The following is a 55,912-nucleotide window of genomic DNA, read 5'->3' on the forward strand; positions in this document are numbered from 1 at the left end:
CGTCCGGGTGACGTCATCCTTCATTCGCAGCCGCTTTATGGCGGCACCGAGACGCTTTTGACGCGCACGCTTTCCGGCTTCGGCGTCGGTGCTGTCGGCTTCGTCGATGGTGTCGACGAGACGGCGGTGCGCGCGGCTGCGGACGCTGCCATCGCAAAGGGCCGCGTTTCGGTCATCCTGATCGAGACGCCGTCAAATCCGACCAACAGCCTTGTCGATATCGCGCTGATGCGCAGGATCGCCGACGAGATCGGCGCGAGCCAAGGTTCGACGCCGATCGTCGTCTGCGACAACACGTTGCTTGGCCCGGTGTTCCAGCGGCCCATCGAGCACGGCGCCGATGTTTCCGTCTATTCGCTGACCAAATATGTCGGCGGCCATTCCGACCTGATCGCGGGCGCCGCCATGGGCAGCAAGGTGGTCACCAAGCCGATCAAGGCGCTGCGCGGCGCGATCGGCACGCAGCTCGACCCGCATTCCTGCTGGATGCTCGGCCGCTCGCTGGAGACGTTGTCGATCCGCATGGAGCGGGCTAACGACAATGCGCGCCTCGTCGCCGAATTCCTGCGCGATCATGCCAAGGTCGAGAAGGTGCATTATCTGCCGTTCCTGGGCGAGGATACACCGGCGGGTCGCGTCTACCAGATGCAATGCAGCGGCGCCGGCTCGACATTCTCTTTCGATATCAGGGGCGGGCAGAAGGCGGCCTTCGCTTTTCTGAACAATCTGCAGATATTCAAGCTGGCGGTGAGCCTGGGCGGAACGGAATCGCTGGCCAGTCACCCGGCGGCCATGACCCATTCGGGCATTCCCTTCGACGTGCGCCAGCGCATCGGCGTGCTCGAGACTACGGTCAGGCTGTCCATCGGCGTCGAGCACCCGGACGATCTGATCGCCGATCTGACGCAGGCGCTGGCGGCCGTCTGACCATTGCCTTTGGCGTATCCGGGTCACGATGCGACCCGGCAGTCACGTCGAGGCGTTGATGGAGGATCTCGGGAGGCGGGCGACCGCCTCTTTTGTTCCATTGGTCATCACATATGCGTGCGCCCGCGGATACTTTTGGCCAGCCGACCGTTGTGCTGATACATCCATGCGGCCGGTGGGCCGCAAGGGTGTCACATCCAACGGAGGTTCTAAAATGCGCATGCATTCCTTTTCGCCGATCGTTTCGGCACTTGCCGTCTCTGCTGCCATCTTCCTTGCCTCGCCGGCCCTGGCCGACATGGAAAAGTTCAAGGCGACGCTCGATGGCGCCCAGCAAAATCCGCCCGTCACCACGAAAGGCAAGGGAACTGCCACTTTCACGTTCGACACGGCCAAGAAGAAGCTCAGCTGGAACGTCAAATATTCCGGCCTAAGCGGGCCGGCGGTGGCTGGGCACATTCACGGTCCGGCGGCGGTGGGTGAGAACGCTGGACCGGTGATCCCGTTCAAGAAGCTCAAGAGCCCGATCAAGGGTTCGGCTGTCTTGACCGATGCCCAGGCGGCTGACCTGGAGGCCGGCAAATATTACGTCAACGTCCACACCGCCGCCAACAAGGACGGCGAAATCCGCGGCCAGATCGAAAAGGCGATGTAGGGAAGCCACAACGCAAGGGGCGGGCAACCGCCCCTTTTTCTTACGCTTTGTCGCGAATCTGCGTCATCGTCCGGCTTGGCGTGATCGCCTCCGGGTCGAGCCTGATCTCGACGATCGCCGGCTTGCCGCTGGCGCGGGCACGCTCGAAGGCCGGGGCGAAGTCCGCCGTCGTCTCGACCGTTTCGCCATGACCGCCATAGGCGCGGGCCAAGGCAGCGAAGTCGGGGTTCTTGAGATCGGTGGCGACGACGCGGCCGGGATACTCGCGCTCCTGGTGCATGCGGATGGTGCCGTAGATGCCGTTGTTGACGACGACGACGATGATCGGCAGGTCATACTGCACGGCGGTGGCGAATTCCTGCCCGTTCATCAGGAAACAGCCGTCGCCGGCGAAGGCGACCACGGTGCGGTCCGGAAACAGCCCTTTCGCGGCGACCGCGGCAGGGGTGCCATAGCCCATCGAGCCCGAGGTCGGCGCGCCCTGGGTGGCGAAGCGGCGGAAGCGATGGAAACGATGGACCCAGGTGGCGTAGTTGCCGGCGCCATTGGTGAGGATGGCGTCGTCGGGCAGCATCTTCTCCAGATAGTTCATGATCGGTCCCATCTGGACCGAACCTGGACCGCTTTCCGGCGGTGTCGACCAGTCGAGATAGGCGGCATGCAGCTTTGGCGTCTCGCCCGCCCAGACGGGTGCCGAGGCCGGCTTGCGCTTGGCGAAGGCTTCGACGAAGGCGGCGGGGGAGGCGTTGATCGCCAGTGTCGGCCGATAGACGCGGCCGAGCTCGCCGGCGTCGGCATGGATATGGACCAGCGTCTGGTCGGGGTAGGGGCTCTTCAAGAGCGTGTAGTCGGAGGACGGCATCTCGCCCATGCGGCCGCCGATCAGCAGCACGAGATCGGCCTGCTTGATCGCCGTCGCCAGTTTCGGATTGATGCCGATGCCGACATCGCCGGCATAGTTCGGATGCAGGTGGTCGAACAGCATCTGGCGGCGGAAGGAACAGCCGACCGGCAATGACCACGCCTCGGCGATCGTTCGCATGCGTGCCACGGCCTCGGTGTCCCAGCGCGTGCCGCCGAGGATGACGAAAGGCCGCTTGGCCTTGCCGAGCAGCTTTTCCAGCGCATCGAGTTCGGCTTCGCCCGGCCGTGTTTCGACCGGCGTGTGCGGCAAGGCAGCGGGCGCTTCGACGACACTGGTCAGCATGTCTTCAGGCAGCGAGATGACCACGGGACCGGGACGGCCCGATGTCGCCACCGCGAAGGCGCGGGTGACGAATTCAGGGATGCGCGAGGCATCGTCGATCTCGACCACCCATTTGGCGATGTCGCCGAAAAAGCGCTTGTAATCCACTTCCTGGAAGGCCTCGCGCTCCTTGGCGTGGCTGGCGACCTGGCCGATGAACAGGATAAGGGGGATCGAATCCTGCATGGCGATGTGGATGCCGGCCGAGGCGTTGGTCGCGCCGGGGCCGCGGGTAACGAAGCAGATGCCGGGCTTGCCGGTCAGGCGGCCGTGACAGTCGGCCATCATCGCCGCACCGCCTTCCTGGCGGCAGACGATGGTGCGGATCGGTGAGTCGTGCAGTGCGTCGAGCACCGCGAGGTAGGATTCTCCGGGCACGCAATAGATACGGTCGCTGCCATTGGCTTCGAGTGCGTCGACGATCAGCTGTCCGCCGGTCTTCATTTCTTGGACCTCTCCAGTTCGGCAAGGATTTCTTCGGTGTGTTCGCCCAGGCGCGGCGAGGGGCGCTCATAGACCAGCGGCGTGCCCGACATGACCATCGGCGCGCGCACCGAAGGCAGGAGATTGCCGTGGCCGTCGTCGAGATCAAGCCGCATGCCGCGGGCGATCGTCTGCGGGTCGGCGAACATCTGGCCGATCGTGTTGATTGGGCTCGCCGGCACGCTTGCCGCTTCCAGCTTTGCCAGCAGCGGGTCACGATCAAAAGTCTTCAGCGCCTCGATCACGTGTTCGCGCAGCTTTACCCGGTTGGCGACCCGGGCCGGATTGGTGGCGAAATCGGGATTGGTCGGCAAATCGTCCAACCCGACGGCAGCGCAGAATTTGGCGAACTGGCCGTCATTGCCGACCGCCAGGATGATGTGGCCATCCCGGACCGGCACCACCTCGTAAGGCGCGATGTTCATGTGCGCGTTGCCCATCTGGACCGGCGACTTGCCGGAGACGAGATAATTGAGGTTCTGGTTGCCGAGCGCCGAGATCTGGGTGTCGAAGAGCGCCATGTCGATGTGCTGACCCTCGCCGGTCTGTTCGGCATGACGCAATGCGGCCTGGATGGCGATGACGGAATAAAGACCGGTGAAGATGTCCGATATGGCGACACCGGCCTTTTGCGGCTCGCGGCCGACCTCACCGGTGATCGACATCATGCCGGCCATGGCCTGGATGATGAAGTCGTAGCCGGCGCGTGGCGCGTAGGGCCCATCCTGGCCGAAGCCGGTGATCGAGCAATAGACGAGGCGCGGATTGATCTTGCGCAGGCTGTCGTAGTCAAGACCATATTTCTTCAGGCCACCGAGCTTGAAGTTCTCGATCAGCACATCCGACGTGGCGACCAGCCGGCGCACCGTCTCGGCGCCCTCAGGCGTCGAAAAATCGATGGCGATGGAGCGCTTGCCGCGGTTGCAGGAATGGTAATAGGCGGCCGACAGGTTCTCGCCGTCCTTGCCGATGACGAAGGGTGGTCCCCATTTGCGGGTGTCGTCGCCGCCATCGGGACTTTCCACCTTGATGACGTCGGCGCCTAGATCAGCAAGCAATTGCCCGGCCCACGGCCCGGCAAGGATGCGGGCGAGTTCGACGACGCGGACGCCTTTCAGCGGGGGTTCGGCCATAAATCACCGTGGTTGCTGCAATCACCGTGATTGCTGCGAAAGCAGAGCCTCTATCAAGCCCGGCAGTGGCTGTCACGGCCCTTGCGATAGGCCAACGGTCCGGTTCGAAGAAGAGACGCGCCGCGTGACCGGGTCACGATTTCAGCACGCCGTCGGCCCAGGCGGCGAAATCGGCCATGATGACGTCGCGATTCACCTCGTTCAGGCTTTCGTGGCGGGTGTCGGCGTAAACCTTTGAAACGAGATTCGAAAAGCCCATCGCGCGCATGCGTTTCGCTAGGTGGTCGACAGCCTTGCCGTAATCCGACGCGGGGTCCTTCTCGCCGCCGACGATGCTGACAGGCAGGTCGCGCCGCATCCCGGCAAAGCCGGCATCCTTGCCGCCGTTCAGCGCCATGCCGACGACGTCGCGCCACATCGATACCGAGGCATCCCAGCCGCACAGCGGGTCGGCGATGTATTTCGCCACCTCCGCCTCGTCGCGCGACAGCCAGTCGAACAATGTGCGGTGATTGGGCACCGCCTTGCCCCAGGCCTGAAAGGTCAGCCTGGGCAGTATGCGCGACGGGACGTCGGAGCCGAGCCGGAACCGCTCCCAGGCGAGGATGCCGAGCGCTACCTGTCCGAGCAGGCCAGCCGAGAAATTGCCGTTCCAGATGGCGGCGGCGTGAACGCGAGCAGAGTGGCGCAACAGGAAGTTCAGCGCCACGGACGCACCCATCGAATGGCCGAAAAGGATGACCGGCAGGTTTGGCTGTTCGCTGGCGATCAGATCATGAATGGCATTGATATCTGCGATCACCTTGGCAGGGCCGTCCTTGTCGGCGAACCTGCCGAGCGGTGCGTCGGGAGCCTTTGTGGCGCCATGGCCACGGTGGTCGTGTGCATAGAAATGGAAGCCGCGTTCCCCAAGGAAATCTGCAAAGCGCGCATAGCGCGCGGCATGTTCGGCCAGTCCGTGATTGATCTGGACGACAGCGCGTGGCCGGCCGTCGGCCTGCCGGACGAAAAGATTGAGATCGGCACCGGTCGGCGAGCGAACCACGCGCTGCTGGCTGAATGACATGCCGCTCGGTCTCCAGGTTCCGCCGACCTTCGCGGCGCAGGCATTGTTTGCGCCGGCGCCGATTTTGCGTCAATCCGCCACGGCTGCTTTTGCGCGACGATGTTTCTTGCGTTTGACCGGCGAAATATCGCAATTCTGACACGGAGACAGCGGCAGTCTGTCGCCCACTTTCTTCAGCCGGGGATTCCATATGCGCATTGGTTTTGTTTTCGGATTGGCCATGCTGGCGGTGTCGCTGGCCAGTGCTGCGCATGCCGACGTCAAGCTGAGCGGCACGTTCGTTGCCGACGCTGCCTGTCCGGCAACGCAAGCCATCAAGAACGGCAAGAATCCGGGCAATGTCTCGACCGATGCCGGGCAGGGCTACCAGCTGCTTGCCGGCAACAAGGATGCGCCGACGCACTATCTCATCCTGGTGCCGGGCGCCAATCCGGAGCGCCGCTGGGTGAAGGTCAGTTGCGGCCATGTGTCCGGCAGCAGCGCCGCGACAGTGCCGGGCGGGCAGGGCAAGCCGGCGACATCCGCCTCGGGGAAACCGGACTATGTCTTCGCCCTGAGCTGGCAACCGGCCTTTTGCGAGACCAAGTCGAGCAAGACGGAATGCAAGGCACAGAGCGCGAACGACTTCGACGCGACGCATTTCACCCTGCACGGCCTGTGGCCGCAACCGGGCGGCAATTTCTATTGCCAGGTGACGGCAGGCGACAAGGCCAACGACAATCCTGCCCACTGGAAGGATCTGCCGCCGGTCAATCTGGATGCCAACACTCGCTCGGAACTCGACCGGGTGATGCCGGGCACGGCTTCCCAGCTCGAGCGGCATGAATGGATCAAGCACGGCACCTGCTACGGCAAGAGCCAGCAGGAATACTTCTCCGACGCGCTCAACCTGATGCGTGCGGTGAACAGCTCGCCGGTGCGTGATCTCTTTGTCAAGAACATCGGCGGCAAGCTGACGGCGGACCAGATTCGCGGCGCCTTTGACACAGCCTTCGGCGCTGGCGCAGGCGACCGCGTACGCGTGTCCTGCGTCATCGATCCGTCGAGCGGCCGGCGGCTGATCGGCGAACTGACGCTCGGCCTTGCCGGCCCGATCGGCCCCGACAGTTCGCTCAAGGATCTGTTGCTGGCTTCGGTGCCGACCAACAAGGCCGGTTGCCCGACAGGGACCGTCGACGCGATCGGGTTCCAGTAGATACGGCGCGCGGAGTACAGTAGGCTGTCGTCTCGCCCGCAAGCTGATGTTATGCTGCGTCGCGCATCATTTGGCGGCGGCGGCGACAGGCATTCGGCGTCAGCAGATGTCGTAGCAAGAACCACGATTACAGCTGCGCAGGCTTCGTCCATGCAACGGCGGTGTCGGCTTCCTGGCCAACGGGTTCGCCCACGACGCGATCGCGTCCGGTCGACTTGGCCTTGTAGAGGCGCTGGTCGGCAAGCGCGAAGATATCGGCAAGGCTGCGGGTCGTTTCGCTGACGCTGGAAACGCCGGCACTGACGGTCAGCTCGAAGCGGCTGGTGGTGGCTGACGTCTTGACCGCGTTGCGGATGCTTTCGCCGAACAGCCTGGCGACCGGGTGCGGACGCGAGCTGAGGATGGCGAATTCCTCGCCGCCGATCCGGAACACCTGGTCTTCGGCACCAGCCATTTCGCCGAGCAATGCCGCAATGGCTTTCAGCACCTTGTCGCCCTCGGCATGGCCGAAACGGTCGTTGATCGACTTGAAGTGGTCGACATCGATGATCAGCAGGCTGAGTGGCCTGGCCGTGCGCAGGCTGGCCTGAACCGCGGCTTCACCGTCGCTGTCGAAGCGCCCCCGGTGCAGCAGGCCGGTGAGGCCGTCACGGCCGACATGTTCGACCAGGGCTTCATAGCGCTCGCGATAGGTCAGCGTGTCGAAGATGTCGGTGAGCCCACGTGGCACCGAAATCTCCCGGGCTTCGAACCATCTGAGATAGGCCACGAGCATGCCGCTGAAGGCCAGCGCCGCCGCCATCTTGGCAAACCAGCCACCGAGGAAGACGGCGATCGGCGCGCCGGCAACGAAATGCAGCGCGGTGAAGAACCCGGCCTGGTCGAAAGTGAGCACGCAAGCGACCGAAATCAGGATGCGCGCGAACTGTGCCTTGCGCAAGGTGCGCCCAAGCTTTTCATAGAGCAGGATGATCAGGATGGCGTCGACGAAGAGCAGCGTCGTGCCCCACACCATCAGCCAGCCCATCTCGTCGATGAAGCCGATGTCGGGAAGCCTGCCATCGGGAAGCGCGGCGATGGCGTGCATCCGCAGGAGCAGCACCAGCCCGACCATCAGCGTATTGCCGAGCAGAAGCCCATAGATAGGCTGACGGACGGTGGCGGCATCTTCCTTCATGTAGAGCAGCAAGAGCATGACCAGCTTCCCGGAAAACAGCACCGCCGAGCCCGGTGAGACCATGCCGAACGGCAAGGCGACATAGAAAACGCTGGCGAGATAGGTCTCGAGGAAGTGCATGACGCCGAGCGCGCAGACGAAGACGCCGAGGCCGATACGCTTTCTGAAGCGGAAGAGCGTCACCATGACGCTGAAGTAGACGACCGCTTCGGCAAGGAGCAGGAAACTGTTCAGCAATGCCGTCGATCCGATCTCTCTCTCGAAATCGCGGCCAGCCAGCGATTCCACCCCATTCCTGTTTTGACGCGGAAGGGTTAACCGGAGCTTTCAGCAAGTTCGGTGACCGGTGGAAAACTGCCCGGTTCGGCGGACACTTCCTCGTGTGACCGGACCGAAGCGGCGAAAGCGATTGCCGTTCGCCGCTGCATCGCCTACATAGCGGCCAACCTCCATTCAATTTGACAATCCAGTCAGTTTTTCAGGGAAAGCGCGCGTGGCACGCCAGTTCATCTATCACATGGCCGGCCTCAACAAGGCCTATGGCACCAAGAAGGTGCTTGAGAACATCCATCTGTCCTTCTATCCAGATGCCAAGATCGGCATTCTCGGTCCCAACGGCTCGGGCAAGTCGACGATCCTCAAGATCATGGCAGGGCTCGACAAGGAGTGGAGCGGCGAGGCCTGGCTGGCGGAAGGCGCCACCGTTGGCTACCTGGCGCAGGAGCCGGTGCTCGACGCGAACAAGACGGTGTTCGAGAACATCATGGAAGGCGTCGCCGCCAAGACCGCCATCATCGAACGCTACAATGAATTGATGATGAACTATTCCGACGAGACGGCCGACGAGTCGGCCAAGCTCCAGGACGAGATGGACCGGCTGAACCTTTGGGACCTCGAACAGCAGGTCGAGATGGCGATGGAAGCACTGGGGTGCCCGCCCAAGGATGCGGACGTCACCAAGCTGTCGGGCGGCGAGCGCCGCCGCGTCGCGCTCTGCCAGCTTCTGCTGCGCCAGCCCGACCTTCTGCTGCTCGACGAACCGACCAACCATCTCGACGCCGAGACGACCGCGTGGCTGGAAAAGCATCTGCGCGCCTATCCGGGCGCTGTGATGATCATCACCCACGATCGCTACTTCCTCGACAATGTCACCGGCTGGATCCTCGAGCTCGACCGTGGCCGCGGCATTCCTTACGAGGGCAACTACACCAAATACCTCGAAGCCAAGGCCAAGCGCCTCAAGCAGGAAGGCCGCGAGGACGATGCCCGCCAACGCGCGATCGGCCGCGAGCGCGAGTGGATCCAGTCCAGCCCCAAGGCCCGCCAGACCAAGTCCAAGGCGCGTATCCAGGCATTCCAGGATCTGCTCGATGCCGCCGACAAGCGGCGTCCGAGCGATACGCAGATCGTCATTCCGCATGGCGAACGGCTCGGCAATGTGGTGATCGAGGCGGAAGGCCTGTCGAAGGGCTTTGGCGACACGCTGCTGATCGACAATTTGTCCTTCAAGCTGCCGCCCGGCGGCATCGTTGGCGTTATCGGCCCGAATGGCGCCGGCAAGACGACGCTGTTCCGCATGATCACCGGCCAGGAAAAGCCGGACGCCGGCACGATTCGCATCGGCGAAACGGTCAAGCTCGGCTATGTCGACCAGAGCCGCGACCAGCTCGATCCTTCGAAGACCGTGTGGGAAGAGATTTCCGGCGGCGCCGAAGTGGTCAAGCTCGGCAAGTTCGAGGCCAACACGCGCGCCTATTGCGCGTCTTTCAACTTCCGTGGTGGCGACCAGCAGCAGAAGGTCGGCAACCTGTCAGGCGGCCAGCGCAACCGCGTGCATCTGGCCAAGATGCTGAAGACGGGCGGCAATGTGCTGCTGCTCGACGAACCGACCAACGATCTCGACACCGAAACGCTGGCCGCCCTTGAAGACGCGCTGGAAAACTTCGGTGGCTGCGCCGTCATCATCTCGCACGATCGCATGTTCCTCGACCGTCTGGCGACGCATATCCTCGCCTTCGAGGGCAACAGCCATGTCGAATGGTTCGAGGGCAATTTCGAGGACTACGAGCAGGACAAGATCCGCCGGCTCGGGCCCGATGCCGTCAATCCGCACCGCATGACCTACAAGAGGCTGACGCGGTAGGGGATCACTCTGAAGCGGTAAGGGCATTGGGGCGGCGAATTCTCAAGGTGATATGAGGAGTTCAAATGGCTGATTGGTCCGCCGCCCAATATCTGAAATTCGAGGACGAGCGCACGCGGCCTGCGCGTGATCTCGTCGCGCAAGTGCCGGTGGACTTCCCGCGCCGGGTCGTCGACATCGGCTGTGGGCCGGGCAACTCGACCGAACTTCTGGTCGAGCGCTGGCCGGATGCCGAGGTGAGCGGCTTCGACACCTCTCCCGACATGATCGAAAAGGCGAGGGCGCGGCTGCCTGAAGTCAGCTTCGACATCGCCGATGCGTCCAAATGGCAGCCGGGGGAGCCGGTCAACGTGATCTTCGCCAATGCGGTCTTCCAGTGGCTGCCCGAGCACCCGGCGGTGTTCCAGCGGCTGATGGGCTTTCTGGCGCAAGGCGGCGCGCTCGCCATCCAGATGCCCGACAATATGGGCGAGGACTCCCATCGCCTGATGCGGGAGACCGCCGCCGAAATGCCGTTTGCCGCAAAGATCAAGGGTGCGGCGCGCGCGCCGTTGCCGCCGGTGTCGTTCTATTATGACCTCCTGTCGCCGCTCAGCGATCGGCTGGACATATGGCACACGATCTACAATCATCCTCTGGCCGACGCCGAGGCGATCGTCGAATGGGTGAAATCGACCGGCCTGAAGCCTTTCCTCGATCCGCTCGAAGCCGACGAGCGCAAGATGTTCCTCGACAGCTACACGGCCAAGATCGCCAAGGCCTATCCGAGGACGGCGAACGGCAAGGTGCTGCTGCGCTTCCCTCGTATTTTTATCGTCGCCAAGCGGGCCGGCTAGGAAAGAATTATCTACATCGCCAGCAGCCAATCGCCGCTGCTTGACCCGGTTTCGCCACCATGCGCATTTCATTTCCGCGGGAATTCCGTCAAGCTCGCGCGGCAGGGGGTGGATGATGACATTGGGGAAATTGCTTTTCGGCGGCAGCGTGTGCGCGGCGACATTTCTGGCCTTGTCGGTCTCGGCCGAGGCCAAGCGGGCGCGCTGCTTCACCAGCGACGACGGTTATTTTCCGTGCAGCTATCGCGCGATCGACGGCGCCGGCAGCTTCCGCATCTCGGCGCCGGGCTATCCGACCTATGTGCTGGAGGTCGACGGGCCAGGCTTCGCCTATGGCTATGTCAATCTTGGCCGCCGCAACGTGTCGCTGCCGGGACAGTTCGTGCGCAGCCGCGACGATGGCGCCTGCTGGAACAACCCGCAGACCAACACCAAGCTCTGCGCCTGGTGAAGTCTGGCTTAAGCTGGCGTAAACCGCCTCAGTGAGAAAAGTGTTGCGCCGGAGCGTTACGGCGCCCACATGAAGCCGCAACGCTGCGGATGGGACAGACTGGACATGCATCGCGTCATCATCGGCGGCATCGGCGTTGAAATTCCTGAACCCTCGATCACCAATGAAGAACTGGTCGCCAGCTTCAATGCCTGGGTCGACATGGAGAATGCGCGCCGCCAGGGCACCGACGAGCCGCCGCTGCAGAAATCGGACAGCGACTTCATCGTCCACGCTTCGGGCGTGCGCACCCGCCACGTGATCGAGCGCGAAGGCATTCTCGATCCGACCCGCATGACGCCGTGCATTCCAGCGCGCCCGGACGATGCGCTGTCGCTCGAAGCCGAGTTCGGCATCGCCTCGGCCAGGAAAGCGCTCGACCATGCCGGGCTGCAGCCTTCCGATATCGACCTGATCATCTGCTCGGCCTCGCACCACCAGCGACCCTATCCGGCGATCGCCATCGAAATGCAGGAGGCGCTGGGCACAAAGGGCGCCGGCTTCGACATGGGGCTTGGTTGTTCGTCGGCGGCGGCAGCACTTCACATGGCGGTCAACCTGGTGCGCTCGGGGGCGCACAAGCGCATTCTGGTGACCACGCCGGAAATCATCACCGGCCATCTCAATTTCCGCGACCGGCAGACGCATTTCATCTTTGGCGATGCCTCGGTGTCGATGGTGGTCGAGGGGCTCGCCCTGGGCGAGAGGCGACCGGGACGCTTCGAGGTGCTCGACACGCGGATCTGGACGCAGATGTCGAACAACATCCGCACCAATCTTGGCTACTACACCCGTACTGCCCAGGACGATCCCTATATGATCAACCTGGAAGGCAATCTGATCAAGCAGGTCGGCAACAAGGTGTTCAAGGAAGTCACCGTCGCCGGGCACAAATTCATTGTCGAGTTCCTCGCCGAGCACGGGCTGACGCCGCAGGCTGTCAGGCGCTTCTGGTTGCATCAGGCCAATGCCCGCATGAATGCCATGATCCTGAAGCTGTCGTTCGGCCACGAGGTCGACCATGACCGCGCGCCGATGGTGCTGGAAAAGCTTGGCAACACGGCGGGCGCCGGCGCCATCGTCGCGCTGTCGCAGAACCATGCCGACATGAAGCCAGGTGACCACGGCCTGATCTGCGCCTTTGGCGCGGGATATTCGATAGGTGGCGCGCTTCTCAGAATGCTCTAACGTGTGCTAATATTCAGCCGGCCTGCGGAAGGCGGCGTCCCCGCACTTCCTTACCAAGGCACGCTTCGTTCGGAGTCTCGAAATCCGCCCAGTCTGGCCGATTCGAGCACGCCTTCTACCCCCTCAGCCTGACCTGAATCTCGACACCTCCCGGCGTTCGGGAGTGTCTCGGTTGAAATCAACATGGTCTCACTTCCAAAAAAGGAGGGTTTTCCAATGGCTGATGCCCGATGCAGTTGCGGGGCTGTCACCTTAACGCTTCCAGGAGCGTCGAAACTGGTTGTCGCCTGTCATTGCCTTGACTGCCAGCGCAGAACCGGCGCGCCATTTGGCGTCGGCGCCTTTTATCCGGTCGACGCCGTCGCTATTTCCGGAACTCCCAAAGAGTTCACCAGGGATGCGGCAAGCGGCGGGAGGGTCCACAGCTACTTTTGTCCAAACTGCGGCTCGACGATCTATTGGAAGGCCGACAAGCTGCCGTCGCTGATCGGCGTCGCGGTCGGCGCGCTGGCTGACCCGAAACACCCACCCCCTATCAGGTCGGTTTTCGAGCAGTCGAAACATGACTGGGTTCACATTGACGGTGCCGTCGACCACTTCCAGCAAAGCAGTGTGACAAGACATTCAAACTGAGCTGGCGTTCAACACGTCTTGTCGCTTCAGACCGGCGCGAAAGGCACCAGCATCGGTACGCGCCTGGCGTAGTCATCATAGGCGCTGCCCAGTTCGCCGCGCAGGAAGCGCTCTTCCAGTCTTGCCTTCATGACGATGCCGATGGTCAGCAGAATGGCGCCGGCAACACCCCAGAGAGTGCCTTTCGCCGCCATGGTGGCCAGGATCGCCAGGAGCAGTCCGGTGTAGATCGGATGGCGGACGAGACGGTACGGGCCGGTGTCGACGACACGGTGCTCGGCCTTGGCGGTGACCGTGCCTGACCACAATCGGCCAAGATGCACGCGTGCCCACCAGCAGAAGGCGAGGCCGACGGCAATCAACGCGACGCAGATCCAGGCCTCGGCAAGATTGGGAAACCACAGCCGAAGCCGCCCGACATAGCCGTGCGCCGGAATGAAGAGCAGGATGGTGCCAAGCATGAGGACCGCCCGGTAAGGCGCCTCGACCTGAAAGCCGGCGCGCTTCTCGACCCGGTCGGCCCAGAAGGCGGCGGCGGCCCATGTCGCGGCCCAGAACAGCCAAAGCAGTGTGATTGCCGTCCCCGGACGCATGATGAGCTCCCTCCTATCTGGGCGGTATCATCAAACCAGCGTGGCGCGGCGGCAATGCGGCGCGGTACCGAAACAGGTCGGTTTCAGGTAAGAAGGTCGTGATCGAATCCCGATGCGTTCGCGGGGCCGGAGCATTCGCCCGCCTATCCCCAGATAAGGATCACCGGGGAGGCCAGGAACAGAATGCCGGCAAGGATCCACCGGCTACTGCCGTAAGATTGCACCTCCGAAAGCGGCAGCCACCAGCGTACCAGCGCATAGCCGACGGCGATGGCTATGCTGTAGATCAACGCCCACAGGAATATGTGCCACCCCCCACCAAAAAGGCCGATGGCTAAGCCGAAGCCCGTCAAGGCGCCAAGAATGCCATAGCCAACGTCGAACATCAGCGTCGTGGTCATGGAGAGCGGTCGCCAGATTACTGGGAATGCAATCGCGACGGCAGCTGTCAGAAGCCAGATGCTGATGATCGCCTGAAGCGTGGCGGAACTCGCTATCGAGGCGGCAACGCCGGTAAGGTGATCGGGTGTGGAAAGGCGCACAATCTGCGCAATCCGATCAATGAGCGCGGCCCAAATCCATAGCAGGAACGCGCAAGCCGCAAAGATCAAGAAGTTTCCGGCTGATCGTTTTACGATTTCACTTTGTTCCATTGCCGCCTCCTGCTGTTCTGAAAGCTAGCATCGAAACCGACGCACTGGAACTTGGATGGCTGGAAGCTCTCCTGATGGAAGAGCCTGGCAACATCAGCCGCCAGAACAGCTGAACATCCATTGCACGCCAAATGCGTCCACGATCATGCCGAAGCTGGTTCCCCAGTATTGCGGCGCCAACGGCACGGTGATCCGGCCACCCGCCGCCATACGATCGAAAAGAGCCTGCATGGCGGCGAGGTCGTCGAAGTCCAGCATCAATGCCGAGCCTTTCATCGGCTCCGCGTCATCATTGTCGGAAGCGTGAAACAGCACCCCCGGACCTTCGAACCGCGCATGCAACACCTTTCCACGCATGGCTTCGGTCCGCACCGGCATGTTGTCGTCGCCCCAGCGCAGCAGGATCGTTCCCCGGCCAAGGCCGCATTGTTCATAGAAGGCCAGCGCCGGTTCGCAATTGGTGGTGAAGAACAGCGAAGGGGAGAGCCGCATCGGTTCGCTTCCGTTCATCGCCAGATCAGTGCGCGGCTGCGGTGGCGGCAGCGACAAGCGCGTCACCCGTATATTGCCTGTTACCGATACCCCAGCCGCCGTCGGGCGCGTTGACGATGTTGATCCATGTGTTTTCAGGCCGGTGGCCGGGCACACAGAGCTCTTCGACAATGCCGCAGGCAGCGGTGATGAAGTCCTTGCGGGCTTCGATCGAGCCAAGGCCGATGTTGGGCAATTTCAGTTCCACCATGACGACCGGCCGATTGGCGCCGCCGGCGTAGATGTGGTGAGGCGGCAGGACGTGGACCGTGCCGCCGACAATCGCGGTGAAGAACGAATTGCCGGTGGCGCCAGAGGCTTCGATGAGGGCGGCGCTAAGACGCGGCAGGATTTCGCGCTCTCCCGCCGGGGTCAGTACGCCTTCTGGCGCGGTCACGGTGATTGGCATTTGGCTCTCCTTTGCCTTTGGTTGCATGGCCTTGCTGGCAGGGTGTCATTCGGCTTGCCATGTTTCGTATCAATTGTTACGTTATGGGGAGAAGGCGAGTCAATAGGTTTCGTATCGATCACTATGGATAAATTGGAAAAGCCTAGGGGTGGCCGGCCGCGCGCATTCGACCCCGATCGGGCTCTGGATGCGGCGATGCATCTGTTCTGGGAGCACGGCTATGAGGCAACGTCGCTGGCCATGCTGCGCGAGGCGATGGGGCTGACGCCGCCGCAAATCTACAACGCCTTCACCGACAAGGAGACTTTGTTCCGCAAGGCGCTGATGCGCTACCACCAGACCGAGATAGGGTTTGCGCTTGAGGCATTGAGCGCGCCGGTGCCGACACGGGAGGCGATCCGGCGGTTGCTGCTCGGCGCGGCGGAGGCCTATTCCCGGCCCGGCAAGCCCGGCGGATGCCTGTTCGTCAGCGGTGCGCTGGCAACTTCGCCACAGGCGCAAGCCGTTGCGGATGAGCTCAAGACCTATCGCAAGGCGAGTGAGGCGGCGATTGCGGACCGGCTGGCCAACGGCAAGGCAGTGGGCGACCTGCCGGAAAACCTATCGGTCGAGGGCTTCGCCAAATACCTGGCAGGTGTCATGAACGGCATGTCGATCCAGGCGCGGGACGGCGCGTCGGTCGAAGAGTTGCGCGTTTTGGCCCAAACCGCCCTTGCGGCCTTGCCGGCCGAAGGGCAAAACCAAACGGCATCATCCAAGGAATGAAGCCATGCTGGATCTCTTCCCCGAGGCTGAAAAGCCGCTCGAAATCATCCCGGCGCGAAAGCTTGCCGCCAGGGCGGCAGCACTTTACCTCGCGCCATCGGATCATTTCGAGACACGCCCGGTGGACGAGTTGCGCCTGGGCTTCGACGGCATATCAGGCGATTTCCATGCCGGATCGACGCGGCGTTCGGGCGGACGCGAGCCATGGTATCCGCGCGGCACCGAAATGCGCAACGAACGGCAGTTGTCTGTCGTGGCGGCGGATGAATTGGCCATCGTCGCCGAACGGATGGGTCTCGCCGAAATCAAGCCGGAGTGGATCGGCGCCAATCTGGTGATCGAAGGCGTGCCGCATTTGTCCATGCTGCCGGCCGGCACGCTGCTGTTCTTCAAGGGCGGCGCGACCATCAAGGTCGACGCGCAGAACGGACCTTGCCGCATCTCCGGCCGATCGATCGCCGAAAACGCCGGCATGGCCGACGTTGAAGCCGGCGCGCTGTTGTTCCCGAAGGCCGCTAAGCGGCTTCGGGGCGTCGTCGCGTGGGTCGAGAAGCCGGGAACGATCAGGGCAGGCGAAGAAATCTCGGTGCGCGTGCCCGAGCAGTGGATCTATCCGGCTTAGCAGGGCAGGGCTACGCCACCGGAGGCGGCGTAGCGGGATTTTGCATCGTCTAGGCTGCCTTGCGGTTCTTCTTGGCGCCTTGCGCCATGACGGAAACGTGGTCCCATTTTTCCCAGGTGGCGAGACGGTTGGCGTATTCCCGTTTGATCATCGGCAGGCCGCCATCGCCGAAGAAGACCCTGAGCGGCGGCTCGGCCGCATCGACGATGGCCAGCATCGCCGGGCCCGTGGCCTCGGGATCGCCGGCGACCGAATTGGCGCGGCGCTCGGCCATCTTGGCGCGCGCGGGAGCGTAGGCTTCGATCGGTTGGGAGACCTTGGCCGACGGGCCAGCCCAGTCGGTGGAGAAGCCGCCGGGTTCGACCAGCGTGACATGGATGCCGAATTCCGCGACCTCGATGCTCAGCGACTGGCTGAAGGCTTCGAGCGCCCATTTCGAGGCGTGGTAGAGGCCGAGCGAGGCAAAGGCATTGACGCCGCCGATCGACGAGATCTGGATGATGTGGCCGGAACGTTGCGCCCGCATGATCGGCAGCGCGGCCTGGGTCACCCACAGGGCGCCGAACACGTTGGTTTCGATCTGGTCGCGGGCTTCCTGTTCGCTGACTTCCTCGATGGCGCCAAAATGGCCATAGCCGGCATTGTTGATGACGACGTCGAGCCGGCCAAAGCGCTTGTGCGCTTCGGCGACAGCGGCATCCACGGCTTTCTTGTCGGTGACGTCGAGCTTTATCGCGGCAATGTTGTCGCCGTATTTCTCGACGAGATCGGCGAGCGTGCCGGCATCGCGGGCGGTCGCGGCGACGCGGTCGCCACGCGCCAATGCGGCCTCGGCCCAGACGCGGCCAAAACCCTTCGACGATCCGGTGATGAACCAAACCTTGTTTGTCATGATGTGGAATCCTTGCCCCTGCGGGCGTGATTTTCGGGTGAAAGCGGAGGCTTCTCCGCTTGCGGGCATATACGGCGTATCCCGGGATTTTCCAGAGGCGAGGGGGAATCTTTTTGAACAAGCCGCCCTTTGATCAGGGATAGCGCACCGGGTTCGACCATGCCGGATCGTCGTGCTTCTCCCAGTAACGCGCCATCAGCCGGCTGGTGATCGCGCCGACCTTGCCGTCCGCCACCGGGGTGCCGTCGATCCGCGTCACCGGCATGATGCCACCGGCGGTCGAGGTGATAAAGACTTCGTCGGCCGCCTTGAGCGCGGCGACGCTGACATTGGCGGCCGTAGCGGCAAGTCCGGCCTCGGCGCAGAGATCGAAAACGGTGCGGCGGGTGATGCCGGGCAGCACGCCGATGTCCGGCGTCGACAGTTTGCCGTCCTTGACGCAGAAGACGTTGAAACCCGGGCCCTCGGCAACATTGCCGTTGAAATCAAGGATGAGCGCGGTCTCGGCACCGCTGTCATAGGCATCATAGAGACCGCGCACCAAGTCGAGCCAGTGGTAGTTCTTGATCGCCGGGTCGATCGAGGCCGGCGGAATGCGCACCTTGTCGCTGACCGCGACATGCAGGCCGCGCCGCAATTGCTCGGCATTGGCGACCGAGCCGAACGGCACGGCGAAGGCCATGAAGCGGTTGACCGCCTGGCGCGGGTCGCGGCTGAAGGTCGGCGAGGCGCCGCGCGTGCACAGCACCTCGACATAGGCTGCGCGGTGACCCGACAGTGCGACGCAATTGTGCAGGATTTCAGCCACGCCCTCGCGGTCGAAGGGGATCGTCATCCGCAGCTTTTCCAGCCCGCCGAAGAAGCGCTCGAGGTGCAGGTCGAGGCGGAAGAAGCGGCCGTTCCAGACATGCACCGTGTCGTAGGTGGCGTCGGAATGCAGGAAGCCCCAATCCAGCACCGAGATCTTCGCTTGCGACATCGGCAGGTACTGGCCGTCCAGGAAGGCGATGCCCTTGGGATAGGAATGCGGGTCGACGTGGCGGTCGCTGACCGCAGGCAGTGGCTTCGTGTCCTGTATTGCCGTCGTCTGGCTCATCGGGCTTCCTCTCGCGCAAGGCGGAATCCGCAGGCTATCGGCCCCAAGCGGAAGCGATAGAGCCACCCGCCCGGCGCTGTTCGTCCTCCAGGGCGAACCGGCCGATACATCGGACTGGAATTGCCCTACAATTGTGCGGCTCTGAACGGGAGGGGACATGGGCAGGCTTGGGACCGTCATCGCAGGCATGATGATTTTCGCCGCCGCGGGCGAAGCCAGTGCGCAGTGCGCGAAAGAAGGTGAGGACCTGTGCCAGGGCGGCCAGACCTATCGCTGTGAGAAGACAGGCAGCGAATTGACGCCGATCTTCCAGAACGTTCCGTGCGGTGTGAATGTGCCGACGCTGACCGGCACCTGGGTTGGCAACGGCCACCAGAGTCCGGCCGGCGACGCCGGCGCCGACTGGTCGATCGCCATGACGATCAATGAGGGCGGCGCGTCGATCGATTATCCATCGCTCGGCTGTGGCGGATCGCTGTCGCAGACGTCCAGGGACGACACTTCGGCGCAATACCATGAGAGCATCACTTACGGTCAGGACAAGTGCATCGACGGCGGCGACATCACCGTCAGGTTTTTCAAGGGGAACCTGTCCTGGACCTGGGTCGGCCAGGCGGACGGCCAGCCCTACAATGCGGTCGCCGTCCTGACGCGGCAATAGGCGGACTTGCCGCCTTATTCATCCTCGTCATCGGCGTCGAGCAGCCGTGTCGCGCGCCAGCGGGTGAGCACGATGTTGGTCTGCTCTATGACGAAGAAACGCGCCGAGTCGCGGTCGTAGCCCTCGCTTAGCAGCTTCTCGTAATCGGTGTGCATGTGGCGGATATGGGCAATGGTTGCGAGCCACACGGCGATGGTCGGCGGCAAGGTCTTCATATGAACCGCGCCGGCGTCGGTACGGATCTTCTCCATGTCGGCATAGGGCGCCAGCGGCAGAAGCGCGGTCAGCGCCTTGGCGATGGCGCGACGTCGGCCCGTCGGCGCTTTCATCGCTCGTTGCGGCCTTCCATGGTCGCCTCTGATATGGCGTCGGTCGAAGCGAAATAGGGCTTGATATCGATGACCGGCGTGCCGTCGAGCACGTCGATGGCGTCAAGATCGATGCGCCCGGTGGCGATGTTGAGTCCGACGAGCCTCGCCACATGCAGGCCGACCGGGTTCGGCCGGGCAGGGGAGCGCAGGCCGAATACGCCTTTCGCTTCAGCCGCATGGCGGGGTTTCTGCACAATCAGATTCCGCGGCGCGTGGTGCAGCCAGGACAGGATGATGACGTGGCTGGCGCGCTCCAGGCCCCGCAGGCCTTCACGGTAAGGCGGGTCGATGGTCAGCACCGCCGGCCGCCCGGTCTCGCGCGCGTTGCGCATGTTCTTCGGGCAGGCCTCCCGCGTCGTCCATGGCGAGGCGATGCGGCCGATGAAGACGATGCCGCCATCCGGCGGCATTAGTGCCGGGTCGGTTTCCAGTCTCTGCTCGCCTTCGCGCGCCTCGAACATTTCACGCGGTGCGGTCATTCTGCCCATCTTCCTGTTGGTGCATATCCTTGTCCCAAGATCGCTACACAGTTTTGGGAGGCATGGAGCGGGAAATCACGCATGCGGCATTTTCTTGTCCGGAAGCGACATAGCGCTTGCAAGGTTTGGAAAATCGACATAAACATATGTTTATATCTTTTTCAAAGAGAATACACTGATGCATGTTTCGCTAGACACCATGGTGGACACACTGAAGGCGGCGGCCGAATCCAGCCGGCTGCGCATATTGGCACTGTTGTCGCGCGGTGACCTCACCGTTTCCGATCTTACCGAAATTCTCGGCCAGTCGCAGCCGCGCGTTTCGCGGCATCTGAAGCTGCTGCTGGAGGCCGGGCTGATCGGCCGCTACCAGGAAGGGTCGTGGGCCTTCTTCCGCCTGTCGGACGCCGATTCCGCGCGCGACTTCGTGATGGGGCTGGTTTCCGGCATTCGCGGTGCCGACCCGCAGGTCGAGCGCGACCTGGAGCGGCTGGCCTCGGTCAAGCGCAAGCGTCAGGACCGCGCCACCGAATATTTTTCGGTGAACGCGGCGAGCTGGGACCATATCCGCTCGCTGCACGTGCCGGATCGCGCCGTCGAAGCCGCGATGCTGAAGCTGGTTGGCAAGCGGCCGTTCCAGTCGATGCTCGACCTCGGCACTGGCACCGGGCGGCTGCTGGAGATATTCTCGCCGCTCTACCGGCGCGGTGTCGGCATCGACATGTCGCGCGAGATGCTGACCGTGGCGCGCGCCAATCTCGACAAGGCAGGCATTTCGAATGCGCAGGTGCGGCAGGGCGACATCTTCGCGCCGCCGGTCGAGCGCGATGCCTTCGATCTCGTCACCATCCACCAGGTGCTGCACTATCTCGACGACCCCGCCCGCGCCATCCACGAGGCCGCGCGGCTTTTACGCCCGGCCGGGCGGCTGGTCATCGTCGATTTCGCGCCGCATGCGCTGGAGTTCCTGCGTGACGAACACGCGCATATGCGGCTCGGCTTTTCGGATCGGCAGATCAAGGAGTGGTTTTCCGAAGCCGGCCTCGATCTCGAGGATGCCCAAGAGTTCGAGCCGCGCGGCGGCAATGAGGCCAAGCTCACCGTCAAGCTTTGGCTTGGCCGCGACCGGCGCCTGCTGATCGCCGACCCTTCCAATGAAAGCCGCCAGGCCAAAGTTAGCTCGATAGGGGAAATCGCCTGATGAACCAGTTCCGTTTTTCCCGCCGCCCGGACATTGGCGACAAGGTCAGCGTTTCCTTTGAATTCTTCCCTCCGAAGACCGACGAGATGGAAGCGAGGCTATGGGACACGGTCACCCGGCTGGAGCCGCTGAAGCCGAAATTCGTCTCGGTGACCTATGGCGCCGGCGGCTCGACGCGTGAGCGAACCGCACGCACCATCGGCCGTATCCTGAAAGAGACCAGCCTGACGCCGGCGGCGCACATGACCTGTGTGGACGCCGCCCGCCATGAGGTCGACGCGGTGATCCAGGAATTCGCCGACATGGGCGTGAAGCGCTTCGTCGCCTTGCGGGGCGATCCGGCCGCCGGCGTCGGAACCGCCTATCGTCCGCATCCGGACGGCTACGCCAACGGCGCCGAACTGGTGGGGGCGCTGAAGGATGCCGGCGATTTCGACATCTCGGTTTCGGCCTATCCGGAGAAGCACCCGGAAAGCCCTGACTTCGCCACCGACATCGACATGCTGAAGCGCAAGGTCGACAATGGCGCGACGCGGGCGATCACCCAGTTCTTCTTCGACAATGATCTCTACGAGCGCTATGTTGAGCGCGCGCGCCGCGCCGGTATCTACATCCCGATCGTGCCCGGCATTCTGCCGGTGCACAATTTCACCCAGGTCGCCAATTTCTCGGCGCGTTGCGGTGCGTTGGTGCCGGCATGGCTGGCCGAGCGCTTCGACGGTTTGCAGAACGATCCGCAAACGCATGCGCTGGTGGCTTCGGCGGTGGCGGCCGAACAGGTGCTGGACCTGGTCGAGCGCGGGGTGGGCGACTTCCACTTCTACACCATGAACCGGGCTGACCTTGTCTTCGCGATCTGCCACATGATCGGCATCCGCTCGCATGAAGTGGAGGCAGCCGGGTCAGCCGCGGCATGAACAGGCTGAAAAAGCAAAAGGCCGGGAAAAACCCGGCCTTTCGAATCGGTTGGACTATTGGGTGCTGGTCTTCCCAACTTGGCGGGTCAGGGAAGAAAGCCCATAATAAGGGCTCCGATGAAGGCGAACGCAGCACAGATCATCAATGCGTTGATTGGCCTCGTAAGTCCCATGGCATAGCCTCCTCTTAAAGAGCTATGCCTAAGAGTCTAGGTTCATTTGGGCCACAGGCAAGCGGAAAATATGCTGCATTGCGACGTGATTGTGAAATTTGCGACTTCGGTTTTGCCGTTAGACGTTGAAACTCCTAGGCAAAAACCGGCTTAGGGCCTGTGAATAAATTATGGCGGCGCTGTGTCGCTGGCGTGTCAGGGCAGCGCCACCGGCATGGGCTCGAAAGTCGTACTTGACTTCCGGAAAGCACGTTGCGGAGATTCAATTAGAGGGGCTGGAGCGCCCTTTGCGGGTCCAGTTGGACGCGCGGCGATCTAACCTAGACCGAACACTCGCCCGTCGATGGTGACGAGGCCAAGCGCGATCAGCACCACGCCGCTGACTTCGAACAGTTCGAGCCGCTCGCCGAGGAACAGGAAACCAAGCAGCATGGCGCTGGCCGGCACGATGAGCGTGACCAGCGAGGCGTTGGTGGCGCCGGCCGAGGCGACGAGGTTGAAATAGAGGATGTAGGCGAAGGCGGTGGACAGCAGCGCCAGCGCCAGCACCGCCGCCCACACCGGGGGTGAGGCCGAGAACAGGCCAGCCGGACCATAGGTGAACAGCACGATCGGGATCATGATGATGGTCGAGGCGGTCAGCTGTCCGGTGGCGATGACCGGCGAGGGCACGCCCTTGAAGCGGCGGGCGATCATCAGGGCAATCCCATAGGACAGCGAAGCGCCGATCAGCGCGAATTTGGCCCAGACCGGCCCGCCGAGCCCGGCAAGCAGGCCGGGGCCGATCATCACCGCCGTGCCGGCGACACCAAGGGCGATGCCGACGAACTTGTTCCAGGAGAGTTTTTCGTCTGATGTCAGCGCGTTGGCGAAGATCAGCGTCCAGAACGGCGTCGTGGCGTTGAGCACCGAGGCGACACCGGCGCCAAGCTGGGTCTGGCCGGCGAAGATCAGCGAGAAGGGGATCACGTTGTTGGTGAGTGCCAGCAGGAAGAACAAGCCGGCGTGCGGAAGGGCGAGCCGGAAAGACGGTCCGCGCAGACCGAGATAGACCTGCAGCGCGATCGCGGCGATGGCAACGCGAAACAGCACCAGCACCAGCGGGTGAAGCTCAGCCACCGCGATGCGGGCGAAGAAGAACGAGCCGCCCCAGATCGCGCCGAGCAGCAGGAGCTGTCCCCAGTCCTTGAGCACCATCGGCCCGCGTGGCGTGGATGTCGCGGCTATTGCCATGTGATCGTCCTCCCAGACGGCCTGAATGCCAGCCAGTCAGGCGGAAGGCATATCGGGTTCGGCGACAAGGGCCACCCGAAACCTGATTGATGGCAGACGTTGCCGCCAAAGACCTAGCGCCGCCGCGTCAGGGCCGCGAGACACAGAATTGTTTTCATTAGCCGCTAGCTTGGATTAATTGTGCGCAGCCGAGGTGAGGATTCGTCCATGCAGCGATTCGAGAATGCCCGCGAGGCGGCACTGGCGCTTCGCCCGGACGATCCGATCTATTGCTTCCGCCCGCAGGTGCTGAAGGCCGATGCGCGGCAGTTCATGGGCATGTTCCCGGGCAAGACCGCCTATGCGGTCAAGACCAATGGCGAGCAGATCGTGCTGAAGACCCTGGTCGAGGCCGGCGTCAATGCCTTCGACGTCGCTTCGCCCGGCGAGTTCGCCGCCGTGCGCGCCGTCTCCGCCGATGCCGAGATGCTCTATATGCACCCGGTCAAGGCGCAGTCGGACATCAAGCTGGCGTTGGAGAAGTACGGCATCCGCGTCATTTCGCTCGACCATGAGGACGAGATCACCAAGCTGACGCGGGTGGTGCGCGCGCTTGACATCGATCCGGGCTCGATCAGCGTGTTCGTGCGGGTGCAGACCAAGGGCCTCGCCGCCTACGAATTGTCGAAGAAATTCGGCGCCGGGCCTGCCTATGCTGTCGAACTGGCGGAGCGGCTGAACCGCACCGGCTACAAGGTTGGCCTGTGTTTTCATGTCGGCAGCCAGATCGAGGACCCCGACACTTATGAGCGGGCGCTGGCCTCGGCCGACTGGGTGCGCAACCGGCTGACCTTCGACATTGCCGGGCTCGATGTCGGCGGGGGTTTTCCGGCCGAATACGGGCACGATCCCAACCGCAAGCAGATCGAGATGCCGTCGCTGGGCCAGATCATGTCGCGGCTGTCCGGCGATCTTAAAGAATACCAGTTCGACCAGATGCCGCTGGTCGCGGAGCCGGGCCGGGTGATCGTCGCGCGCTGCCTGTCGCTGATCGTGCGGGTGCTGCTGCGCAAGGGCAAGCGGCTCTACATCAATGACGGCATCTGGGCGTCGCTGTCGGATTCATGGACCGGCAAGATCACGCTGCCGGCACGCTTCATTCCCGACCCAGCGATCCGGTCGCGCAATGGCGAGGAAAAGAACATCGTGCCGTTCAAGGTCTGCGGGGCGACCTGCGATTCCGTCGACATCCTGTCGCGGCCGTTCTGGCTGCCGGAAACGGTCGACACCGGCGACTGGATCGAGATCGGCCATATCGGCGCCTATTCGCTGTCGCTCAGGACCCGCTTCAACGGCTTCTATCCCGACACTTTCGTCGAGGTGACGACGCCGTTCGACGAGGGCGACGCGCCACAAGGGTTTGCGAGTTTGGAGACGATGGCTGATTAAGTTTCTTCCTTCTCCCCTTGTGGGAGAAGGTGTCGCCGAAGGCGACGGATGAGGGGTGTTCCAGAGAACGCCTACGCCTCACTCCGCTGGAACACCCCTCATCCGTCTCGGCGCTCGCGCGCCGATCCACCTTCTCCCACAAGGGGAGAAGGAAGAGGAGCTAAAGCCTCGCCAGCAGATCCGGCGTTGGCCAGCCATCCACTGGCAGGCCAAGGCGCATCTGCTCCTTGCGGATCGCTTCGCGGGTGTTGGTGCCCAGGATGCCATCGACCGTGCCGACGTCGTAGCCCCTGGCTTCCAGCTTGGTCTGCAAGGCTTTCATCTGCTCGTTGTCGAGGCCGGTCTCGGGATTGCGCGGATCGAACTGCGGCGCGCCTGCCAGCCTGTTGGCGAGATTGGCCGCGGTCAGCGCGTAGGTGAAGGACTGGTTCCACTCAAGATAGACGTCGAAATTGTCGTAGGTGAGGAAGGCCGGACCCTTGCGCCCCATTGGCAAGGCTAGGCCGGCCTTCAGGCCGTTGTCGACCAGCGGCGTGCCGTTCGGGTTGGTGACCCCCCACAGCGCCCATTGCGACAGCGGCAATTTGTTGGTGCGTCCGGTCTGGTCCCACGGCATGTCGTCGGGCACGCGGACTTCCTCGATCCAGGGCTGGTCGCGTTTCCAGCCGCGCGACAGCACCTTGTTGGCCGTGGTCATGATGACGTCCGGGACACTGTTGCGCAGGTCGACCTTGCCGTCACCGTCGCCGTCGACGCCGCGCGCCAGATAGTCCGAAGGCAGGATCTGCGTCTGGCCGATCTCGCCGGCCCAGGCGCCCGTGACGTTCTCCGGCAGCACACCGCGATCGATCAGCATCAAAAGAGGGATGAGTTGCGGCCGGAAAAGCTGTGGGCGGCGGCAATCATGGGAGAGTGTCACCAGGGCGCTCAGCGTGTGGAAATCGCCCTGCACGGCGCCGAAATCGGTTTCCAGCGCCCAGAAGGCGGCGATGATCGGTGCCTGGACGCCGAACTGCTGGTCGGCGCGGGCGAAGACGTCGGCGTATTTCTTCAGGTTTGCCGCGCCTTGCTTCAGCCGGTAGGCCGAGATCATGCGGTTGGAGAATTCGATGAAGGTCTGGGTAAAGACACCCTGGGCGCGGTCGCGCGCCAGAACCTTGTCGTCGATGGTCGCATCCTCCAGCGCATCGAGGCCGGCGGTGCCGACGCCAGCCGCCTTGGCTTCCGCCGCCACGCCCTGCTTCCAGGCTTCGAAGTCGCCGCCGCATTCCTGCGCCATCGCCGGCAAGGCCGTGGCGCACAAGAACAGCGCCGCGAGGGCTTTCGAACGCAGTCGCATCGGCTTCCTTTCGACATTCAGGATCCCAAGGCGTCCTAGCGCAGCCATAGGGGCGCGGAGCTCTGGAGTACCGGCGGTTGCAGACTTTACCGCTGGCTCTGTCGAAAAGCAGGCGGCAGGCCCGGTGTCAACGGGTGTTCTGCGACAGCCACTTGTTCCTGGCGGCCTCGCTGCCGTTGAACCGGTGTCAACGGGTGTTGTGCCGCAGCCTGTTGTTGCTGGCGGCTTGGCTGCCGTTGAACCCCGGTATCAACGGCACTTCTGCAGGAATGATTTGATCCAACGTGGTGCTGCCGTTGAACCTGACATCAACGGGTGTTCTGCCGCAGCCACTTGTTCCAGGCGGCTTCACTGCCGTTGAAGACGTTGATGTCGGACTTGCCGGTCATGCCGGGAACGATGCCGGTTCCGGTATACTGCCAGAAGGTGAAGGGGTGGCTGCCGTATTTCTCGCGCGGATGGCCGGCAACGGAGCGCAGCCAGTAGGGGTAGCCGCGGAAGGTCGATAGCTGGTTGTCGTCGAAGAAATCGACCGAGGTGTAGATGATCGGCTTCTTGCCGTAGTGCCGTTCGACGATTTCGAGGAAGGTGGTCATCTCCGCGCGCACCGTGGCGGCGTCGGGGCGCAGCCTGCAGGTCGGCGATTTCGGGTTCCATTCCATGTCGAGGACCGGCGGCATCGCCGAGCGATCGACGGGGACATTCTGGATGAACCAGCGCGCCTGCTGGGCCGCGGGGGTGCAGAAATAGAAGAAATGATAGGCCGCGCGCGGAACACCGTTGGCTTTCGTGCGGGCCCAATGCTCGTTGAAATAGTCATCGAAGCGGTCACCGCCCTCGGTCGCCTTGATGAAGGCGAAGGAGATGCCGCTGGCCTTGGCCGCCGGCCAGTCGACCGAGGTCTGGTATTTGGAGACGTCGGTGCCATGAACGGCATAATTCCACGGCGCGCCGCTGTCCCATTCATGCGGCTTGGAATCGGCGAAGCGGGGCGCGTGCACGGCGACCGTCTGGCTGCTGGACGGCGACAGCGGCGAGAGATCGTCCACGGTCGAGCAGGCGCCGAGCAGCGTCAACATGAAAAGGGCCGCAAGACGGCGCATCGCAATTCCCAAGCCGGATTCAGCCGGTCACTGATGGGTCTGTGCACTGATGGCCGCCGCTTGGTCTGGCCCCCTCCGAGCGATCGCCCCACAGCATCGCCCAGCATCTTAATTTCGTGCATGTCGTTGTCCCAAAACCGCTGTGCACTTTTGGGCGACATGCATCCTGTGATCGCCGATCATGGTTGATAATCAGTTGACGGCGCTCGACAAGCACCACGATTTGCGGAAGCAATGGCGGCAAATCGATGACATAAGGCTCAGGCGAGAGCCTGGGAGGAAATAAATGCGGTTCGTCGTCAAGCTCATCAAATGGCTTCTCGGCCTGATCGTGCTGGCGGTCGCCGCTCTGTTTGCCTGGCTTTACATCGCGCCGCCCGAATTGATCCGCGTCGGCGCGGGCTATTCGGCCAAGATCGTGTGCTCGAATGTCTTCATCGCCGGCCGCGACCCCAAAGAGGCGCTTGCCGTCGACGTGCAGGCGCCCGGGCATCCTTTGCTGCGGCTGATGCGGGTTTCGGTGGACAAGAACCGAGGCACGGTTTCGGCGGGGCTGCTTGGCTTCCTCGGCAAGAGCGTCGCCGTTGCCCGCGACGGGCTGGGCTGCGCTTCGGTTCCCGATGGCGATGTCGGCAAGGCGCGGCACACGGCGATCCATACCGAGCCGTCGGCGGTCAGCAAGGATGCACTGTGGCCGGAAGGCGAGCGGGTCGATGCATCGCAGGATCCGGTGATTGCAAAACTGCTCGACGATGCGGCGCTGACCGGCACCGGCATGCGCGCGGTGGTGGTGGTCAAGAACGGCCGCGTCGTCGCCGAGCGTTATGGCTCCGGATTTTCGGAAAAGACGCCGCTACTCGGCTGGTCGATGACCAAGACGGTCAACGCCGCAATCATCGGCACGCTGGTCAAGGACGGCAAGATGGCTGTCACCGACAAGGGGCTGTTCGCGCCGTGGAAGGCCGACGGCCGTGCCGCAATCAGCCTTGCCGACATGATGGCGATGTCGAGCGGGCTGGAGTTCAATGAGGACTATGGCGACGTCGCCGATGTCACGCGCATGCTCTACCTCGAACCCGACATGGCGGGCTTCGCCGAAGCCAAGCCGCTGGCGGCCGAGGTCGGCAAGGTGTTTTCCTATTCGAGCGGCACGGCGGTGATGCTGTCGCGTCTGTGGCAAGGCGCGATCGGCGACAAGGCCAAGGCGCTGACGTGGCCGCGCACGGCACTGTTCGAGCCGCTCGGCATGCACAGCGCGGTGCTCGAGACCGACGAGCAGGGCACCTTCGTCGGCTCGTCCTATCTCTACGCCACGGCGCATGACTGGGCGCGCTTCGGCCAGTTCCTGTTGCAGGGTGGTGTTTGGAACGGCAACCAGGTCCTGCCGGCCGGCTTCGTCGACTGGATGCGGGAGCCGGCGCCCGCCTCGAAAGTCTACGGCAAGGGCCAGCTGTGGATCGAGGCACCGGGCGACGAGGATAGCCCCGGCGCAGGCGTGGCCGCCGGCCTGCCCAAGGACACCTACTGGATGGAAGGGCATGACGGGCAGACGGTCACCATCATTCCATCAGAACAGCTGGTGGTGGTGCGGCTTGGCCTGACGCCGACCAAGCTCGGCTACCGGCCGCAGACGATGGTGGGGGCGCTGGTGAAGGCGCTGCATTAGCAGCCTATCGGGGCAACGCTACCACGCCGAGCCAGGCATAACCGCGATAAAGCGTGCGGAAACGGAAGCTTGCGGCGGTTCGCCGAGATTCCGATTCCAGAACCTCGCGCAGGGTCGAGCGTGGTGCGACGTGGAATTTCCTGAGCCAGCCGCGCAGCAGGGTCCGGAACCAGCGCGGCAGGCCCTCCTGCTGGCCGAAGTCGACGACATGCAGCGAACCGCCCGGGGAGAGGGCGGCAAGTGCCGCGGACACCGTCTTCTCCCAGCCGGGGATCATCGACAGCGAATAGGATACGAAGACGCGATCGAAGCCAACGCGTCCGAACAGTGCCTTGGCATCGAATGCCGTGGCGTCGCCCTGAGCGAGCGTGACACGATCGACCAGGCCTTCGCGGGCAATCGCAGTGCTTGCCGTCTCCAGCATTTCGGCTGAAATATCAAGACCGAAGAAGCGGGCGTCTGGGTAGCGGCGGGCGGCGAGGACGATGTTGCGGCCGGTGCCACAGCCGAGTTCCAGCACGGTGCCGCCGACCGGTACATCGAGCCCGTCGATCAAACGGTCGCGGCCAAGCAGGTAGTATTTGCGGGTCAGGTCGTAGATGTGGCGCTGCCAGCGGTAGACGCCGTCCATCAGTTCGGCGTGGCTGGCCGGCAGCTCCGTCGTGCTCATGCCGGGCGCTTCACATAGAGGTGGAAGCCGCCATAGATGGCCGAACGGTCGCGGGCCGAGAATTCGCGCGAGGCCTCGTTCTGGTAGTCCCATTGGTCGAGCAGCGAGGTGGAGACGCGGCCGGGCAACAGGCTGGGTTCGGCGGCGGTGCGGAAGATGACGCGGGCGCCGGTGGAAGCGGTGCGGGTGATTTCCGCCCACAGCGCATTGAGCTGGTCATCGGTCATCCAGTCCTGCGCATCAAGCAGGACGAAACGGTCGACCGAGCCGGCATCCTTGCCGGCGAGGAACTCGATCAGATTGGCATGATGGATGGCAACGCGGTCGATGTTGCCGCGGATGGTGTCGTAATTCCGCTTTTCCAGATAGGCGGGCAGGGCGGCCTCGCCGGGCTCGGGATAGCGCCGGGCGAAGGCCTGCCAGGCGAAGTAGTTACTCTGCAATGGGAAATCGCAGGCGAGCTTTTCCAGTCGGGCTTTCAGCACGCTGGCCATAGTGCCGTCACCCGAGGTGATCAGCGAATCGTACTGCGCCGGCGGAATGCCGAGGCCGAACAGCGAAGCCTTGCGCGAGGTCGCCCATTTCAGCAGCGGTTTGTCGAAGACGGGCGCCAGTTCCTCGTTGAAGAAGCGCCGCTGCTCGCCGATGTTGCGGGCCTGCATGATGCCTGCCGGGTCGACGCCGAAGAACTTCGCAGTGCGATGGCCCATGGCGATGAACAGGCCGAGCAGGCCGGTCTGGTAGAAATTGCTATCGAAGACGGCGATGCGCCGGCGGCCGCGCCAGTTGCGGCGCTCCCAATAGTGACGGCTGACCGGATCGAGACGCGGCGCGATGAAACGGTCGTAGGCTTCCGAATTGTGGCTGGTATCGGCGGCGCCGAAGAAGCGGAACAGATCGCCCTGCGACGGCAAATGGCGTACCGCCTCCAGCTTCATGCGGTTCAGCGCGATATGCGCGGCGTTGAGGTCGACGGCGTCGACCCGTGCCGGCGAGCGGGTGAGGTAGGCCAGGATGTTGCAGCCGCCCGAGGCGATGGTGACGACGCGGTGGCCCTGGCCAAGCTGCATCGCTTCCATGTCGACATCAGGGTCTTCCCAGATCTGCGGATAGACGAGACCGGAAAACAGGAAGGCGAACAGCCGTTCCGAAATGCCGGCTTTCGACAGCGGGCGGTTCTGGTAGACGGCTTTTCCAACTTCCTTGCCGCGGCGAAAAACCAGATCCGAGGAGACGTCCGTCATGACAAGCTGATTCCCCATTTGCTTTGCCGCAAGCGGGTAACCCAGGGTCATGACAGGCCGGTGACAGCCTGTTGACGTCAGTTCAGGCCTTGCCAAACCCACCCGGCGTCGGCGTCGTCAGAATGACGGCGTCGCCCGCCTGAAGCACGGTCTGGTCGCAGGCCTTCAGCATTTCGATCGTGCCGTTCTTGCGACGGATCTTGGTCGAGCCGACCTCGCCGTCGCCGCCGCCATCCAGGCCTTGCGGAGGCCGGTTGCGATGCGAGGACAGGATCGCGCATTCCATCTTTTCGAGGAAGCGGATGGTGCGTTTGGTGCCGTCGCCGGCATTCCATCGGCCCTTGCCGCCGGAGCCTTCGCGGATGTGGAAATCCTCGAGCAGCACGGGAAAGCGCAGTTCCAGCACTTCCGGGTCGGTGAGACGCGAATTGGTCATGTGGGTGTGGACGCCGGAGGTGCCGGCAAAGCCGCGGCCGGAGTTCATGTGCCCGGCCGGTGAGCCGGAGCAGATCGTTTCGTAATATTGGTACTGCTTGTTGCCGAAGGTGAGGTTGTTCATCGTTCCCTGAGCATTGGCCATGGCTCCCATGGCGCCGAACAGCGCGTTGGTGACGTGCTGCGAGGTCTCGACATTGCCGGCGACGACTGCCGCCGGATAGGAGGGTTTGAGCATGCAACCGTCGGGGATGATGATGTTGATGGGCCGCAGACAGCCGGCATTCATCGGGATCATGTCCTCGACCATGACGCGGAAGGCGTAGAGCACCGCGGCGCGGGCGACCGGTTCGGGCGCGTTGAAATTGTTCTTCATCACCGGCGAGGTGCCGGTGAAGTCGACGGTTGCCTCGCGCTTTTGCCGGTCGACAGTGATCTTCACCTTGATGACCTGGCCGGTGTCGGTCGGATACTCATATTGCGAGGAATCCGGCAGCCGTTCCAGCACGCGGCGCACGCTTTCGGCGGCATTGTCCTGGACATGACCCATATAGGCCTCGACGACATCGAGGCCGAAATGCGCGACCATCTTGCGCAGTTCGGCGACACCCTTCTCGTTGGCGGCGATCTGCGCCTTGAGGTCGGCGATGTTCTGGTGCGGGTTGCGGGCCGGGTAGCGGTGGTCGGTGAGCAGCGTATGCAGTTCCTTCTCGCGGAATTTTCCACGATCGACGATGCGGAAATTGTCGAACAGCACGCCTTCCTCATCGACCGTGGTGGCGAGCGGCGTCATCGAGCCGGGCGCCGTGCCGCCGATGTCGGCATGATGGCCGCGCGAGGCCGCCCAGAAGAGGATCTTCTGCTTGATGTCGTCGAAGACCGGCGTCACCACGGTGATATCGGGCAGATGCGTGCCGCCATTGTAGGGGGCATTGAGGGCAAAGACGTCGCCGGGGTGGATGTCGCCGGAATTGAGCCGGATGATGGTTTCGACCGAGCGATCCATGGAGCCCAGATGCACCGGCATGTGCGGCGCATTGGCGACCAGGGCGCCGCTGTGGTCGAAGACGGCACAGGAAAAATCCAGCCTTTCCTTGATGTTGACGGAATAGGCGGTGTTCTGCAGCGTCACGCCCATCTGTTCGGCGATCGACATGAAGAGGTTGTTGAAGACTTCCAGCATGACCGGATCGGCTTCGGTGCCGAGCGCCGCCTGCCGGCGCTTTTTCTCGACGCGGCGCAAGAGCACATGGTTCCTGGCGGTGATTTGGGCCTGCCAGCCCGGCTCGACGACAACGGTCTGGTTCGGCTCGATGATCAACGCAGGACCGGCAATCCTGTTGCCCGGCTTCAACGCGTCGCGAAGGAAGACGCCGGAAGCACGCCACGCCCCTTCGGTGAAGATTTCGCGGGTCTGCGAAGGGCTTAAGGTGAGATCTTCGGTTGCTGAATCATTTTCGTCGCGGCGGGCACCGCCGGTGTCCGTGCCTTCGACGCCGACTGTCTCGACGATCATCGGCTTGTCATCATAGACGAAACCGAACTGCGCCTTGTGGGCGATCTCGAAATCGCGCTTGGCCTGGAAAATCGAGTCCGCCTCGAAATTCACCGGCAGTGTGGTGTCAGTGCCGTCATAGCGGATATGCAGCACGGGCTTCGCGGCAACGGCATCGTCGGCGATGCCTTGCGCCGAGAGCTCGGCGATGACGGTTTTTCTCAAGGTGGCAATAAGGGTGTCGATCTCGGTTCTGGACTCTTCGGCAAGAGGCTTCAGCAGTGCCTGCTGGCGTGAGGCAAAGACCGAGGCCAAACCGATGCCGTAGGCTGAAAGCAGACCGGAGAACGGGTGGATCAGCACCGCCTCCATGCCAAGCGCGTCAGCGACCAGGCAGGCGTGCTGGCCGCCGGCGCCACCAAAGCAGTTCAGGAGATATTCGGTGACGTCGTAGCCGCGCTGCACGGAAATCTTCTTGATGGCGTTGGCCATGTTCTCGACGGCGATGGTGATGAAGCCTTCGGCAACCGCTTCCGGCGGCCGGCCATCGCCGATCTCGGCGGCGAGCGCCGCGAATTTCTCGCGCACAATCCCGACATCGAGCGGCTCGTTCTGGCCGGGGCCGAAGATGGCGGGGAAGAATTCCGGCTGCAGCTTGCCCAGCATGACGTTGGCGTCGGTGACGGCCAGGGGGCCGCCGCGCCGGTAAGCGGCCGGGCCAGGATTGGCGCCGGCGGAGTCCGGCCCGGCACGAAAGCGGCCTGCCTCGTAGTGCAGGATCGAGCCGCCGCCGGCGGCGACGGTATGGATGCGCATCATCGGGGCCCGAACGCGCACGCCGGCGACTTCGGTATCGAAGGCGCGCTCATACTCGCCATCATAGTGGGCAACATCGGTGGAGGTGCCGCCCATGTCGAAGCCGATGACCTTCTCGAAGCCGGCGAGTTTCGCCGTCTCGACCATGCCGACAACGCCGCCGGCCGGCCCGGACAGCAGCGCATCCTTGCCCTGGAACATGTCGGCGGCGGTGAGGCCGCCCGACGACATCATGAACATGAGATGCGGGGATTGGTCGCTCTCTCCCGCCGTGACGCCGAGCTCCCGCGCCACCCTTTGCACATAGCGCGACAGGATCGGCGACAGATAGGCGTCGACCACCGTGGTGTCGCCGCGTCCGACCAGCTTGATCAGCGGCGACACCTCGTGGCTGACCGAAACCTGGCCGAATCCAAGCTTGCGGCAGATTTTTGCCACCGCCTTCTCGTGATCGGGATATTTCCAGGCATGCATGAAGACGATGGCCACGGCGTCGATGCCATCGGCCTTCGCCTGCTCGATCGCCGGCCGGCAGGCGGCTGCGTCGAGCAATCGTTCGACGCAGCCGTCGGCGAGCACGCGCTCGTCGACCTCGATGACGCGCTCGTAGAGCTGTTCGGGAAGGATGATCTCCTTGGCGAAGATGTCGGGCCGCGCCTGGTAGGCAATCCTGAGCGCATCGCGAAACCCCTTGGTGATGAGCAACAGGACGCGGTCGCCCTTGCGCTCCAGCAATGCGTTGGTGGCGACCGTGGTGCCCATCTTGATGTCGCCGATAAGGCCGGGCGGGATCGCGGCGCCGGAGCGCAGACCGAGAAGGTCGCGAATGCCCTGGATAGCGGCATCGGCGTAGGCTTCGGGGTTTTCGGATAGAAGCTTGCGCGGATGCAGCCCGCCTTGCGGGTCACGACCGATGACATCGGTGAAGGTGCCGCCGCGGTCGATCCAGAAATCCCACTTCGCGGTCATGCGGCATGCTCCGGCATTCTTGTCGATGCAATCTGTTAGTTCGCAATGGCTTGGCCTGCAACGGCCATGCGCATGATGTTACATGCGGACACGCAACGTTACGAAACCCATATCCATCTGATGCATTTTCTCTTCGACCGCCTACCGGCAACGGGGGCGTTACTAGAAGGAGAGATATCATGAAGAAACTTATTCTTGCTTCAGTTTCGGCTTTTGCCTTGCTTGGCGTCGCAGCCTGCAGCGACAGCGGCAAAGATAACACCACCACCCAGAGCACCAATCCGCCGGCCGCCGAACAGCCGATGAAGCCCGCTGCTCCGGCCGATAATTCCACCAAGCCCGCCGAGCCGGCTCCGGCAACGCCTGCTCCTGCCCCCGCGCAGTAATTAGTCTCAGTAGCAGTACTTTGTATCAGTAAGTGTGTCTTGGGAGGGAAGGCCGGCCTCGCGCCGGCCTTTTCTTTGCCGGTCATTCACAACCCCGACACCGGCCGTTATTGGCTTGATAGCGGGGACCGGTTGGCTCTATGAAGCGGGCCATGTCGATTTGGGATCGCCTCGGCGACTTCATCACGCGGGTTTCGTCTTCAGCCACGTCGGGTGTCGCCGACGTCGTCGAGGCCGTGCGCACGGTTTTCTCCGGCGATGCCGACCTGCGTCGCCGCGTCGCCTTCTCGGTGGCAATGATCGCGCTCTCGGCCAAGATGGCCAAGGCCGACGGCATCGTCACCCAGGATGAGGTGCGTGCCTTCCAGGAAATATTCGAAGTACCGCAGAAAGAAGCGCGCAACGTGGCGCGGCTGTTCGATCTCGCCCAGCGCGACGTGGCCGGTTTCGAGACCTATGCCGAGCGGATGGCGCAGCTTTGCGGCTCGGGCCATTCGAACTGTGTGATGCTGGAGGACATACTCGACGGCCTGTTCCACATCGCCAAGGCCGACGGGCTGGTGCATGAGCGCGAAGGCGTTTTCCTGCACCGCATTGCCGAGATTTTTCGCATCGACGAGGCGCACTACGAAAGCATCATGGCGCGGCACGTCAATCTCGGCGCCGGGGACCCCTATATTGTGCTCGGCATCGAGCGCGGCAAGCCGTTCGAGGAAGTCAGGAAGCGGTATCGCAAGCTGGTTTCCGACAACCATCCCGACCGGCTGATCGCGCGCGGCCTGCCGCAGGAGTTCATCAAGATCGCAACGACCAGGGTCGCTGCGATCAACGCCGCCTATGAGATGATCGAGCGGGGCCTGCGGCACGCATGAGCGGCTTCCTGCCCGACGAGCCACGTGCCGAGGTCAGGGTATCGCCAAATTTCGGGCCAAGGCGCGACATGCTCAGACCCGACATGATCGTGCTGCACTACACCGGCATGGCGACAGGGGCCGGGGCTGAAGCGTGGCTGTGCGATCCGGCCAGCGAAGTCTCGGCGCACTATCTCGTCCATGAGAATGGCCACATCGTGCAGATGGTCAGGGAAAGCGACCGCGCCTGGCATGCCGGCAAGAGTTCGTGGTTCGGACGCACCGACATCAATTCCTGTTCGGTGGGCATCGAGATCGTCAATCCGGGACATTTGCTCGGCTATCGCGATTTCCCCGGGCGACAGATCGACGCCGTGATTGGCCTGTGCAAGGGGATCGCCATGCGGCATTCGATCGTCGCCGAGCGGGTGCTGGCGCATTCCGACGTGGCGCCGGGGCGCAAGATCGATCCGGGCGAGAAATTTCCGTGGAAAGCCCTGTTCGAAGCCGGTGTCGGCCATCTCGTGCCGGCGGCCCCGATCAGGCGCGGAGCCGCGCTTAAGCCCGGTGCCAACGGTGCCGATGTCGAGGCGCTGCAGTCGATGCTGGCGCTCTACGGCTATGGTGTCGAGATATCAGGCATTTTCGACCATCAGACACGGATAGTCGTCGAGGCTTTCCAGCGGCATTTCCGGCCCCGTCTAGTCGACGGGCTTGCCGACGGCTCGACGATGCGCACGCTGCAAAAGTTGCTTGCTTCCATGAGACGCTGATCCAGGGTCAAGGCGCTGCCCAAGTAATCTTTTCCCCTGTCAGGTTACAAACTGTCACTCAAAGTGACTTGCTCCGCCTTCATTGGCGCCAATTCGGCCTTCAAAGGGCAATTCGTACAGTTTGTCGAACATCTATCCCCCCGGATGTTCCGATATTAATCAAGCCGTGCCGCGCGAAGATCTTCGCGTGGTCCAGACAGAACAGGATCACATGCAGAAATTGACCGTTGTAACGGCAGCTCTTGCTGCCGGCGTAATGACTTTTGCGTTCAGCGCCGCGAATGCCGCGTCACTCAGCCCGCGGGGCGATCAAGGGTTCATCGCGGTATCCGCAAAAAACGGCAAGGCCACGTTGGCCAAAGGCGGCAAGACGCAGGCAAGCCACGGCGCGAAGCGGGTTTCGGCCAAGGCGGAAAAGATAAGCTGGAAAAAGAAGTCCACCGCCAAAAGGCAGACGAAGCGCGGCCGCAAGACCATCGACATGACGACAACGGCATCGATTGGTCTCAGGAACGCGGCGGCGTCGACGGCCGCGGTGGCCAGCAGTGGTCAGTATTCCGCGATCGTCGCACGCTATGCCGCGAGCTACGGCGTACCGGTTTCGCTCGCGCAGGCCGTCATCAGGATCGAGAGCAACTACCGGCCGAACATGGTCGGCAGCGCCGGCGAGATCGGCCTGATGCAGATCAAGCCGGCAACGGCACGGATGATGGGCTACAACGGTTCGGCCAAGGGGCTCTTCGATCCGGATACCAACATCAAATACGGGATGAAGTATCTCGCCATGGCGCAGGATCTCGGCGGCGGTACCACCTGCGGCACGATCCTGAAATACAATGCCGGCCATGCCGCGACGCGAATGAACCCGGTGTCGGCCGCCTATTGCAGCAAGGTCAAGGTGCAGATGGCGGCGCTGTAGCCGATGGGGAGCCGGCCGCTTAGAGCGACGTGTGGTCATTCGACCGCACAAAGTACGCTCTAACACTTTGAGCTATGCCGGCTTTTTCGTTTGCGTTTTCGGACGTGAACCCCTTTATACGCCTTGCCAGCTGGCCGGGCGGCCGCACCCACAAATGCCGAAAGGCTGTGGGTGAGGAAAGTCCGGGCTCCATGGAAACACGGTGCCGGTTAATGGCCGGCGGGGGCGACCCCAGGGAAAGTGCCACAGAAAGCAAACCGCCACGATCTATCGTGGCAAGGGTGAAAGGGTGGGGTAAGAGCCCACCGCGCGACTGGCAACAGGAGCGGCACGGTAAACCCCACCGGGAGCAAGACCGAATAGGGGCGGTGCGAGGGGAAACCCTCGAGGGCTGTTTCCGGCTCACCGTCCGGGTAGGTTGCGTGAGGCGCATGGCAACATGCGTCCAAGATGAATGGCCGCCACGTTCTCGCACCGCAAGGGGCGAGGGCCATACAGAACCCGGCTTACAGGCCAGCTGGCAGTTTTCTCCCACGATATAGAAGGAAACCTTTTTAGATCAGCAGGTTGCGCCCTCGGGCGAACTTGTTGATTCAAGCTGTCAGCGGTTCATCCGTGCGATGTAGGACTCGTCGTTGCTTGAACCTGGTACGATTAAATCGTACCATCGATCAGCGAATGCCATCAGGAGCCTACAATGGGACAGGTCGACAAACGCAGCATCACGCTGTCGCTGGAACTGGCGGCGGCGGTGGACGATGTGGTCGCCGCCGGCGAGTATGCCTCGGCGAGCGAAGTGATCCGCGATGCGCTCAGGCAATGGAAGGACCGGCGCGATCTGCATGGCTATACCGTCGAGGAACTGCGCAAGCTGGTGCAGGAGGGAATCGACAGCGAGCCCGGACGATTTGCGTCGATGGATGAAATCAAGGCCGAGGCACGGAGGCGCTTGCGATCTGACGACGCAGCATGAATTTGCTGCCCATCGTTCGGAACGCGCGCGCTGAAGACGATCTGATCGCGATCTGGCTCCATGTTGCGCGCGACAGCGAGGCTGCTGCTGACCGGTTGCTCGACCGCATCGAGGCACGGTGGCAGCAACTGGCGATCTATCCCTTCTCGGGGGCCCCACGCGACGATATCGCGCCCGACATCCGTCATCTGGTCGTTGGAGATTATCTAACGCTGTATCGGGTCGGCGGCGACGCGATCGAAATCATCCGCGTGCTGCACGGCAAGCGCAACATCGAAGCTGACGATCTCGGCTCGTAATCGATTTGTCAGCCGCTGATTTTATCCAGCGATGCCTCGATCGCCTTCCAGAGTTCTTCCACAGGCTCGCAGCCGACCGACAGGCGAACGAAACCGGCGGGAACCGCATCGCCTCTTTTTGACCGCCGCTCGGCGGAAGTGTGGACGCCGCCGAAGGATGTCGCGGCATGCATCAGGTCGCAGTTGTTGATGAAATCCTCGGCCTTGTCTTCCGAGGCGAGTTCGAAAGAGATCAGAAAGCCGAAGCGCTCCATCTGGGCGCGGGCAAGGTTGTGCGACGGATCGCTTTCGAGGCCCGGAAAACGCAGGCCGCTGATCGCCCGGTGGCCTTTCAGCCGCCGTGCGATCACTTCAGCCGAAGCGCACATGCGATCGAAGCGCACATCCAGTGTTTCGAGGCCGCGATGCACCAGCCAGGCTTCGAACGGCCCGGGAATGCTGCCGGAAACTTCGCGCCAGCCGGTCACGGCGCTGATGATATCGGCATTGCGGCTGGCGACATGGCCGAACAGCACGTCGGAATGGCCGTTGGGCGCCTTGGTGTCGGCGGCAACAACGATATCGGCGCCATGGTCGAGCGGCCGCTGGCCGAAGGGCGTCATCGTCGTGTTGTCGACAACAAGGAGCGCTCCCGCTCTGTGAGCGGCTTCGGCCACGGCCGCGATATCGCAAATGTCCAGCCCCGGATTGGCGGGGGTTTCGACAAACGCCAGGTGGTAACCCTCGAAGCCGCCATCGAGGAAGGTCGAGGTCGGCCTGACATCGCAGGCGATGCCGAGCGGTTTGAGGAAGCGGTCGGCCAGCGCCCGTGTCGTGTGATAGCCGTCCGAAGGCAGCAGGATACGGTCACCGGCTTTGAGTACGGCAAAAACCGCCGCCGAGATTGCCGCCATTCCCGAAGGAAAGGCGACGCAGGGCGCGTCTTCAAGGTGGGCCAGCATATGTTCAACCGCGTCCCAGGTCGGGTTGCTGAAACGGCCGTACTGGTTGAAACCGGTGGCGTCGCCAGGCGCGTGAAAAATGGCGGCCATGGTCAGGGGCAACGGGATGGAATCGCCTGTCGCAAGCCCGCCGCGACGCAGATGAGGAAGTGCCGCCGCGCGTGATTTTGCTGTTTCAGACATCGAATTTCTAACCCTGTTGGCGACCGACGAGATGTAGCGCGACGCTATGCCCGGCAGCGGCTCGCGGCAAGCCGCGTCCGCTTGGGCCAGGCGGCTCTAAACGCTTCGTTAGGCTTAATGGACCATAAAGACGAGACGTGCCGTCAAGGCTGCTCTCATTGGTCGCGGCGCGCATGTTTGTGAAGCCTATTCCCGTTGACGCCCATAGTGCCCCATGATATCCCATTTCGATACTCAAGCCTTCGTTCCGCGTCAGGGTAAAGCGTACGCCAATCGGGCAGCCGCGGCGGCTGCGCGTTTGCCGGATTTTGCCCATGCGGACGAGGCTGAAACGGGGCAGGGAACGCGCTGCGGCGGTGCGTTTGACAAGATGGAGAGGGGTGCGGCGGCGCAAGCGGCTGTAACGCGTGATGGACCGGTTTCTGTCAAACACGGTGAGCAGGATCGATGCGAAGGGACGGGTGTCCGTTCCGGCGCATTTCCGTGCCGTCGTGCAGAAGCGCGGCTATTCGGAGCTCTACGCGCTGCGCTGCCTGGACCTGCCGGCGATGGATGTCGGTGGGCTGGACCTGCTCGACCGCTACGAGCAGCGAATCGCGCTCGAGGATCCCTTCTTGCAGACGGCGGACGACATGTCGTTCTTTTGCCATGGCGACGGCGCCTTCCTGAAGCTCGATCAGGACGGCCGCATCACGATGAGCGATTTCATTCGCGAGCACACCGGCGTTTCGTCGGAAGTGGCCTTTGTCGGGCGCGGCAATTTCTTTCAGATCTGGGAGCCGGGACGGCTTGCTGCCTATGGCGCGCAGGCGCGGGCCCGGCTTTTGCAGCTTCGGCAGGGGACGAAGCCTGGGGAGCGACCGGAATGACGGTGGGCCACGGCGATGACCTTCACGCCGTTGGCGGATCGGCCCGCCACATTCCGGTCCTCCTTGGCGAAGTGCTCGAGGCACTGGCGCCGGCGGAGGGCGACATCATCATCGATGGCACGTTCGGCGCCGGGGGCTACACCAGGGCCATTCTGGCCACAGGGGCTTCCGTGGTGGCCATCGACCGCGACCCCGACGCGATCGCCGCCGGGCGCGACCTCGAGGCGCAATCGGGCGGCAGGCTGAGGCTGGTGCAGGCGCCGTTCTCGACGCTGGACGAGCATGTCGAGAGTGCCGACGGCGTCGTGCTCGACATCGGCGTCTCCTCGATGCAGCTCGACCAGGCCGAGCGCGGGTTTTCGTTCCGCGCCGATGGACCACTCGACATGCGCATGGCGCGAGCGGGCCTCAGCGCCGCCGATGTCGTCAACAGCTTCAAGCCGGGCGACCTTGCCCGCATCTTCGGCTTCCTCGGCGAGGAACGTCATGCCGGGCGCATTGCTCGCATGATCGAGGCTCGGCGTGAAAAGCGGCCGTTCGAGCGCACGCTGGAACTCGCCGACGCCATCGAGACGCATATCGGCCGCGCGCCGAAGGACAAGATCCATCCGGCCACGCGCGTCTTCCAGGCGCTGCGCATCTTCGTCAATGACGAGCTCGGCGAACTGGCCAAGGCTTTGTTCGCGGCCGAACGCGCGCTGAAGCCGGGCGGCCGGCTCGCCGTGGTGACGTTCCATTCGCTGGAAGACCGCATCGTCAAGCGCTTCATCGCCGATCGGGCTGACGTCGCGACCGGCTCGCGTCACCTGCCCGAGGCTCATGCGCGCACCGCGACCTTCCGCAAGGCGGGTGGCGGCGTGACCGCCGGCGACGCCGAGGTCGCGGCCAATCCGCGCGCCCGTTCGGCCAGGCTGCGCGCGGCGATCCGCACCGAGGCGCCGGCGCGCAGCAGCGACTTTTCGATCTTCGGCCTTCCAAAGCTTCCTGGCATCGACCGGCCGGGAGAGAGGTGAGCACGTGTTTCGTACCAGCGACATTGTCCTGATCGCCGTCATGGTTTCGGCGGCGGCCCTTACCTACAAGACCAAGCGCGAGGCCGAGGAACAGCTGGCGGCGGTGCAGAAGATCCACGCCCAGATCCGCTATGAGGAGGACACGATCGACCTGCTCAAGGCCGACTGGAGCCTGCTCACCCAGCCATCACGGCTGCAGAAGCTGGCCGAACTCTACAAGTCGCAGCTCGAGCTCGAGCCGGTCAGCGCCCGCCAGATCGTCGGTATCGGTGATCTGCCGGCCAAAGCCCTGGACATTCAGGACATCCTGAAAGGACGCCAGGACGGCATGGCCGACAATTCCGACAAGGCGCCCTCGGGCGACAAGGATCCAGTGGTGACCGGAGGCATCGCCCAATGATCGGCAAACTGCTGAAACGCCGCGCGAGCACGAGCGAAGCCGGATCGATCGTGGTCGAGGGCGCCCGCAAGGCGACCGGCGGCAAGGGCAGGACGCGCATCGTGATGACGATGGCGGTGTTCTTCGGCATCTTCTCGATCATTTCCGGGCGGCTGGTCTATCTCGGCTTCCAGACCCCCGACATGTCGGGCGGCCCGCAGAGCCGGGTGACGGCATCGCGGCCCGACATTGTCGACCGCAATGGTGAGGTGCTGGCGACTGACATCAAGACGGCGTCGCTGTTTGCCGAACCGCGCCGCATCGTCGACGCCGACGAGGCAATCGAGAAGCTGTCGACGGTACTTCCCGAGATCGATTACGAGCAGACCTACCACAAGCTGAAGAGCGGCGCCGGCTTCGTCTGGCTGCAGCGGCAGCTGACACCCAAGCAGCAGGCCGACATCATGCAGCTTGGCATTCCGGGCTTTGGCTTCCGCACCGAAAAGCGCCGTTTCTATCCGAGCGGCGAGACCTCATCCTACATTGTCGGCCTCACCAACATCGACAACCAGGGCATCTCCGGCATGGAGAAGTATATCGATGAGCAGGGCCTGAGCGACCTGCAGGCGTCGGGCCTTGCGGTGGCGAAGGATTTGAAGCCGGTGAAGCTGTCGATCGATCTGCGCGTTCAGCATATCGTGCGCGACGAGATCGCCGCCGCCCTGGAGCGCTATCGCGCCATCGGTGCTGGTGCCGTTGTGCTCAACGTCAAGACCGGCGAAGTGGTGGCCATGGCCTCGGTGCCGGATTTCGATCCGAACAATCCCTACAATGCACAGGAAAAGGACCGGCTGAACCGGATGTCGGCGGGCCTCTATGAGATGGGCTCGACCTTCAAGAGCTTCACCTCAGCAATGGCGCTCGATTCCGGCAAAGCGACGATGGCGAGCCGCTTCGACGCCTCGCATCCAATCCGGGTCGGCCATCAGGCCATTCACGATTTCCACGGCAAGAATCGCGTGCTGTCGTTGCCGGAGGTGTTCCTCTATTCGTCCAACATCGGGTCGGCCAGGGAGGCCGAGCTGGTCGGCATCGAGGGGCACCGCGAATTCCTGCACCGCCTTGGAATTTTGGACAGGATGCAGACCGAACTGCCGGAAGTCGCCCGCCCGACTGAACCGAAGGTCTGGAAACAGGTCAATTCGTTCACCATCGCCTTCGGTCATGGTGTGTCGACGACGCCGCTGCAAGCGGCCGTCGGCTGCGCGGCGCTGATGAATGGCGGCTACCTGATCGAGCCGACATTCCTGGTCCGCAGCGAGCAGGATGCGATGGCGGTGGCCAAGAAAGTGGTCAGCGACAAGACAGTCGAGGGGATGCGCTACCTTTATACGCTCAACGCCGAGAAGGGCTCGGCCAGAAACGCCAGGGTCCCCGGCTACCGCGTTGGCGGCAAGACCGGAACAGCCGAGAAGGTCATCAATGGTCGCTACTCGAAGGACTTGAATTTCAATACCTTCGTCGCCGCCTTCCCGATGGACGATCCGCAATACCTGGTGTTTACGATTGCCGACGCCCCGCACCCGGAAAAACCTGGCATGACAGACGTCGCGGCCGCGAATGCGGGGGTCATAGCCGGCAATATCATCAGGCGTTCAGCGGCCATACTTGGCGTGAAGCCAGATTTCAGCCATGAAAATGGTGCAACGCTGGTTTCCTATCAGTGATTCTTGGGGCGCGCCGGCAACTGCGCGCTATTTTGTTGCGGTGAACGGAACTCGATGAAGCTAAAAGATCTAGCCGGTATCCTGCCAGTCGAAGGAACAGCTTCCGCCGACCTGGAGGTTACCGGGATTTCGTCGGATTCCCGCCAGGTAAAACCGGGCGTCGTCTTTTTTGCGCTCGCCGGTACCAAGGCGGATGGCGCGGCCTATGCCGCCGACGCGGCCGGGCGTGGCGCCATCGCGATCGTTGCAGGCCAGGGCAGCGCCATTGCCGGCCTGCCGGTACCGGTGCTGGCAGTCGATGATCCGCGCCTGGCGCTGGCGCTGAGTGCGGCACGCTATTTCGGCAAGCAGCCACAGACCATGGTCGCGGTGACAGGCACCAGCGGGAAGACGTCGGTCGCTGCCTTCACCAGGCAGATCTGGGAACAGGCCGGCCATGCCGCCGCTTCGATCGGCACCACCGGCGTGGTGGCGCCGGGCCGCAACGACTATGGCTCGCTGACCACGCCAGATCCGGTCGCGCTGCACCTGCTGCTCAGGGAATTGGCGGATGCCGGCGTCACGCACGCCTCGATGGAAGCCTCCAGCCATGGGCTCGACCAGCGCCGCCTCGACGGCGTGAAGCTGGCGGCCGGCGGGTTCACCAATCTCGGCCGCGATCATATGGACTATCATCCGACGGTCGAGGACTATCACCGCGCCAAGCTGCGCCTGTTCGATACGCTGCTGCCGAAGGGCGCACCGGCCGTCATCTTCGCCGACGATCCGTGGTCGGCGCCGACGATCCAGGCGGCGCAGGCGGCCGGGCTCGAGGTGCTGACGGTTGGCCGCCATGGCGATTTCCTCAAGCTGAAGCGAGTCGAGCACGAACGCCATCGCCAGCGCGCCGAGGTCGAGGCCGACGGCGTGCTTTACGAGATCGACCTGCCGCTTGCGGGCGATTTCCAGATTTCGAACGCGCTGGTTTCGGCGGGGCTTGCCATTTCCACCGGAACGCCCGTCGCCAAGGCCCTGATGTCCTTGGAGAAACTGAAGGGCGCGCCGGGTCGGCTCGATCTCGTTGGCACCACCGCCAACGGTGCGCCCGTGTATGTCGACTACGCCCACAAGCCCGACGCGCTGGAAAATGTGCTGGCCTCGGTGCGCCCGTTCACCACCGGCCGTGTCATGGTCGTGTTCGGCTGTGGCGGCGACCGCGACCGCGGCAAACGGCCGATCATGGGCGAGATCGCGACGCGGCTCGCCGATGTCGTCATCGTCACCGACGACAATCCGCGCTCGGAAGTGCCTGAAACGATCCGCGCCGCCATTCTTGCCGCCGCACCCGGGGCGATCGAGATCGGCGACCGGCGCCAGGCGATCCACGAGGCGGTCGGCATGCTGCATGCCGGCGACACGCTGATCGTGGCCGGCAAGGGCCACGAAGAAGGCCAGACGATCGGCTCCGAGACCTTGCATTTCTCCGATCATGAGGAAGTGCGCGCCGCGCTGCGGGAGCGTGCCGCATGAGCTTGCTTTGGACCTCCGAGGCTCTGGTTGCCGCCATGGATGGACGGCCGCTCGGGCCGATGCCGGACGGCATATCGGGCATTTCGATCGACAGCCGCAGCCTGCAGCCGGGCGATGCCTTCTTCGCCATCAAGGGCGAGGCGATGGACGGTCATGACTTCGCAACCGCTGCCATCAAGGCCGGCGCCGGCGTGCTGGTGGTGGCCGAAGGCAAGCTGCCTTCGCTCGGCCGGCTGACGGCGCCGATCATCGTCGTCGAGGACGTGCTGGCCGCACTTGAAAAACTCGGTGTCGCGGCGCGCGCTCGCTCGAGCGCCAAGATCATCGCGGTGACCGGCTCGGCCGGCAAGACCACCACCAAGGAAGCGCTGCGCCACGTGCTGTCGGCCGTCGGCAAGGTGCATGCCTCGGCGCAGTCGTTCAACAACCACTGGGGCGTGCCGCTGACATTGGCGCGCATGCCTGATGATTGCGATTATGCCGTGTTCGAGATCGGCATGAACCATCCCGGCGAGATCCGGCCGCTGGTGAAAATGGTGAGGCCGCATGTCGCGATCGTCACCATGATCGCGGCGGCGCATCTCGGCTTCTTCCGCAACCTGGACGAGATCGCCAGGGCCAAGGCAGAGATTTTCGAAGGGCTGGAGCCCGATGGCGCGGCGGTTCTCAACCGCGACGACGCGCGTTTCAAGCTTCTCGACAAGATGGCGCATGCCGCCGGCGTCGAGCATGTCTACGGGTTCGGCGAGAATGCGCGATCGACCTTCAAGCTGGTCAAATGCGAATTGCATGCCGACCATTCCGACATCGCCGCCAGGATCAGCGGCCACGATATGATCGCTCGTATCGGAGCTCCCGGCCGGCATATGGTGCAGAACGTGCTGGCGGTGCTGGGGGCGGCGCATCTGGTCGGCGCTGATCTCGACAAGATAGCCTTGGCGCTGGCCGATCTTTCGGCCGAGCGCGGGCGCGGCAAGCGCCATGTGCTGCGCCATCCCAAAGGGCCGATCACGCTGATCGACGAGAGCTACAATGCCAATCCGGCGTCGATGGCTGCTGCCATGGCGCTGCTCAACGCGACGCCGGTGACGGGCGAGGGCCGGCGCATCGCCGTGCTCGGCGACATGCTGGAACTCGGCGACCATTCGGCCAAGCTGCATGCCGCGCTGGCTGACCTCATCGTCGGCACCGGGACGCAGACCGTCTTTCTCGGTGGCCCGGAGATGCGGGCGCTGGCCGAGGCATTGCCAAGCGAGGTCAAGACGGAATACCGCGCCGGCGTCGATGACCTGAAGCCGGTGCTGCTTGCAGCCCTGCAGCCGGGCGACGTGGTGATGATCAAATCGTCGAAGGGCATCGGTTTTGCAAAACTGGTCGATGCGCTGCTGGGCAAATTCCCGGCGGAATCCGCAACCAGCAAACAGACCTAGATCAAGTCGGGGGACGAAAAGCGCATGTTCACACTGCTCGTCGATTTTGCGGACAAGATCTCGGTCTTCAATGTCTTCCGCTACATCACCTTCCGCACCGGCGGGGCGCTGATCACATCGGCGCTGATCGTCTTCATCTTCGGACCGACGATCATCAATTCGCTGCGGCTGCGGCAAGGCAAGGGCCAGCCGATCCGCGCCGACGGGCCGCAGACGCATTTCAAGAAGGCCGGTACGCCGACCATGGGCGGGCTGATGATCCTGTCGGGCATCATCGGCTCGTCGCTTTTGTGGGCGAACCTGTCGAGCATCTATGTCTGGGTGGTGCTGCTGGTCACGCTGGGTTTCGGCTCGATCGGCTTTTACGACGACTATCTGAAGGTGACGAAGCAGTCGCATCTCGGTTTTTCCGGCAAGGCGCGGCTGGCACTTGAATTCGTCATCGCCGGCATCGCCGCGTGGGCGATCATGCATAACGGCCAGGCGCCGTTCTCGTCGTCGCTGACATTTCCCTTCGCCAAGGAATTCATCATCAATCTCGGCTGGTTCTTCATTCCGTTCTCCTGCTTCGTCATCGTCGGCGCCGGCAATGCGGTGAACCTGACCGACGGCCTCGACGGGCTGGCGATCGTGCCGATCATGATCGCGGCGGCCTCCTTCGGCGTCATCGCCTATCTGTCCGGCAACGCCGTGTTCGCCGAATATCTGCAGATCCATTTCGTGCCCGGCACCGGTGAACTGGCTGTCGTGCTCGGCTCGGTCATCGGCGCCGGCCTCGGCTTCCTCTGGTTCAATGCGCCGCCGGCGGCGATCTTCATGGGCGACACCGGATCGCTGGCCATGGGCGGCCTGATCGGCACGGTCGCGGTCGCCACCAAGCACGAGATCGTGCTGGTTATCGTCGGCGGCCTGTTCGTGGTGGAAATCCTGTCGGTGATCATCCAGGTCGGCTACTTCAAGATGACCGGCAAGCGGGTGTTCCTGATGGCGCCGATCCACCATCATTTCGAAAAGCTCGGTTGGACTGAAAGCCAGGTGGTGATCCGCTTCTGGATCATCGCCGTGATCCTGGCGCTGGTCGGCCTGTCCACCCTGAAGCTGAGATAGGAAACACCCTTGATCCCCGCCGCATCCTTCGCAGGCAAGCGCGTTTCACTCTTCGGGCTCGGTGGCTCGGGGATCGCCACGGCGCGCGCGCTGATTGCCGGCGGCGCGGAGGTGCTGGCCTGGGACGACAATCCCGACAGCGTTGCCAAGGCGGCGGATGTCGGCATCGCAACCGCCGATTTGCACGGCGCCGACTGGGCAAAGTTCTCGGCTTTCGTGCTGTCGCCAGGCGTGCCGCTGACACATCCCAAGCCGCATTGGACAGTGGAGCTGGCGAAGGGCGCTGGTGTCGAGGTGATTGGCGACATCGAACTTTTCTGCCGCGAGCGGATTTTGCAGGCGCCGACGGCACCTTTCATCGCCATCACAGGCACCAATGGCAAGTCGACGACGACCGCGCTGGCCGCGCATATCCTGAAAGCCGCGGGACGCGACACCCAGATGGGCGGCAATATCGGCCGCGCGGTGATGACGCTCGATCCGCCGCAGCCCAGTCGGCACTATGTGGTCGAGTGCTCGTCCTACCAGATCGACCTCGCGCCCTCGATCAACCCGACGGCCGGCATCCTGCTCAATCTGACGCCCGACCATCTCGACCGCCACGGCACCATGCAGCATTACGCTTCGATCAAGGAGCGGCTGGTTGCCGGCAGCGAGACGGCCATCATCGGCATCGACGATTCCTGGTGCGCGCAGATCGCCGAGCGTCTGGAGCGGGCGGGACGGCATGTGATCCGCATTTCCAAGCGCCTGCCGCTGACCGATGGCTATTTCGCCGACGCCGGCAATCTGATGGAGGCGGTGCACGGCCGCTACAGCCGTGTCGCCTTCCTCGAAGGCATCGGCTCGCTGCGCGGCCAGCACAATGCCCAGAATGCGCTGGCAGCGGTTGCCGCTTGCCTAAGGGTCGGGCTGGACCTCGGCGAGATCCAGTCGGGGCTGGAGAGTTTTCCCGGCCTCGCGCATCGCATGGAGCAGGTCGGCCGCAAGGACCATGTGCTGTTCATCAACGATTCCAAGGCGACCAATGCCGATGCGGCGGCACCGGCGCTGTCGAGCTTTCCGCGCATCTACTGGATCGCCGGCGGCCTGCCCAAGGAAGGCGGCATCGAGCCGCTGCGCGGCTTCTTCCCGCGCATCGCCAAGGCCTATCTGATCGGCGAGGCGGCGCCTGCCTTCTCGGCGACCCTGGGCGAGGCCGTGTCCTACGAGATATCGGGCACGCTGGCCGCGGCGGTCGAGCACGCCGCGCATGACGCTGGTCGAGACGACAGCGGCGAGGTGGTGGTGCTGTTGTCGCCGGCCTGCGCCAGTTTCGACCAGTTCAAGAATTTCGAAATTCGCGGCGAAGCCTTCAGGCAAGCTGCGAATGCTATCGAGGGTGTGAAACCCATCGGAGGGGCACGATAATGCAGAGCCGTCTCGACAAAAGCCCGGTTGCGACATGGTGGTGGACGATCGATCGCTGGTTCCTGGCGGCGTTCCTGTCGCTGATGGGCCTCGGCATCGTGCTTTCCTTCGCAGCCAGCCCGGCGGTGGCCGAACGCATCGGCCTCGACAGTTTCCACTTCGCCACCAGGCAGATCATCTTCACGGTTCCGGCGCTCGGCGTGATGCTGGCCGTCTCATTCCTCGAATCGCGGCAAATCCGGCGCATGGCGTTGATCATGCTGTGCCTCATGCTGGTGCTAATGGTGGCGGTGCTCTACATCGGCGTCGAGGTGAAGGGCGCGCGCCGTTGGGTGTCGCTTGCCGGCTTGTCGATCCAGCCCTCGGAATTCCTCAAACCCGCCTTCGTCATCATGTGCGCCTGGCTGTTCGCCGAGCACAAGCGCCAGCCCGACATTCCGGGCAATCTGTTCGCAATGCTGTTGCTTGCCCTGGTCGTCTCGCTGCTGGTCGCGCAGCCGGATCTCGGCCAGACCATGCTGGTGACCGGCACCTGGGGTGTGATGTTCTTCATGGCGGGGCTGCCATGGCTGTGGATCATCGCGCTTGGCGGCGCGGGCGTTGGCGGTGTGTTCGCCGCCTATTCGGTGTTTCCGCACGTTGCCCTGCGCATCGACAAGTTCCTTACTGGCGAAGGCGACACTTTTCAGGTCGATATGGGACGCGAGGCGCTGATCAATGGTGGCTGGTTCGGCGTCGGGCCGGGCGAGGGTACCGTCAAGCGGGTCATCCCGGACAGCCATGCCGACTTCGTCTTCTCGGTCGCCGGCGAGGAGTTCGGGCTGATCATGTGCTTCTTCATTATGTCGATCTTTGCCTTCATCGTGCTGCGCGGTCTCAATACGGCGCTGAAGGAGCATGACGATTTCACCCGCTATGCGGTCGGCGGGCTCGTCACCGTCTTTGGCCTGCAGGCCGTCATCAACATGTGCGTCAACCTGCAGCTGGTGCCGGCCAAGGGCATGACGTTGCCTTTCATCTCCTATGGTGGCTCCTCGCAGATCGCCATCGCCATTTCGATGGGCATGGTGCTGGCGCTGACGCGCAAGCGGCCGGAAAAGCGCAAGCAGATGGGCTTTGCCCTGTCGCAACGCGCCGTGCCGGCGGAATGAGGCCGGATGTCCAAGGGTGTCATCCTTCTCGCGGCGGGCGGAACCGGCGGACATCTCTTTCCGGCCGAGGCGCTGGCGCATGAGCTGAACGAGCGCGGCTGGAAAGTGCATCTGGCGACGGATGACCGGGCCGAGCGTTTTGCCGGCCACTTCCCGGCCGCCGCCATCCATCCTATCCAGTCGGCGACGATGGGCTCCAAAAACCCTTTCGCCCTGCTTGGCGCCTTCTGGAAGATCTGGCGCGGCGTGCGCCAGGCCTCGGCCATCATTGCCAGGATCAAGCCGGATGCCGTCGTCGGCTTTGGCGGCTATCCGACCCTGCCGCCGCTCTACGCGGCGACGCGGCGCAAGGTGCCGACGCTGATCCATGAGCAGAACGCGGTGATGGGCCGCGCCAACCGGGCGCTGGCCGGCCGCGTCGACGCGATCGCCGGCGGCTTCCTGCCGCAGGACACGAGTGCGGCCGGCGCCAAGACGGTGACGACCGGCAACCCGGTTCGCCCACAAGTTCTGGAAGCGGCCAAGACGCCTTATGCGGCGTCGACGGGGGAAGAGTCGTTCCGCCTGCTGGTGTTCGGCGGCAGCCAGGGTGCCCAGTTCTTTTCCGATGCCGTGCCGGCGGCCGTCGCGCTGCTATCCGATGCCCAGCGCAAGCGGCTGGTGATCACGCAGCAGGCGCGCGCCGATGACGTGGCGCGGGTGAAGGCGGCCTATGCGGCCCTTGGTGTCGGCGTCGAGGTCTCGCCCTTCTTCACCGATATGGCGGCCCGCATCGCGGCGGCGCATCTGGTGATCTCGCGCTCCGGCGCCTCGACCGTTTCGGAGATCGCCGTCATCGGCCGGCCGGCGCTGCTGGTTCCTTATCCCTATGCGCTCGACCACGACCAGGCGGCCAACGCGGCGGCCCTTGCCGCCGCTGGCGGCGGCGAAGTGCACCCGCAATCCTCGCTCTCGCCCGAGCGCATCGCAACGCTCGTCGGCGGACTGATGGATGATCCCGAGCGGCTTGCGGCAATGGCCGCGGGAGCGAAATCGGCCGGCAGGCCGGACGCGGCACGGTTGCTCGCCGATCTCACAGAGGCTATTGCGTCGAAAAAAACCGTTTCGGATTTCAGGAAGGGGACGCACGCATGAAGATGCCGCAGACGATCGGCCTTGTGCATTTCATCGGCATTGGCGGCATCGGTATGAGCGGCATTGCCGAAGTGCTGCACAATCTCGGCTACAAGGTGCAAGGGTCCGACCAGGCCGACAGCGCCAATGTGCAGCGCCTGCGCGACAAGGGCATCGAATGCTTCGTTGGCCACAAGGCCGAGAATCTCGGTGATGCCGAAGTCGTGGTCGTCTCGACGGCGATCAAGAAATCCAACCCCGAGCTGAAGGCCGCGCGCGAGAAGCTGTTGCCGATCGTGCGCCGTGCCGAGATGCTGGCCGAGCTGATGCGCTTCCGCCAGGCGGTGGCAATCGGCGGCACGCATGGCAAGACGACGACGACCTCGATGGTGGCGACCTTGCTCGAGGCCGGCGGGCTCGACCCGACCGTCATCAATGGCGGCATCATCAATGCCTACGGCACCAACGCGCGCATGGGCGATGGCGAGTGGATGGTGGTCGAGGCCGACGAGAGCGACGGCACGTTCCTGAAGCTGCCGGCCGAGATCGCCGTCGTCACCAACATCGATCCCGAGCATCTCGATCACTATGGCAGCTTCGACAAGGTGCGCGAGGCGTTCCGCCAGTTCGTCGAGAACGTGCCGTTCTACGGCTTCGGGGTGATGTGCACGGACCATCCCGAGGTGCAGGCTCTGGTCGGCCGCATCGAGGACCGCCGCGTCATCACTTATGGCGAGAACGCGCAGGCCGATGTGCGTTTCACCAACCATCGCATGGCCGGTGCTGTTTCGGAATTCGACGTCGTGATCCGTGACCGTAAGACCGGCGGTCAGACGACAATATCGGGCCTGCGCCTGCCGATGCCCGGCCGTCACAACGTCTCCAACGCGACAGCGGCGATCGCGGTGGCGCATGAACTCGGCCTGTCCGCCGAGGCGATCAAGAAGGGCCTGTCGTCCTTCGCCGGCGTCAAGCGCCGCTTCACCCACACCGGCTCCTGGAACGGCGTCGACATCTTCGACGACTATGGTCATCATCCGGTTGAGATCGCGGCGGTGCTGAAGGCGGCGCGCAGCGCCACCAAGGGACGCGTCATCGCCATTGCCCAGCCACATCGCTTCACCCGGCTGCATGATCTGTTCAACGAGTTTTCCACCTGCTTCAACGACGCCGACACGGTGATGGTGGCGCCGGTTTACGCCGCGGGCGAAGAGCCGATCGACGGGGTGACCTCGGACGCGCTGGTGTCGCGCATTCGCGCCGGCGGCCATCGCGACGCCCGCTACATCGACGGTCCGGCAGCAATCGCACCGATCATCCGCGACCTGGCCAAGCCCGGCGACTTCGTCGTCTTCCTCGGCGCCGGCAACATCACCCAATGGGCCTATGCGCTGCCCAAGGAGCTTGGCGGGACCGTCTCATGATGCACGGCCAGGCTTTGATCGACAGACTTGGCGACCGGCTTGCCGGCCTGCGCGGCCGCCTCACGCCGAATGCCGAGATGGACAAGATCACCTGGTTCCGCGCCGGAGGGCAGGCCGAAGTTCTGTTCCAGCCGGCCGACGAGGAGGACCTTGCCGCGTTCTTGCGAGCGGTTCCCGAAGAGATCCCGCTGACCGTCGTCGGCATCGGCTCGAACCTCCTAGTCAGGGATGGCGGCATTCCGGGCTTCGTCATCCGGCTTTCGGCCAAGGGTTTTGGCGAGGCCGAGGTGATTGGCCCTACCACGATCAAGGCGGGGGCCGCGATACCTGACAAGCGTCTCGCGGCAGTCGCCTGCGAGGCCGGCATCGGTGGCTTCCATTTCTATCATGGCATTCCAGGCGCCATCGGTGGCGCGCTTGTCATGAATGCTGGCGCCAACGGTGTCGAAACGCGTGACCGCGTCGTTGAACTGCGGGCGCTCGACCGCAAGGGCAATATCCAGACCCTGAGCAATGCCGAAATGGGCTACGCCTATCGTCATTCGTCGGCACCTTCCGGGCTGATCTTCACCTCGGCGGTGTTCGAAGGCTTCGCCGAGGACAAGGCGGCGATCAAGGCGGCGATGGATGCGGTGCAGAACCACCGCGAGACCGTGCAGCCGATCCGCGAGAAGACCGGCGGCTCGACCTTCAAGAATCCCGAAGGCACGTCGGCCTGGAAGGAGATCGACAAGGCGGGCTGCCGCGGTCTGATGATCGGCGGCGCGCAGATGTCGCCGATGCACTGCAACTTCATGATCAACACCGGAACCGCGACCGGCTACGACCTTGAATATCTCGGCGAGACGGTGCGCACGCGGGTGCTGGAGAATTCGGGCATCCGGCTGCAGTGGGAAATCAAGCGCATCGGCAATTTCCGGCCGGGCCATGCCGTCCAGGAGTTTCTTGGGCAGCTACTTTAGCACCGCTGAAGTTCAAGTGATGCGTGAACTTCAACGAGACCAGAAATAGCCGTGTGACCGTTGCCGTAATGACTCAACGGCACGGTTTTCGCATCCATTTTCTCGGAAAGTGAATCTCTCGGAATCGTAAGCACTTGCCAGTGAATCAACTCTCTGATTCTCTGCTGGAAAGCGTTTCCTGATTTGAGTCGTTCGACGCGTTACCCGCGTTTTCCGTCTGGGGGGCAACCTGCCGGGAGACTCGGACTCAATGTTGCGGAAAATCTTGGTTTTTGGTCCGCCGTGAGAGGGGATGCCGGGGAATGAAAAGCAAGCATGTGGCCGTCCTGCTGGGTGGTTTTTCGTCCGAGCGGCCCGTGTCTCTGTCCTCGGGAAAGGCTTGCGCCGATGAACTCGAGAAGGAAGGCTACCAGGTCACGCGCGTCGATGTCGGGCGCGATGTCGGGTCGGTGCTCGCCGAACTCGGCCCCGATGTCGCCTTCAACGCGCTGCATGGTCCATTCGGCGAGGATGGCACCATCCAGGGCATCCTTGAGTATCTCGGCATTCCCTATACCCATTCCGGCGTGCTCGCCTCGGCGCTGGCCATGAACAAGGAGCAGGCCAAGCGGATTGCCAAATCAGTCGGCGTCCCGGTCGCCGAATCGAAGGTTGCCAGCCGTTTTGCCATCCAGGGCAAGCATCCGATGAAGCCGCCCTATGTGGTCAAGCCGGTCAATGAGGGTTCGAGCTTCGGCGTTGTCATCGTGCATGAGGGGCAGTCGCATCCGCCGCAGGTCATCGGCTCGTCGGAGTGGAAATATGGCGATACCGTCATGGTCGAGCGCTACGTCCATGGGCGGGAGCTGACCTGCGCGGTGATGGGCGATGTGGCGCTCGGGGTCTGCGAGATCATCCCGACCGGCCATTCCTTCTACGACTATGATTCAAAATATGTCGCTGGCGGATCAAAGCACGAATGCCCCGCAAAAGTTTCACCGAATATTTACCAAAAAATACAAACACTGGCGCTCAAGGCTCACCAAGCGATCGGCTGTCGGGGCGTTTCCCGGTCGGACTTCCGTTATGACGATCGTCACTCCGAAAACGGCGAGGTTGTCTGGCTCGAGGTCAACACCCAGCCGGGCATGACGCCGACGTCTTTGGTGCCTGAAATCGCCGCCCAGGCCGGGCACTCGTTTGGCGATTTGTTGAGTTGGATGGTGGAGGACGCTTCGTGTCTGCGTTGAAATGGGGGCAAGGCAAGGGGGAGGGCGCGGCCGGGCCGGCGCTGTTCGGTCTGCCGTTGTCTTCGGGCCATTTCGTGCTGCCGCGTGTGCTTCGCCGCCCGGTGCGCATTCTGGCGCGCCTGGGTGTGGGTGATTTCCAGGCGCCGCGCTTTTCCGCTGCTATTCTGTCGGGTGTGCTGATTGCCTCGAGCAGTGCCTATGGCGCCTATCTCGGTGGTGACGTCGATGGCATCGTTCAAGGCATCACGGCTCGCACCGGTTTCGCCGTCGATCAGGTCAAGGTGGTCGGCAATCGCCAGACTTCCGAGATCGATATCCTCGACAGGCTGGA

General features: G+C 63.4%; 54 protein-coding genes and 1 other RNA gene (2 of these 55 only partly in view). 36 read left to right on the forward strand and 19 right to left on the reverse strand.

Annotated features, from left to right (window positions below; all coding sequences use genetic code 11):
- Together BLS48_RS18385 and BLS48_RS18390 are read left to right on the forward strand one after the other, a co-directional pair.
- Positions 1–927, forward strand: partial view of a cystathionine gamma-synthase family protein gene (locus BLS48_RS18385; RefSeq protein ID WP_091580222.1) — the 3' portion only. Its footprint begins 357 nt before the window's first position; 927 of the gene's 1,284 nt are visible here — the last part of the coding sequence; its start codon lies off the left edge, out of view; the stop codon is at positions 925–927.
- Between the two features lie 214 nt (positions 928–1,141).
- Positions 1,142–1,582 carry a CHRD domain-containing protein gene (locus BLS48_RS18390; protein WP_091580224.1) on the forward strand — a complete coding sequence of 147 codons (441 nt, stop codon included), beginning with the start codon at positions 1,142–1,144 and terminating at the stop codon, positions 1,580–1,582.
- A gap of 40 nt (positions 1,583–1,622) precedes the next feature.
- On the opposite strand, the gene BLS48_RS18395 is transcribed toward BLS48_RS18390, so the two are convergent.
- From BLS48_RS18395 to BLS48_RS18405, 3 genes are all read right to left on the reverse strand, one after another.
- A complete protein-coding gene (locus tag BLS48_RS18395; RefSeq protein ID WP_091580227.1) occupies positions 1,623–3,272 on the reverse strand; it encodes a thiamine pyrophosphate-binding protein in 1,650 nt (549 codons plus the stop codon).
- Positions 3,269–4,444 carry a CaiB/BaiF CoA transferase family protein gene (locus BLS48_RS18400; RefSeq protein WP_091580229.1) on the reverse strand — a complete coding sequence of 392 codons (1,176 nt, stop codon included), beginning with the start codon at positions 4,442–4,444 and terminating at the stop codon, positions 3,269–3,271. The genes BLS48_RS18395 and BLS48_RS18400 overlap by 4 nt, the downstream gene beginning before the upstream one ends.
- A 133-nt stretch (positions 4,445–4,577) precedes the next feature.
- A complete protein-coding gene (locus BLS48_RS18405; protein WP_091580232.1) occupies positions 4,578–5,510 on the reverse strand; it encodes an alpha/beta fold hydrolase in 933 nt (310 codons plus the stop codon).
- A gap of 190 nt (positions 5,511–5,700) precedes the next feature.
- Here BLS48_RS18405 and BLS48_RS18410 point away from each other — a divergent pair, with 190 nt between their 5' ends.
- The gene (locus BLS48_RS18410) at positions 5,701–6,705 is read left to right on the forward strand and encodes a ribonuclease T2 family protein (protein ID WP_091580235.1); all 1,005 of its coding nucleotides are present in this window, start codon (positions 5,701–5,703) and stop codon (positions 6,703–6,705) included.
- 127 nt (positions 6,706–6,832) lie between these two features.
- On the opposite strand, the gene BLS48_RS18415 is transcribed toward BLS48_RS18410, so the two are convergent.
- Positions 6,833–8,119: a GGDEF domain-containing protein gene (locus BLS48_RS18415; RefSeq protein WP_091580583.1), complete on the reverse strand. Its 1,287-nt coding sequence runs from the start codon at positions 8,117–8,119 to the stop codon at positions 6,833–6,835.
- A gap of 256 nt (positions 8,120–8,375) precedes the next feature.
- Between BLS48_RS18415 and ettA the strand changes: the two genes are divergently transcribed.
- The 5 genes from ettA to BLS48_RS18440 all read left to right on the forward strand — a co-directional run bounded on the left by ettA (position 8,376) and on the right by BLS48_RS18440 (position 13,172).
- Positions 8,376–10,025: an energy-dependent translational throttle protein EttA gene (gene ettA, locus BLS48_RS18420; protein WP_091580238.1), complete on the forward strand. Its 1,650-nt coding sequence runs from the start codon at positions 8,376–8,378 to the stop codon at positions 10,023–10,025.
- A gap of 65 nt (positions 10,026–10,090) precedes the next feature.
- Positions 10,091–10,861: a trans-aconitate 2-methyltransferase gene (tam, locus tag BLS48_RS18425; protein ID WP_091580241.1), complete on the forward strand. Its 771-nt coding sequence runs from the start codon at positions 10,091–10,093 to the stop codon at positions 10,859–10,861.
- A gap of 115 nt (positions 10,862–10,976) precedes the next feature.
- Positions 10,977–11,312 carry a hypothetical protein gene (locus BLS48_RS18430; RefSeq protein ID WP_091580585.1) on the forward strand — a complete coding sequence of 112 codons (336 nt, stop codon included), beginning with the start codon at positions 10,977–10,979 and terminating at the stop codon, positions 11,310–11,312.
- 105 nt (positions 11,313–11,417) lie between these two features.
- Entirely contained in the window at positions 11,418–12,539 is a 1,122-nt protein-coding gene (locus BLS48_RS18435) for a beta-ketoacyl-ACP synthase III (RefSeq protein ID WP_091580588.1), read from the forward strand.
- 216 nt (positions 12,540–12,755) lie between these two features.
- On the forward strand, positions 12,756–13,172 hold the full coding sequence (locus BLS48_RS18440; RefSeq protein WP_091580590.1) for a GFA family protein: 417 nt from the start codon (positions 12,756–12,758) through the stop codon (positions 13,170–13,172).
- 26 nt (positions 13,173–13,198) lie between these two features.
- On the opposite strand, the gene BLS48_RS18445 is transcribed toward BLS48_RS18440, so the two are convergent.
- The 4 genes from BLS48_RS18445 to BLS48_RS18460 form a co-directional block, all read right to left on the reverse strand.
- Positions 13,199–13,765, reverse strand: a complete 567-nt coding sequence (locus tag BLS48_RS18445) for a methyltransferase family protein (protein WP_091580244.1) — start codon at positions 13,763–13,765, stop codon at positions 13,199–13,201.
- Positions 13,766–13,908: 143 nt separating this feature from the next.
- On the reverse strand, positions 13,909–14,418 hold the full coding sequence (locus BLS48_RS18450) for a hypothetical protein (RefSeq protein ID WP_091580247.1): 510 nt from the start codon (positions 14,416–14,418) through the stop codon (positions 13,909–13,911).
- A 93-nt stretch (positions 14,419–14,511) separates the two neighbouring features.
- A complete protein-coding gene (locus tag BLS48_RS18455) occupies positions 14,512–14,910 on the reverse strand; it encodes a VOC family protein (protein WP_091580592.1) in 399 nt (132 codons plus the stop codon).
- A 25-nt stretch (positions 14,911–14,935) separates the two neighbouring features.
- Complete coding sequence (locus tag BLS48_RS18460) at positions 14,936–15,358, reverse strand: tautomerase family protein (RefSeq protein ID WP_091580250.1); 423 nt, start codon at positions 15,356–15,358, stop codon at positions 14,936–14,938.
- 42 nt (positions 15,359–15,400) lie between these two features.
- On the opposite strand from BLS48_RS18460, the gene BLS48_RS18465 reads away from it, so the two are divergent.
- On the forward strand, positions 15,401–16,123 hold the full coding sequence (locus BLS48_RS18465; protein WP_244529695.1) for a TetR/AcrR family transcriptional regulator: 723 nt from the start codon (positions 15,401–15,403) through the stop codon (positions 16,121–16,123).
- Between the two features lie 4 nt (positions 16,124–16,127).
- Positions 16,128–16,745 carry an MOSC domain-containing protein gene (locus tag BLS48_RS18470; protein WP_091580255.1) on the forward strand — a complete coding sequence of 206 codons (618 nt, stop codon included), beginning with the start codon at positions 16,128–16,130 and terminating at the stop codon, positions 16,743–16,745.
- 49 nt (positions 16,746–16,794) lie between these two features.
- On the opposite strand, the gene BLS48_RS18475 is transcribed toward BLS48_RS18470, so the two are convergent.
- Both BLS48_RS18475 and BLS48_RS18480 read right to left on the reverse strand, forming a co-directional pair.
- Positions 16,795–17,637 (reverse strand): SDR family oxidoreductase, encoded by an 843-nt coding sequence (locus BLS48_RS18475; RefSeq protein WP_091580257.1) that lies wholly within the window; start codon positions 17,635–17,637, stop codon positions 16,795–16,797.
- A 133-nt stretch (positions 17,638–17,770) separates the two neighbouring features.
- On the reverse strand, positions 17,771–18,733 hold the full coding sequence (locus tag BLS48_RS18480) for a D-amino acid aminotransferase (protein WP_091580260.1): 963 nt from the start codon (positions 18,731–18,733) through the stop codon (positions 17,771–17,773).
- Between the two features lie 157 nt (positions 18,734–18,890).
- Here BLS48_RS18480 and BLS48_RS18485 point away from each other — a divergent pair, with 157 nt between their 5' ends.
- A complete protein-coding gene (locus BLS48_RS18485) occupies positions 18,891–19,394 on the forward strand; it encodes a hypothetical protein (protein ID WP_091580262.1) in 504 nt (167 codons plus the stop codon).
- Positions 19,395–19,408: 14 nt separating this feature from the next.
- Here the strand turns inward: BLS48_RS18485 and BLS48_RS18490 are convergent, their stop codons facing one another.
- Both BLS48_RS18490 and tsaA read right to left on the reverse strand, forming a co-directional pair.
- The gene (locus tag BLS48_RS18490; protein WP_091580265.1) at positions 19,409–19,723 is read right to left on the reverse strand and encodes a DUF2293 domain-containing protein; all 315 of its coding nucleotides are present in this window, start codon (positions 19,721–19,723) and stop codon (positions 19,409–19,411) included.
- Positions 19,720–20,244 carry a tRNA (N6-threonylcarbamoyladenosine(37)-N6)-methyltransferase TrmO gene (tsaA, locus tag BLS48_RS18495; protein WP_091580594.1) on the reverse strand — a complete coding sequence of 175 codons (525 nt, stop codon included), beginning with the start codon at positions 20,242–20,244 and terminating at the stop codon, positions 19,720–19,722. Before tsaA ends, BLS48_RS18490 begins: the two co-directional genes overlap by 4 nt.
- A gap of 178 nt (positions 20,245–20,422) precedes the next feature.
- On the opposite strand from tsaA, the gene BLS48_RS18500 reads away from it, so the two are divergent.
- Together BLS48_RS18500 and metF are read left to right on the forward strand one after the other, a co-directional pair.
- Positions 20,423–21,445: an ArsR/SmtB family transcription factor gene (locus BLS48_RS18500; protein ID WP_091580268.1), complete on the forward strand. Its 1,023-nt coding sequence runs from the start codon at positions 20,423–20,425 to the stop codon at positions 21,443–21,445.
- Positions 21,445–22,362: a methylenetetrahydrofolate reductase [NAD(P)H] gene (metF, locus tag BLS48_RS18505; protein WP_091580270.1), complete on the forward strand. Its 918-nt coding sequence runs from the start codon at positions 21,445–21,447 to the stop codon at positions 22,360–22,362. The genes BLS48_RS18500 and metF overlap by 1 nt, the downstream gene beginning before the upstream one ends.
- 488 nt (positions 22,363–22,850) lie before the next feature.
- Here the strand turns inward: metF and BLS48_RS18510 are convergent, their stop codons facing one another.
- A complete protein-coding gene (locus BLS48_RS18510) occupies positions 22,851–23,768 on the reverse strand; it encodes a DMT family transporter (protein WP_091580273.1) in 918 nt (305 codons plus the stop codon).
- Between the two features lie 207 nt (positions 23,769–23,975).
- Between BLS48_RS18510 and BLS48_RS18515 the strand changes: the two genes are divergently transcribed.
- A complete protein-coding gene (locus tag BLS48_RS18515) occupies positions 23,976–25,196 on the forward strand; it encodes an alanine racemase (RefSeq protein WP_091580275.1) in 1,221 nt (406 codons plus the stop codon).
- Positions 25,197–25,356: 160 nt separating this feature from the next.
- On the opposite strand, the gene BLS48_RS18520 is transcribed toward BLS48_RS18515, so the two are convergent.
- Both BLS48_RS18520 and BLS48_RS18525 read right to left on the reverse strand, forming a co-directional pair.
- Positions 25,357–26,535, reverse strand: coding sequence for a lytic murein transglycosylase (locus BLS48_RS18520; protein ID WP_091580278.1), 1,179 nt, complete (start codon positions 26,533–26,535; stop codon positions 25,357–25,359).
- A gap of 308 nt (positions 26,536–26,843) precedes the next feature.
- Entirely contained in the window at positions 26,844–27,638 is a 795-nt protein-coding gene (locus BLS48_RS18525) for a glycoside hydrolase family 25 protein (protein ID WP_091580280.1), read from the reverse strand.
- 286 nt (positions 27,639–27,924) lie between these two features.
- Between BLS48_RS18525 and BLS48_RS18530 the strand changes: the two genes are divergently transcribed.
- A complete protein-coding gene (locus BLS48_RS18530) occupies positions 27,925–29,304 on the forward strand; it encodes a serine hydrolase domain-containing protein (protein WP_091580282.1) in 1,380 nt (459 codons plus the stop codon).
- A 4-nt stretch (positions 29,305–29,308) separates the two neighbouring features.
- Here BLS48_RS18530 and BLS48_RS18535 read toward each other — a convergent pair whose 3' ends face one another.
- The 3 genes from BLS48_RS18535 to BLS48_RS18545 are packed head-to-tail and all read right to left on the reverse strand — an operon-like array spanning position 29,309 to position 34,933.
- Positions 29,309–29,974 carry a class I SAM-dependent methyltransferase gene (locus BLS48_RS18535; RefSeq protein ID WP_091580284.1) on the reverse strand — a complete coding sequence of 222 codons (666 nt, stop codon included), beginning with the start codon at positions 29,972–29,974 and terminating at the stop codon, positions 29,309–29,311.
- Entirely contained in the window at positions 29,971–31,269 is a 1,299-nt protein-coding gene (locus BLS48_RS18540; RefSeq protein ID WP_091580287.1) for a BtaA family protein, read from the reverse strand. The genes BLS48_RS18535 and BLS48_RS18540 overlap by 4 nt, the downstream gene beginning before the upstream one ends.
- Positions 31,270–31,300: 31 nt before the next feature.
- Positions 31,301–34,933 (reverse strand): hydantoinase B/oxoprolinase family protein, encoded by a 3,633-nt coding sequence (locus tag BLS48_RS18545; RefSeq protein WP_091580290.1) that lies wholly within the window; start codon positions 34,931–34,933, stop codon positions 31,301–31,303.
- A gap of 179 nt (positions 34,934–35,112) precedes the next feature.
- Between BLS48_RS18545 and BLS48_RS18550 the strand changes: the two genes are divergently transcribed.
- The 7 genes from BLS48_RS18550 (at position 35,113) to BLS48_RS18580 (ending at position 39,134) form a co-directional block, all read left to right on the forward strand.
- Positions 35,113–35,319: a hypothetical protein gene (locus BLS48_RS18550; RefSeq protein WP_091580293.1), complete on the forward strand. Its 207-nt coding sequence runs from the start codon at positions 35,113–35,115 to the stop codon at positions 35,317–35,319.
- Between the two features lie 152 nt (positions 35,320–35,471).
- Positions 35,472–36,191: a J domain-containing protein gene (locus BLS48_RS18555; protein WP_091580597.1), complete on the forward strand. Its 720-nt coding sequence runs from the start codon at positions 35,472–35,474 to the stop codon at positions 36,189–36,191.
- On the forward strand, positions 36,188–36,943 hold the full coding sequence (locus BLS48_RS18560; RefSeq protein ID WP_091580295.1) for an N-acetylmuramoyl-L-alanine amidase: 756 nt from the start codon (positions 36,188–36,190) through the stop codon (positions 36,941–36,943). Before BLS48_RS18555 ends, BLS48_RS18560 begins: the two co-directional genes overlap by 4 nt.
- Positions 36,944–37,154: 211 nt before the next feature.
- Positions 37,155–37,862, forward strand: a complete 708-nt coding sequence (locus tag BLS48_RS18565) for a lytic transglycosylase domain-containing protein (protein ID WP_091580599.1) — start codon at positions 37,155–37,157, stop codon at positions 37,860–37,862.
- Positions 37,863–37,988: 126 nt separating this feature from the next.
- Positions 37,989–38,387, forward strand: an RNA gene (gene rnpB, locus BLS48_RS18570) — RNase P RNA component class A.
- Positions 38,388–38,559: 172 nt separating this feature from the next.
- Positions 38,560–38,835, forward strand: coding sequence for a type II toxin-antitoxin system ParD family antitoxin (locus BLS48_RS18575; RefSeq protein WP_091580298.1), 276 nt, complete (start codon positions 38,560–38,562; stop codon positions 38,833–38,835).
- Positions 38,832–39,134 (forward strand): type II toxin-antitoxin system RelE/ParE family toxin, encoded by a 303-nt coding sequence (locus BLS48_RS18580; protein ID WP_091580302.1) that lies wholly within the window; start codon positions 38,832–38,834, stop codon positions 39,132–39,134. The genes BLS48_RS18575 and BLS48_RS18580 overlap by 4 nt, the downstream gene beginning before the upstream one ends.
- 8 nt (positions 39,135–39,142) lie before the next feature.
- Here the strand turns inward: BLS48_RS18580 and BLS48_RS18585 are convergent, their stop codons facing one another.
- The gene (locus tag BLS48_RS18585; RefSeq protein ID WP_091580305.1) at positions 39,143–40,258 is read right to left on the reverse strand and encodes a cystathionine gamma-lyase; all 1,116 of its coding nucleotides are present in this window, start codon (positions 40,256–40,258) and stop codon (positions 39,143–39,145) included.
- Between the two features lie 410 nt (positions 40,259–40,668).
- Here BLS48_RS18585 and mraZ point away from each other — a divergent pair, with 410 nt between their 5' ends.
- From mraZ to BLS48_RS18655, 14 genes are all read left to right on the forward strand, one after another.
- Positions 40,669–41,127, forward strand: coding sequence for a division/cell wall cluster transcriptional repressor MraZ (mraZ, locus tag BLS48_RS18590; protein ID WP_091580307.1), 459 nt, complete (start codon positions 40,669–40,671; stop codon positions 41,125–41,127).
- Entirely contained in the window at positions 41,124–42,140 is a 1,017-nt protein-coding gene (gene rsmH, locus BLS48_RS18595) for a 16S rRNA (cytosine(1402)-N(4))-methyltransferase RsmH (RefSeq protein WP_091580310.1), read from the forward strand. Before mraZ ends, rsmH begins: the two co-directional genes overlap by 4 nt.
- Positions 42,141–42,144: 4 nt before the next feature.
- Positions 42,145–42,540 carry a cell division protein FtsL gene (ftsL, locus tag BLS48_RS18600; RefSeq protein ID WP_091580313.1) on the forward strand — a complete coding sequence of 132 codons (396 nt, stop codon included), beginning with the start codon at positions 42,145–42,147 and terminating at the stop codon, positions 42,538–42,540.
- On the forward strand, positions 42,537–44,246 hold the full coding sequence (locus tag BLS48_RS18605; RefSeq protein WP_091580315.1) for a peptidoglycan D,D-transpeptidase FtsI family protein: 1,710 nt from the start codon (positions 42,537–42,539) through the stop codon (positions 44,244–44,246). The genes ftsL and BLS48_RS18605 overlap by 4 nt, the downstream gene beginning before the upstream one ends.
- 54 nt (positions 44,247–44,300) lie before the next feature.
- Positions 44,301–45,755: a UDP-N-acetylmuramoyl-L-alanyl-D-glutamate--2,6-diaminopimelate ligase gene (locus BLS48_RS18610; protein ID WP_091580318.1), complete on the forward strand. Its 1,455-nt coding sequence runs from the start codon at positions 44,301–44,303 to the stop codon at positions 45,753–45,755.
- Positions 45,752–47,185, forward strand: a complete 1,434-nt coding sequence (locus BLS48_RS18615) for a UDP-N-acetylmuramoylalanyl-D-glutamyl-2,6-diaminopimelate--D-alanyl-D-alanine ligase (RefSeq protein ID WP_091580321.1) — start codon at positions 45,752–45,754, stop codon at positions 47,183–47,185. Before BLS48_RS18610 ends, BLS48_RS18615 begins: the two co-directional genes overlap by 4 nt.
- A gap of 24 nt (positions 47,186–47,209) precedes the next feature.
- Entirely contained in the window at positions 47,210–48,292 is a 1,083-nt protein-coding gene (gene mraY / locus BLS48_RS18620; RefSeq protein ID WP_027029717.1) for a phospho-N-acetylmuramoyl-pentapeptide-transferase, read from the forward strand.
- Positions 48,293–48,301: 9 nt separating this feature from the next.
- Positions 48,302–49,702 carry a UDP-N-acetylmuramoyl-L-alanine--D-glutamate ligase gene (gene murD / locus BLS48_RS18625; protein ID WP_091580324.1) on the forward strand — a complete coding sequence of 467 codons (1,401 nt, stop codon included), beginning with the start codon at positions 48,302–48,304 and terminating at the stop codon, positions 49,700–49,702.
- Positions 49,702–50,853, forward strand: coding sequence for a putative lipid II flippase FtsW (gene ftsW, locus BLS48_RS18630; RefSeq protein WP_091580325.1), 1,152 nt, complete (start codon positions 49,702–49,704; stop codon positions 50,851–50,853). Before murD ends, ftsW begins: the two co-directional genes overlap by 1 nt.
- Positions 50,854–50,859: 6 nt before the next feature.
- Positions 50,860–51,987 (forward strand): undecaprenyldiphospho-muramoylpentapeptide beta-N-acetylglucosaminyltransferase, encoded by a 1,128-nt coding sequence (gene murG, locus BLS48_RS18635; protein ID WP_091580327.1) that lies wholly within the window; start codon positions 50,860–50,862, stop codon positions 51,985–51,987.
- Positions 51,984–53,390, forward strand: coding sequence for a UDP-N-acetylmuramate--L-alanine ligase (gene murC / locus BLS48_RS18640; RefSeq protein ID WP_091580330.1), 1,407 nt, complete (start codon positions 51,984–51,986; stop codon positions 53,388–53,390). Before murG ends, murC begins: the two co-directional genes overlap by 4 nt.
- Positions 53,387–54,352, forward strand: coding sequence for a UDP-N-acetylmuramate dehydrogenase (gene murB, locus BLS48_RS18645; RefSeq protein WP_091580332.1), 966 nt, complete (start codon positions 53,387–53,389; stop codon positions 54,350–54,352). The genes murC and murB overlap by 4 nt, the downstream gene beginning before the upstream one ends.
- A 302-nt stretch (positions 54,353–54,654) precedes the next feature.
- Positions 54,655–55,581, forward strand: a complete 927-nt coding sequence (locus BLS48_RS18650; protein WP_091580334.1) for a D-alanine--D-alanine ligase — start codon at positions 54,655–54,657, stop codon at positions 55,579–55,581.
- On the forward strand, positions 55,569–55,912 hold the 5' portion of the coding sequence (locus tag BLS48_RS18655) for a cell division protein FtsQ/DivIB (protein ID WP_091580336.1). Its footprint extends 598 nt past the window's final position; 344 of the gene's 942 nt are visible here — the first part of the coding sequence; the start codon lies at positions 55,569–55,571; its stop codon lies off the right edge, out of view. The genes BLS48_RS18650 and BLS48_RS18655 overlap by 13 nt, the downstream gene beginning before the upstream one ends.

This window comes from Mesorhizobium qingshengii (genome assembly GCF_900103325.1).
Classification (GTDB): domain Bacteria; phylum Pseudomonadota; class Alphaproteobacteria; order Rhizobiales; family Rhizobiaceae; genus Mesorhizobium; species Mesorhizobium qingshengii.

Bases quoted from the DNA above. Each gene is read 5' to 3' on its own strand.
- BLS48_RS18565 (WP_091580599.1), top strand. From the start codon at position 37,155: ATGCAGAAATTGACCGTTGTAACGGCAGCTCTTGCTGCCGGCGTAATG.
- BLS48_RS18535 (WP_091580284.1), bottom strand. From the start codon at position 29,974: ATGAGCACGACGGAGCTGCCGGCCAGCCACGCCGAACTGATGGACGGC.
- BLS48_RS18480 (WP_091580260.1), bottom strand. From the start codon at position 18,733: ATGAGCCAGACGACGGCAATACAGGACACGAAGCCACTGCCTGCGGTC.
- BLS48_RS18470 (WP_091580255.1), top strand. From the start codon at position 16,128: ATGCTGGATCTCTTCCCCGAGGCTGAAAAGCCGCTCGAAATCATCCCG.
- BLS48_RS18435 (WP_091580588.1), top strand. From the start codon at position 11,418: ATGCATCGCGTCATCATCGGCGGCATCGGCGTTGAAATTCCTGAACCC.
- BLS48_RS18550 (WP_091580293.1), top strand. From the start codon at position 35,113: ATGAAGAAACTTATTCTTGCTTCAGTTTCGGCTTTTGCCTTGCTTGGC.
- BLS48_RS18605 (WP_091580315.1), top strand. From the start codon at position 42,537: ATGATCGGCAAACTGCTGAAACGCCGCGCGAGCACGAGCGAAGCCGGA.
- BLS48_RS18585 (WP_091580305.1), bottom strand. From the start codon at position 40,258: ATGTCTGAAACAGCAAAATCACGCGCGGCGGCACTTCCTCATCTGCGT.
- BLS48_RS18475 (WP_091580257.1), bottom strand. From the start codon at position 17,637: ATGACAAACAAGGTTTGGTTCATCACCGGATCGTCGAAGGGTTTTGGC.
- BLS48_RS18615 (WP_091580321.1), top strand. From the start codon at position 45,752: ATGAGCTTGCTTTGGACCTCCGAGGCTCTGGTTGCCGCCATGGATGGA.
- BLS48_RS18445 (WP_091580244.1), bottom strand. From the start codon at position 13,765: ATGCGTCCGGGGACGGCAATCACACTGCTTTGGCTGTTCTGGGCCGCG.
- mraY (WP_027029717.1), top strand. From the start codon at position 47,210: ATGTTCACACTGCTCGTCGATTTTGCGGACAAGATCTCGGTCTTCAAT.
- BLS48_RS18610 (WP_091580318.1), top strand. From the start codon at position 44,301: ATGAAGCTAAAAGATCTAGCCGGTATCCTGCCAGTCGAAGGAACAGCT.
- BLS48_RS18405 (WP_091580232.1), bottom strand. From the start codon at position 5,510: ATGTCATTCAGCCAGCAGCGCGTGGTTCGCTCGCCGACCGGTGCCGAT.
- BLS48_RS18580 (WP_091580302.1), top strand. From the start codon at position 38,832: ATGAATTTGCTGCCCATCGTTCGGAACGCGCGCGCTGAAGACGATCTG.
- BLS48_RS18560 (WP_091580295.1), top strand. From the start codon at position 36,188: ATGAGCGGCTTCCTGCCCGACGAGCCACGTGCCGAGGTCAGGGTATCG.
- BLS48_RS18525 (WP_091580280.1), bottom strand. From the start codon at position 27,638: ATGCGCCGTCTTGCGGCCCTTTTCATGTTGACGCTGCTCGGCGCCTGC.
- rsmH (WP_091580310.1), top strand. From the start codon at position 41,124: ATGACGGTGGGCCACGGCGATGACCTTCACGCCGTTGGCGGATCGGCC.
- BLS48_RS18575 (WP_091580298.1), top strand. From the start codon at position 38,560: ATGGGACAGGTCGACAAACGCAGCATCACGCTGTCGCTGGAACTGGCG.
- BLS48_RS18430 (WP_091580585.1), top strand. From the start codon at position 10,977: ATGACATTGGGGAAATTGCTTTTCGGCGGCAGCGTGTGCGCGGCGACA.
- BLS48_RS18460 (WP_091580250.1), bottom strand. From the start codon at position 15,358: ATGCCAATCACCGTGACCGCGCCAGAAGGCGTACTGACCCCGGCGGGA.
- metF (WP_091580270.1), top strand. From the start codon at position 21,445: ATGAACCAGTTCCGTTTTTCCCGCCGCCCGGACATTGGCGACAAGGTC.
- BLS48_RS18530 (WP_091580282.1), top strand. From the start codon at position 27,925: ATGCGGTTCGTCGTCAAGCTCATCAAATGGCTTCTCGGCCTGATCGTG.
- tam (WP_091580241.1), top strand. From the start codon at position 10,091: ATGGCTGATTGGTCCGCCGCCCAATATCTGAAATTCGAGGACGAGCGC.
- BLS48_RS18390 (WP_091580224.1), top strand. From the start codon at position 1,142: ATGCGCATGCATTCCTTTTCGCCGATCGTTTCGGCACTTGCCGTCTCT.
- BLS48_RS18555 (WP_091580597.1), top strand. From the start codon at position 35,472: ATGTCGATTTGGGATCGCCTCGGCGACTTCATCACGCGGGTTTCGTCT.
- BLS48_RS18540 (WP_091580287.1), bottom strand. From the start codon at position 31,269: ATGACCCTGGGTTACCCGCTTGCGGCAAAGCAAATGGGGAATCAGCTT.
- BLS48_RS18510 (WP_091580273.1), bottom strand. From the start codon at position 23,768: ATGGCAATAGCCGCGACATCCACGCCACGCGGGCCGATGGTGCTCAAG.
- BLS48_RS18545 (WP_091580290.1), bottom strand. From the start codon at position 34,933: ATGACCGCGAAGTGGGATTTCTGGATCGACCGCGGCGGCACCTTCACC.
- tsaA (WP_091580594.1), bottom strand. From the start codon at position 20,244: ATGACCGCACCGCGTGAAATGTTCGAGGCGCGCGAAGGCGAGCAGAGA.
- BLS48_RS18455 (WP_091580592.1), bottom strand. From the start codon at position 14,910: ATGCGGCTCTCCCCTTCGCTGTTCTTCACCACCAATTGCGAACCGGCG.
- BLS48_RS18500 (WP_091580268.1), top strand. From the start codon at position 20,423: ATGCATGTTTCGCTAGACACCATGGTGGACACACTGAAGGCGGCGGCC.
- BLS48_RS18490 (WP_091580265.1), bottom strand. From the start codon at position 19,723: ATGAAAGCGCCGACGGGCCGACGTCGCGCCATCGCCAAGGCGCTGACC.
- BLS48_RS18515 (WP_091580275.1), top strand. From the start codon at position 23,976: ATGCAGCGATTCGAGAATGCCCGCGAGGCGGCACTGGCGCTTCGCCCG.
- BLS48_RS18395 (WP_091580227.1), bottom strand. From the start codon at position 3,272: ATGAAGACCGGCGGACAGCTGATCGTCGACGCACTCGAAGCCAATGGC.
- BLS48_RS18440 (WP_091580590.1), top strand. From the start codon at position 12,756: ATGGCTGATGCCCGATGCAGTTGCGGGGCTGTCACCTTAACGCTTCCA.
- ftsW (WP_091580325.1), top strand. From the start codon at position 49,702: ATGCAGAGCCGTCTCGACAAAAGCCCGGTTGCGACATGGTGGTGGACG.
- BLS48_RS18410 (WP_091580235.1), top strand. From the start codon at position 5,701: ATGCGCATTGGTTTTGTTTTCGGATTGGCCATGCTGGCGGTGTCGCTG.
- murG (WP_091580327.1), top strand. From the start codon at position 50,860: ATGTCCAAGGGTGTCATCCTTCTCGCGGCGGGCGGAACCGGCGGACAT.
- murB (WP_091580332.1), top strand. From the start codon at position 53,387: ATGATGCACGGCCAGGCTTTGATCGACAGACTTGGCGACCGGCTTGCC.
- BLS48_RS18485 (WP_091580262.1), top strand. From the start codon at position 18,891: ATGGGCAGGCTTGGGACCGTCATCGCAGGCATGATGATTTTCGCCGCC.
- murC (WP_091580330.1), top strand. From the start codon at position 51,984: ATGAAGATGCCGCAGACGATCGGCCTTGTGCATTTCATCGGCATTGGC.
- BLS48_RS18450 (WP_091580247.1), bottom strand. From the start codon at position 14,418: ATGGAACAAAGTGAAATCGTAAAACGATCAGCCGGAAACTTCTTGATC.
- BLS48_RS18520 (WP_091580278.1), bottom strand. From the start codon at position 26,535: ATGCGACTGCGTTCGAAAGCCCTCGCGGCGCTGTTCTTGTGCGCCACG.
- BLS48_RS18650 (WP_091580334.1), top strand. From the start codon at position 54,655: ATGAAAAGCAAGCATGTGGCCGTCCTGCTGGGTGGTTTTTCGTCCGAG.
- BLS48_RS18400 (WP_091580229.1), bottom strand. From the start codon at position 4,444: ATGGCCGAACCCCCGCTGAAAGGCGTCCGCGTCGTCGAACTCGCCCGC.
- mraZ (WP_091580307.1), top strand. From the start codon at position 40,669: ATGGACCGGTTTCTGTCAAACACGGTGAGCAGGATCGATGCGAAGGGA.